Consider the following 57,671-nt stretch of genomic DNA (forward strand, 5'->3'; position numbering starts at 1 on the left):
TGGCCAGGCGGTTATCCATTATTTCGCCGGTTCAACTGGCAGATCGTCACGCGCCCCCCATTCGCTCCAGGCGCCATCGTAGAGCGTAACGTCGTTGACGCCGAGGGTGGCAAGCGCCAGGATCACCACGCAGGCCGTCACGCCGGAGCCGCAGCTGGCAATAATCGGGCGATGTAAATCCACGCCCGCGCGGTCAAAAATGGCACGCAGCTCGTCGGTAGTTTTCAGCTCGCCCTCAAACACCAGGTCGCCCCACGGCACGTTCAGCGCACCTGGAATATGGCCTCGTCTCAGCCCTGGACGTGGTTCATCCGCTTCAGCGTTAAAGCGTGGTGCTGGGCGCGCATCGACGATTTGCGCCGTCTTTTCATGGCTCGCGACCAGTACGTCGGTCAGGCGCTTCACCACGTTAGCGTCGAACGTCGCGTCGAACTCGCCTTCCGGCAGCGTCACGTCGCCTTGCTGGAGCGGCAGCTCGTCACGCTTCCAGCCCGCCAGACCGCCCGCCAGAATCGAGACTTTTTCCACGCCAAACTGTTTCAGCATCCACCATGCGCGCGGCGCGGAGAACAGATTGCCTTCATCGTAAACAACAAGATGTTTGTCTTTGCTGACGCCAAGCTCGCGCATCGCCACGGAAAACGCTTCCGGGCGCGGCAGCATGTGCGGCAGAGGAGAGGTATGATCGGAGAGGGCTTCGATATCAAAAAATACCGCGCCAGGCAGATGCCCCGCGCGGTATTCACCGGGAACGTCACGATGTTCCTGGCCCGGCGGGGCCATACGCGCGTCAATAATCTGGACTTCCGGATCGTCGCCGTGCTCAATCAGCCAGTCGGCGGCGACAAAATATGAGGTGGACATGGGTTGCCTCCATTCTTTTCCGTAAAAAAGGATTGTCGGTGTTTTTTCTGACACCGACAAGCAAACCACGTTCAACTCGCGAGCAAGCCCCTATTTTTTCACCGTTTCGCCGTCCTGCCAGGCTTTTTGCAGCGCAGGCCAGTAGTCGCGGTTGGCTTCTATCATCTCATCCAGAATCGCTTTTGCGTGCTCCATGGTGGGCACGGTGCGGTTGAGGGTGAACGCCTGAAGCGCTTTCTCATAGCTGCCTTCGATGGTCGCCTCTACGAGCAGTTGTTCAGACGCCAGCTGCTGTTGCAGCAGGGTCTGGTGGAACAGCGGTACCAGCCCCACGCGCACAGGCTCCGGCCCTTCGGAGGTGATGTAGGCGGGTACTTCCACCACCGCATCGTATGGCAGATTAGTAATCGCCCCGCGGTTCTCCACCATTACCAGATGGCGTTGGCGCAGGTTAAAGGCCAGCGAGCAGGCGACATCGACGATAAACTCGCCGTGAACGCCCACGTGGAAGGCATCCGGTAAAATCCCGGTGCGCTTGTACTCTTCAGCAGCAGCAAAAAGTTTTTTCTCACGCCCGTTCATCACTTCATTGGCGCGGGTATAGTCGGGGTTCTGATGCTCTACAATCTGGTTCGGCATCAGGTAGTACTGCAGGTACGGGTTCGGCAGGTACTCCGGGAAGTTATCCATAATCGGCTTGATGTTGCGCCAGGTTTTAACCCACGAAGGATCCGAGTGCTGCGGATCGGTTTTGGCCGCATCTTCCGTCAGCAGGCCAAACTTCGCGATATGTTTACGCAGCTCCGGTAATTTGTCCTCGCCGTCCACCAGCACGCGGGTAAACCAGCCGAAGTGGTTCAGGCCAAAGTAGTCCACCTCCAGTTTGCGACGATCGACACCCAGAATGGCTCCCATATTACGCATCGCCGCGACCGGCATATCGCAGATGTTCAGCACGCGAGCATTTGGTCGCAGACGTCGCACGCCCTCCGCGACGATCGCCGCCGGGTTGGAGTAGTTCACGATCCAGGCCTTTTCATGCGCGTAGCGATCCACCCGATCGATAAGCTCCACCATCGGCAGGATCGTGCGCAGTCCGTAGGCCAGCCCGCCGGGGCCGCACGTTTCCTGGCCGACCACGCCGTGACGCAGCGGGATCTTCTCATCCTGCTCGCGCATTTTGTACTGGCCGACGCGCATCTGGGCGAAAACGAAATGCGCGCCGCTGAAGGCCACTTCCGGGTCACTGGTGACGGTAAATTTGATGCTCTGGCTGTGGTCGCGAATCACTTTCTCAACCACCGGCGCAATGGTGTTCTGACGCGCCTCGTCGATGTCATAGAGGCGGATTTCGGCCAGCGGAAAATCCTGCAGGCGCACCATCAGGCTTTTCACAATACCCGGCGTGTAAGTGCTGCCGCCGCCGGCAATCGACAGAATGAATGGGGGTGTAAACATCTTTAGCTCCTTTCAGAGAAACGTCTCAACGGCTTCTCGCATTTTTTTGACGTGCAGCCCGTAGACCACCTGAACGTTGTTACCTTGTTTGATAACCCCTTTCGCGCCGGTCGCCTTCAGGCGCGGCTCGTCGATGATGGCAACATCCTTCACCGTGACGCGTAAGCGGGTGTAGCAGTTATCCACAACCTCAATATTTTCCCGGCCGCCCAGGCCCACCACGATGGACTCGCCCAGCCCGTCGTTATTGCCTTTCGCCTGGTACTCCTGCTTGCTGTAGAGGCGTGTCTCCTGATCTTCATCCTCACGGCCCGGCGTTTTCATGTTGAAACGCAGGATCAGGAAGCGGAACACCACGAAGTAGAGGGCAAACATGATCAGCCCAACCACGATGTACATCGGCCAGTTGGATTTCTCGGTGCCTAGCGGCAGGTTGTAGAGAATGAAATCGATAATCCCGTTGGCACCGATGGCATGAACGCCCAGCAGCGAGAACAGCATCATGCCAATACCGGTCAGGACCGCATGCACCACGAACAGTAGCGGGGCGACGAACAGGAAGGAGAATTCAATCGGTTCGGTCACGCCGACCAGCAGCGAGGTCAGCGCCGCCGGGATCAGAATGGCTTTCGCAACGGCTTTACGCTCCGGCTTCGCGGTCATGTACATCGCCAGCGCGGCGGCAGGCAGGCCGAACATCTTGCTGATCCCGCGCGCGTCCCACACTACCGTGCTGCTGAGCTGTTTCACTTCCGGGCAGGCCATCTCGGCGAAGTAGATATTGCGCGCCCCCTGGTAAGCCGTGCCGCACACCTCCTGCGTGCCCCCCAGTTCGGTATACAGGAACGGCGTATAAACCAGATGGTGCAGGCCGGTCGGCACCAGAATGCGCTCAAGGAAACCGTAGATCGCCACCCCGAACGGGCCAGAGCCTTTAATTGCCAGCGCCAGGGCGCTAATCCCATGCTGCGCGTACGGCCAGAGTTCGCTCATTACCACGCCGAGCAGCATAGAGACGGGCAACATGACAATGGCGACAAAACAGTGGCCGGAGTAAATCGCCATCGCGCCGTTAAACTGTACGCCGGAGTATTTGTTGTACAGGTAACCGGAGAGCGCCCCGGTCAGGATCCCGGCGAAAACGCCCATCTCCAGCACCTGAACGCCCAGCACCATGCTTTGCCCGGCGGCTTTAATCTGCTCAGCAGGGGCCAGCTCGCCCTGCAGCTGCAGCGTCACGTTCATGGCGTTGATAAACACCACGAAAGTCACCAGACCAATCAGCGCCGCGTAGCCTTTATCGCGCGTCGCCAGACCAATCGGGATCCCGACGGCAAACACCAGCGCCAGGTTGACCAGCACCGACACGGCAGATTTGGCGATCAGCTGGCCGATACTCTGGATAAGCGGATGGCCAAGGAACGGCAGGTATTCGGCCAGGTTACCGTTGCCCAGCACATTGCCAAAGGCGATAAACAGACCGACAATCGGTAAGATAAGTACCGGTCCGTATAATGATTTTCCGAAATTTTGTAGGGCGTTCACGGCTCGTTTCATGGCTTTCTCTCTTTTTGAACCGCGCACTCGGGGTGCGTCATGGTCATAAAACTAGCAGGCTCTGAGCGAACATATCCAGCTATCTTCTTGTTTTAAAAACAAATGACGTAAAAGGTAACATGTGACGTTATGCGCTGTGATCGCGGTTCCATCCCGGTGTAGCGGCGTGATGCCATTCTGCGAGGCGCTTTCCAGATTCTTAAATTGGACTTTTTGTATTAACGAAACTTGCGGATAATACTTATCCGGACGACGACCAACAGGCCCCCTCAGGCCAGGGACACAGGATGAAACCGTTTCGCTTAGCCGCGATCTCTCTCGCGCTGCTCACCACCTTTACGCTTGTCGGCTGTGATAACAGCGACGATAAACCTCAGGCTGCGGCTCCCGCAGCATCCACCGCATCAACACCGAAAGCCGCGGAAAAGCCCGACGCTGAAAAGCTGGCTAAAATGGCCGCCCAGAGTCAGGGAAAAGCGCTGACTCTGCTTGATGCGTCTGAAGTGCAACTGGACGGCGCCGCTACGCTGGTGCTGACCTTCTCTGTCCCGCTGGATCCGGAACAGGATTTCGCGAAAACAGTGCATGTTGTGGATAAGAAAAGCGGCAAAGTTGACGGGGCGTGGGAACTTGCGCCTAACCTGAAAGAGCTTCGCCTGCGCCATCTGGAGCCTAACCGAAACCTGGTTATCACCGTGGATCGTGGGCTGGTGGCGCTGAACAAAGCGACTTTTGGCATTGATTATGAAAAAGCCCTGACCACGCGAGATATAGAGCCGACGGTCGGTTTTGCCAGCCGCGGCTCGCTGCTGCCGGGCAAGGTGGTGGAAGGGCTGCCGGTGATGGCGCTTAACGTCAACAATGTGGACGTCAATTTCTACCGCGTGAAACCGGAATCGCTGGCCTCGTTTGTCAGCCAGTGGGAGTACCGCAACTCGCTGACCAACTGGGAATCTGACAATCTGTTGAAGATGGCGGAACTGGTCTATACCGGTCGTTTTGACCTCAACCCGGCGCGCAACACGCGTGAAAAACTGCTCCTGCCGCTTAAAGATATCAAGCCGCTTCAGCAGTCCGGCGTTTATATCGCCGTCATGAACCAGGCAGGGCACTACAACTACAGTAATGCCGCAACGCTCTTTACCCTGAGCGATATCGGTTTGTCTGCTCACCGCTATCATAACCGGCTGGACATTTTCACCCAGAGCCTGGAAAACGGTGCGGCGCAGTCCGGCGTCACCGTCACGCTGCTGAATGACAAAGGTCAGACGCTCGCGGAAGCCAGCAGCGACGCCGACGGCCATGCGAAGCTTGAAACAGACAAAGAAGCCGCGCTGATCCTCGCCAGCAAAGACGGCCAAACTACGCTGCTCGATCTCAAGCTGCCAGCGCTCGACCTGGCAGAGTTCGACATCGCCGGTAGCCCCGGCTTCAGCAAGCAATTCTTTATGTTTGGCCCACGCGATCTCTATCGTCCGGGTGAAACGGTGATCCTTAACGGCCTGCTGCGCGACAGCGACGGAAAACCGCTTCCCGATCAGCCCGTGAAGCTTGACGTGCTGCGCCCGGACGGCCAGGTGGCACGCACGATCGTTGTTCAGCCTGAGAACGGCCTCTACCGCTTCAACTACCCGCTGGATAGCGGCGCGCAGACAGGCATGTGGCATATTCGCGCCAATACGGGCGATAACCAGCAGCGCCTGTGGGATTTCCACGTCGAAGATTTTATGCCCGAGCGTATGGCGCTCAATCTGACGGGACAAAAAGCACCGGTTTCCCCACAGGATGAGGTGGACTTCAACATCGTGGGCTATTACCTGTATGGCGCTCCGGCCAACGGCAATTCTCTTCAGGGCCAGCTTTTCCTGCGTCCGCTGCGTGAGGCCGTTGCTGCGCTGCCCGGCTTCCAGTTTGGTGATATTGCGGAGGAAAATCTGAGCCGCAGTCTGGATGAAGTGCAGCTTATGCTGGATGAGCAGGGGCACGGGCAGGTCACCATCGAAAGCCAGTGGAAAGAGGTACACTCTCCTCTGCAGCTGATCCTGCAGGCGAGCCTGCTGGAATCAGGCGGCCGTCCGGTGACGCGCCGCGCGGAGCAGGCTATCTGGCCGGCGGCGCAACTGCCGGGTATCCGTCCGCAGTTCGCCAGTAAGGCGGTCTACGACTACCGTACCGATACCACCGTCAACCAACCGATCGTCGACGAGAACGGTAACGCCAGCTTTGACATCGTCTATGCCGATGCCAGCGGCGCGAAAAAAGCGGTATCCGGCTTACAGGTACGCCTGATCCGTGAACGCCGCGACTATTTCTGGAACTGGTCCGAGAGCGAAGGCTGGCAGTCTCAGTTTGATCAAAAAGATCTGATTGAGGGCGAGCAGGAGCTTAGCCTTAAGGCCGATGAAACCGGCAAAGTCACCTTCCCGGTGGAGTGGGGCTCATACCGTCTGGAAGTGAAAGCGCCTGATGATGTGGTCAGCAGCGTGCGCTTCTGGGCAGGTTACAGCTGGCAGGATAACAGCGACGGCACGGGTGCGGTGCGCCCTGACCGCGTGACCCTGAAACTGGATAAACCGGCCTATCAGCCAGGCGATACCATCCAGCTGCACATAGCAGCGCCAGCCGCAGGCAAGGGCTATGCCATGATCGAATCCAGCGAAGGGCCGCTGTGGTGGAAAGAGATCGACGTACCGGCAAACGGGCTCGATCTTTCCATTCCGGTGGATAAAGCCTGGAAACGTCACGATCTCTATCTCAGTACGCTGGTGGTGCGTCCTGGCGATAAATCCAAATCCGCCACGCCGAAGCGCGCGGTTGGTCTGCTGCATCTGCCGATGGGCGACGAAAATCGCCGCCTGAACATAGCGCTGGATAACCCGCAGAAAATGCGTCCAAACCAGACGCTCTCCGTGAAGGTGAAGGCCAGCGTGAAAGAGGGGGCGGTTCCGCAGAAAGTGAACGTGCTGGTGTCGGCGGTGGACAGCGGCGTGCTGAACATTACCGATTACGTTACGCCAGATCCATGGCAGGCCTTCTTCGGCCAGAAGCGTTATGGCGCGGATATCTATGATATCTACGGCCAGGTCATTGAAGGGCAGGGCCGCATGGCCGCGCTGCGTTTCGGTGGTGACGGCGATGAACTCAAGCGCGGCGGTAAACCGCCGGTGAACCACGTCACCATTATTGCCCAGCAGGCTCAGCCGGTTACGCTGGATGCCAACGGAGAAGGCACCGTTACGCTGCCGATTGGTGATTTCAACGGCGAACTGCGTCTGATGGCGCAGGCGTGGACGGAAGATGATTTCGGCAGCAGCGAAAGCAAGGTTGTGGTGGCCGCGCCGGTCATTACCGAGCTTAATACCCCGCGCTTCATGGCGAACGGCGATACCTCACGGCTGACGCTGGATATCACCAACCTGACCGATCGGCCGCAAACGCTGAATATCGCCCTGAGCGCGACAGGCAAAGTGTCGCTGGAAGGTGCACAGCCGCAGCCGGTTCAGTTGCCGCCGGGCGCGCGCAGTACCCTGTTTATTCCGGTGCGCGCACTGGAGGGTTATGGCGACGGTGAGGTGACGGCGCAGGTTACCGGCCTGGAGCTTCCGGGCGAAACCTTTGCCCCGCAGCAGAAGAGCTGGAAAATTGGCGTACGTCCGGCATTCCCGGCGCAGACGGTCAATACCGGTGCCATGTTGAACCCCGGCGAGTCCTGGACCGCACCGGCGCAGCACAGCAACGGTTTCTCTCCTGCCACCCTGCAGGGGCAACTGCTGCTGAGCGGCAAACCACCGCTCAACCTGGCGCGCTATATTCGTGAACTGCAGGCGTATCCGTATGGCTGCCTGGAGCAGACCACCAGCGGCCTGTTCCCGTCACTCTATACCAACGCCGCGCAGCTTACCGCGCTTGGTATAAAAGGAGATACCGATGACAAGCGCCGTGCTGCCATTGATATTGGGATCTCCCGTCTGCTGCAGATGCAGCGTGATGATGGCGGTTTTGCTTTGTGGGATAAAAACGGCCCGGAAGAGTACTGGCTGACCGCCTATGTGACTGACTTCCTGGTGCGCGCGGGCGAGCAGGGTTATAGCGTACCTGCCGATGCGGTGAACAACGCCAACAACCGTCTGCTGCGCTACCTGCAGGATCCGGGCATGATGTCTATCCGCTACAGCGACGACACCCAGGCCAGCAAATTTGCCGTGCAGGCGTATGCCTCGCTGGTGCTGGCGCGTCAGCAAAAAGCCCCGCTCGGCGCGCTGCGTGAAATCTGGGAGCGCCACGGGCAGGCGGCTTCCGGGCTGCCGCTGATGCAGCTGGGCATGGCGCTCAAACTGATGGGCGATGCGCCGCGCAGCCAACAGGCGCTGGATCTGGCGCTCAAAACGCCGCGTAACGACAGAAAAACATGGATGGCCGATTACGGCAGCCCGCTTCGCGATAACGCACTAATGCTCTCCCTTCTGGAGGAGTATAAATTGCTGCCGGATGCGCAAAATACGCTGCTGAATGCTCTTTCTGAACAGGCATTCAGCCAGCGCTGGCTATCCACCCAGGAGAGCAATGCGCTGTTCCTGGCCGGACGTTCGCTGCAAACCCTGTCAGGCGAGTGGCAGGCGAAAACCACGTTGTCTGATACCGCATCAGGCGGCGATAAGGCGCAGGTACAAAACGTAAGCGGCGACCAGCTTGGTGCGCTTCAGGTAACCAATACCGGCACGGCACCGCTGTGGGTACGTCTGGACAGCACCGGCTATCCGGAATATGCGCCTCAGCCGAGTTCCAACGTGCTGCAGGTTGAACGTCATATCCTGGCAACCGATGGCAGCAGCAAATCGCTCTCTTCGCTGAAGAGCGGTGAGCTGGTGCTGGTCTGGCTTGAAGTGAAAGCCAGCCAGAACGTGCCGGATGCGCTGGTTGTGGATCTCCTCCCTGCTGGTCTGGAGCTGGAAAACCAGAACCTGGCGAGCAGCAGCGCAAGCCTGCAGGACAGCGGCAGCGAAGTGCAGAACCTGCTCAGCCAGATGCAGCAGGCGGACATTCAGCACATGGAGTTCCGCGACGACCGCTTTGTGGCCGCCGTGCCGGTAAACGAAGGTCAGCCGGTTACGCTGGTTTATCTGGCCCGTGCCGTAACGCCGGGCACCTACCAGGTGCCGGTTCCGATGGTGGAGTCTATGTACGTTCCGCAGTGGCGGGCAACGGGTGCGGCCAGCGGCCCGCTGATTGTTGTTCCGTAATATGTTGATAGCGCGTCTGACACGCTCCCGCTGGCTTTGGCTGGCGGGAGCGCTTCTCGTTTTAGGGGGGCTGATTGTCGCCGCCGACCGCCTGTGGCCGCTGCCTCTGAAAGAGGTTAACCCCGCACGAGTTGTGGTGGACGAGAAGGGCGCGCCGCTCTGGCGTTTTGCCGACAGCGAAGGCATCTGGCGCTACCCGGTGACCATTGAAGAGGTTTCTCCCCGTTATCTTGAGGCTCTGATCCAGTACGAAGATCGCTGGTTCTGGGAGCATCCGGGCGTAAACCCGCTCTCTGTCCTGCGCGCCGCCTGGCAGGATCTCAGTTCCGGAAGAGTGGTTTCGGGAGGAAGCACGCTTACCATGCAGGTGGCACGCCTGCTGGATCCGCATCCGCGCACCTTTGGCGGCAAAATTCGCCAGCTCTGGCGGGCGATGCAGCTGGAATGGCACCTCTCTAAGCGTGACATTCTTACGCTCTATCTCAATCGTGCTCCGTTTGGCGGCACGCTGCAGGGCGTGGGAGCAGCAAGTTGGACCTACCTTGGGAAACCCCCGTCGCAGCTGAGCTACTCCGACGCGGCGTTGCTGGCGGTACTGCCGCAGGCACCCAGCCGTCTGCGCCCGGATCGCTGGCCCGAGCGGGCCGAAGCGGCACGCAACAAAGTGCTCGATCGCATGATGATTCAGGGCGTCTGGTCAGCAAAGCAGGTGAAAGAGTCCCGTGAAGAGCCGGTATGGCTGGCTCCCCGGCAGATGCCGCAGCTGGCCCCGCTCTTTGCACGCATGATGCTCGGCAAAAGCCGCGACACAAAGATTGTCACTACGCTGGATGCCGGACTGCAACGGCAGCTGGAAGAGCTGGCGATGAACTGGAAATCCCGCCTGCCGGCACGCAGTTCGCTGGCGATGATCGTGGTCGATCATACCGACATGAAGGTGCGCGGCTGGGTCGGCTCGGTGGATATCAATGATGACACGCGTTTCAGCCATGTGGATATGGTTAACGCGATCCGATCCCCGGGCTCGGTATTGAAACCGTTTATCTACGGTATGGCGCTGGATGATGGCCTGATCCATCCCGCCTCGCTGCTTCAGGACGTGCCCAGAAAAACCGGTGATTATCGCCCGGGAAATTTTGACAGCGGGTTCCACGGGCCGGTCAGCATGAGTGAAGCGCTGGTGCGCTCGCTCAACCTGCCAGCCGTCCAGGTGCTGGAAGCCTACGGTCCCAAACGGTTTGCCGGGATGCTGAGTAACGCAGGCCTGCCGCTGATCCTGCCTGCCGGAGCGCAGCCGAATCTGTCGCTGATCCTGGGTGGCGCAGGCGCGAGGCTGGCGGATATCGCCGCCGCGTACAGCGCCTTTGCAAGGCATGGCAAGGCGGGCCGGCTGCGCTTACAGCCGGGCGATCCGTTCACTGAACGTCCGCTGTTATCGCCAGGCTCGGCGTGGATTATTCGCCGTATTCTGGCGAATGAAGCGCAGCCGCTGCCGGACAGTGCGCTACCGCAAATCGCCCCGCTGGCATGGAAAACCGGCACCAGCTACGGCTACCGTGATGCCTGGGCCATCGGTCTGAATGCCCGCTACGTGATAGGCATCTGGACCGGACGACCGGACGGCACGCCAGTGGCGGGGCAGTTTGGTTTCGCCAGTGCAGTGCCGCTATTAAACCAGGTCAATAACCTGCTTCAGTCGCGCTCAACGGTAGACGAAGCCCGTCTGCCGCGCGATCCGCGTCCGGAGAGCGTCGGGCGGGGCGTGATCTGCTGGCCGGGCGGCCAGTCGCTGCCGGAAGGCAGTGAAAACTGTCGGCGTCGTCTTTCGACCTGGCTGCTGGAAGGGAGTGAACCACCCACGCTGCTGCTGCCGGAGCAGGAAGGTATTCGCGGCATTCGTTTCCCGGTCTGGGTGGATAAAAAGGGCAAACGTGTGGCCGCAGATTGCCCCGATGCTACAGAGAAAGTCCTGGACGTCTGGCCGCTGCCGCTGGAGCCTTGGTTGCCCGCTGCTGAAAAAAGGGCTGCGCGTCTCCCTGCCCGATCAACTGACTGTCCGCCTCTGGACAATAACAATGTAGCGCCGCTTATGATTTCGGGTATCAGAGAGGGGGCTGTTATTAAGCGACTTCCCGGTGAAGGTAATGTCACGCTTTCTGTTATTTCAACAGGAGGGGAAGGGGAGCGCTGGTGGTTTTTAAATGGAGAGCCTTTAGCGGGGCGGAATTATAATTATTCATTAAAATTATATTTACCGGGTGAATATCAATTACTGGTAATGGATAAATCAGGCCAAACGGCGACGGTCAATTTTGAATTAGACCGTTAAGTATTACCTCTGAAGAGTTAGCTTGATAATTATCAATATGCGTTCCTGAAAAAAAACGAGAATGCGTTTTTATTTGTAGGAACGAGCAATGAAAGAGAATAAAAATCAGGAAGAGGGTCTTATTCCTGCCCTGTCCCGGCGGCATTTTATTCAGGCAGGATCGGCTCTGGCCGCACTCCCGTTTGTGGTGACAACCAGCAAAGCACGGGCACAGAGCACGGTGGCAGCAGACGTGACGCCTGAAGAAAAAGTCGTGCAGACCTGTAGCACGTTTGACTGTGGCGGGAAGTGTGATATTCGTGCTCACGTTAGTGAGGGCGTTGTAACCCGAATTTCTACCCGCCCGGACAATGCGTTAGATCCGGAGATGCCGATAATGCGCGCCTGCGTTCGTGGCCGCGCTTATCGGAAATTTGTTTATCATCCCGATCGGCTTAAATATCCAATGAAACGCGTGGGTAAACGTGGCGAAGGAAAATTCGAGCGTATTACCTGGGATGAAGCCACCACGCTTATTGCGAATCAATTAAAAACGATTACACAAAAATACGGCGCTGCCTCACGCTATGTGCATGTGGGCACTGCGGTATCCGGCGGAACGTTTTCCGGCGATAAAATGGTTCGTCGTCTGCTCAACTTAACCGGCGGCTATCTTGAAAGCTATCACTCGGTCAGTATGGGCAACACGGCGGCAGCCACGCCGTATACCTACGGCACCGCCGCCAGCGGCAGCTCTCTGGACACGCTGCTGGATACCAAACTGGTCATTCTCTGGGGACATAACCCGACGGAAACGATCTTTGGTCACAGCAACTACTTCTATCAGAAGATGAAGCAAAACGGCACGCGCTTTATCGTTGTCGATCCGCGCTATTCCGATACGGTTTCTTCCCTGGCTGACCAGTGGATCCCGCTGCTTCCCACAACAGACAACGCCCTGATGGACGCCATGATGTACACGATCGTCACGGAGAACCTGCACGATCGCGACTTCATTCAGCGCTATACCCTGGGCTTTGACGAAGCATCCATGCCGGAAGGCGTTCCGGCCAATGAATCCCTGATGGCTTATCTGAGCGGCGCAAAAGATGGCGTGGCGAAAACGCCCGAGTGGGCAGAGAAAATCACCCACGTGCCTGCGCAGACCATTCGTCAGCTGGCGCGCGACTACGCAACCACCAAACCCGCCGCGCTGATCCAGGGCTGGGGACCGCAGCGCCATAACTGCGGCGAGCGCACCGCGCGCGGCTCGACGTTACTGGCAACGCTGACGGGTAACGTTGGGGTGAAGGGCGGCTGGGCGGCAGGCTATGGCGGCTGCGCTAATCGTAAATTTGCTACCGGGCCGGAGATGCCGGATAACCCGGTAAAAGCCAAAATATCGGTGATGAACTGGGTGCAGGCCGCCGATGATGCTTCTAAGGTAACGGCGAAAGACGGCCTGAAGGATGCAGAGAAGCTGGACAGCAATATCCGCATCCTCTTCTCGCTGGCGGGAAATTATCTGGCTAACCAGAACCCGGATCTGCATCAGGCGACGCGCGTGCTGGAAGACGAGTCGAAAATCGAGTTTATCGTGGCAAGCGATCTGTTTATGACGCCGAGCGCCCGATACGCCGATCTTCTCCTGCCGGAAACCAGCTTTATGGAACGCTGGAATATCGGCGAAACCTGGGGCACGGCAAGCTATCTGATCCTGTCGGAAAAGCTGATTGAACCTGAATTCGAACGCCGTTCAGACTACGACTGGCTGCGGGAAGTTGCTGCTAAGCTTGGCGTCGAACCTTCATTCAGCGAGGGCCGTGACGAAAAAGCGTGGATTGAGCACATCTGGGAGCAGACGCGGCTCTCCATGCCAGATGAAAACCTGCCGGACTTCGCGACGCTACAAAAGACGCGCCAGCATCTTTTCAAAAGCGCGCCGTTCGTCGCTTTTGAAGACAATATTCGCGATCCGCAAAATCATCCGTTCCCGACGCCGTCCGGGAAAATTGAGATCTTCTCGAAGCGTCTGTACGACATGCACCATCCGGAGATTCCGGCGCTGTCGCACTACGTGCCCGCCCACGAAGGGCCGGAGGACGAACTGGCGAAAACCTTCCCGCTGCAGCTGATCACCTGGAAAGGGAAAAACCGTGCTAACTCAACCCAGTACGCTAACCCGTGGCTGATTGAGGCGCAGCAGCAAAAGCTGTGGATCAACCCGCAGGACGCGCAAAAGCGCGGCATTTCCCAGGGGGATACCGTGCGCATTCATAACGCGCGCGGCATTTGTGAAATTCCGGCTGAGGTCACGCCGCGCATCATTCCGGGCGTTGTTGCCATGCAGGCAGGCGCCTGGTGGCAGCCGGACGAACAGGGCGTCGATAAAGGCGGCTGCGCGAACGTGCTCAGCTCTGCCCGTATTACCGCGCTTGCGAAAGGGAATTCCCATCAAACCATGCTGGTGGAGGTAGCTAAAGCATGAGTCAGTTTAAACACTACGCGCCGGTGAGCGATAAACAGCTGGGTTTCTATATTGACTCTTCCCGCTGCTCGGGCTGCAAGGCATGCCAGGTGGCGTGCAAAGACAAAAATAACCTTGAGGTCGGACGTCGTTTCCGTCGCGTATACGAAGTCAACGGTGGGAATTTCATCCCAACCGGGCAGGGCGGCGTTAGCAACAACGTTTTTGCCTACACGCTCTCTATTTCCTGTAACCACTGTGCGGACCCAATCTGCACCAAAAACTGCCCGACCACCGCAATGCACAAGCGTCCGGGCGACGGCATCGTGCGCGTTGATACGGATAAGTGTGTGGGCTGCGGGTACTGCGCGTGGTCTTGCCCTTACGGCGCGCCACAGCTCAACGAGCAGACCGGGCAGATGTCCAAATGCGATTTTTGCGTGGATCTGCAGGCGAAGGGCGAGCAGCCCGTCTGCGTGGCAACCTGTCCGCTTGAGGCGATCAAATTTGGGCCTATTGATGAACTTCGGGCGAAATACGGTGCGGTATGCGATGTGAAGGGCTTGCCTGATTCCTCGATTACAAAACCGAACCTGGTGATCAAAGCGCATCAGGGCGCAGAGAAAGAGGGGAAACGTCATGCATGAGTTACCGCTGCTGATTTTTACGCTGTTCCTGCAGGGATCGGTTGGCGTGACGCTCTGGCTGGCGTTCGGGGGGGCGCATACTACACCGCGTAGCGCGCTGCTGCCTGCCGCTGGGGCGTTTGTGCTGGCGAGCCTGGGGCTGCTCGCCTCAGCGCTGCATATGGGCTATCCGCTCAACGCCCTGAACGCGCTACGCCACGTCTCCAGCTCGTGGCTGAGCCGCGAGATTATCTTCGCCAGCCTTTACCTGGCGGCGCTTGGCCTCGCCGTGCTGCTGATGTTTTCCAATAAGCCAGGCTGGAAGCTACTTTTGGCCGTGGCGGGTCTTGTCGGGCTGGTGGACGTGTTCTGCATGGCACAAATCTACATGCACGCGTCCGTGGTGACCTGGCAGCATATCAACACGCTGGTGCTGTTTATCGGCTCGGTGGGCATTATTGGTTCTGCCTGCATGGCGGCAGGGATGCGCTCCCGAGCTGCTCTGCGTGCGGCGGTAGTCATTATCACGCTGCTGGTGCTTGTGCGTCTGGTGATGCAGCCCGTCTGGCTGGCCGACATCTCTGCCACAGACACTACCGTGGTGACGTTCCCTCATGATCCGCTCAAGATGCTGGCGCAGCTGCGAACGTTACACCTTCTAAGCTGGTGCGTCTCCGTTGCAGGTATGCTCTGCTTTGCTGCGGGCGGCCTGAAAGCGGCGCGCGGCACGCTGCTGCTGGGCAGCGCCTTGCTGATTGTGGGTGAGCTGATGCTGCGCTTCGTTTTCTTCAGTATTGGCTGATGGGCAGATTGACGTTTGCCCCTGCGATGGACGTGACGCATGCGTGCGTCCGTCGCCGTTTTCGCCACGCTTCCTGCTGCGCCTGCGCGGACGTTTGTCCAGCGCAGGCTTTTTCTTTTACGGAAACCGGCGTCTCGGTTGATGAAAATCGCTGTATTGAATGCGGTGACTGCCTGTTCGTCTGCCCCTCCGGGGCCATTACCGGCATCGCGCCGCGAAAGCGATTTCTGCGTGGAGATACCCTTGTTGGGCCTTTTACTGAACGCGCACCTGGGGTGAATGAGCTGCTGCTGTGGCACGCGCAACGCCAGGTTCGTTTTATCAGTATCGACGCAGAGCAATACCCTGACTGGCTGCTGGCGCTTGCCCGGCTTAATCTTGCGCTTCGTCGCCGTGGTGAAGCGGAGTGGGGGTTTAAGCTCATACCGATCGGCGAGGTGAATATCGCTCGTCGTGCGCTGATGCACGTTCCCCGCGAGGATGTAAAAGCCTGTCGCGTTTCCCCGGGGCCGCGGGAGCTGCGCAGGGCATTCTCGACGTTTAGCGAGTCAGATATCGCACTCGATATTAATAAGTGCGTGCTGTGCGGTGCGTGCTGGCGAAGCTGCCCGGAAAACGCGATTCGGTTTGAGAACGCCGCGCTGGTGGTGGAGACCGGGCGCTGTACCGGCTGCGGTGGCTGTGAAGCAGTATGTCAGCACGAGGCGATAAACGTCGCAGAAACAGATGGACCGGCAAAAAACGTGGCCACTCCCGCATATAAAGCAGTTTGCCTGACGTGCCAGCGCCAGTTCTGGTCATTTACGCCTGATGAAAAGCAATGCCCGCTCTGTTTACGCCATCAACACGGTATGCGAAATCCGGCCTGTTGCTAATCTTCGTCTCATTTTAAAAAAATGTTATGCAGAACCATAGGCAATGGCGCTATTGCTCTTTATAATCCGCGCCACACCATACTCAGGTATGCAAAACAACAGAACATTTTACAGAGGTTATCAATGGCTATTGAACGTACTTTTTCCATCATCAAACCAAACGCGGTGGCAAAAAACGTTATTGGCAGCATCTTCGCTCGCTTTGAATCAGCAGGGTTTAAGATCGTTGGCACCAAAATGCTGCACCTGACCGTTGAGCAGGCTCGCGGCTTCTACGCTGAGCACGAAGGTCGTCCATTCTTTGACGGCCTGGTGGAGTTCATGACCTCCGGTCCAATCGTGGTCTCCGTGCTGGAAGGCGAAAACGCGGTACAGCGTCACCGCGATCTGCTGGGTGCAACCAACCCGGACAACGCGCTGGCAGGTACCCTGCGCGCTGACTACGCGGACAGCTTCACCGAGAACGGCACTCACGGTTCCGACTCCGTTGAGTCTGCCGCGCGCGAAATCGCGTTCTTCTTCGCTGAAGGCGAAGTGTGCCCGCGCACTCGCTAATAATTTCGTAAATGCCGCGTGCAAACGTGGCATCCCTGCGCCAGACTTTGTACAATGCAACGCCCCGGACGAGCAGACTGCTTACCGGGGCGTTTCTTTTCAACCCACCAAGGGCCACAACGTGTAACAACGAGGCCGGAAAAAATTATGTCTGAACTAGTGAATACCTCCGAAGTCGCCATTCCTGCGGTTCCCAATAAAAATGGAAAAATTAACCTGCTGGACCTGAACCGTCAGCAGATGCGCGAGTTCTTTAAAGATATGGGTGAGAAGCCGTTTCGTGCCGATCAGGTAATGAAATGGATGTACCACTACTGCAGCGACAACTTTGATGAGATGACCGACATCAACAAAGTGCTGCGCAACAAGCTCAAAGAAGTGGCTGAAATCCGCGCGCCGGAAGTGGTGGAAGAGCAGCGCTCGGCAGACGGCACCATCAAATGGGCGATTGCCGTAGGCGATCAGCGCGTTGAAACCGTCTACATCCCGGAAGACGATCGTGCCACGCTGTGCGTCTCTTCTCAGGTGGGCTGTGCGCTGGAGTGCAAATTCTGCTCTACGGCTCAGCAAGGTTTTAACCGTAACCTTCGCGTGTCTGAAATCATCGGTCAGGTCTGGCGCGCCGCGAAAATCGTGGGTGCAGCAAAAGTGACCGGCACGCGTCCGATCACCAACGTGGTAATGATGGGGATGGGCGAACCGCTGCTGAACCTGACCAACGTGGTGCCGGCGATGGAAATCATGCTGGATGACTTCGGTTTTGGCCTGTCCAAGCGCCGCGTGACGCTGTCTACCTCAGGCGTTGTGCCTGCGCTGGATAAGCTCGGCGACATGATTGACGTTGCGCTGGCTATCTCCCTGCACGCGCCAAACGATGAAATTCGTGACGAAATTGTACCGATTAACAAAAAGTACAATATCGAAACCTTCCTCGCTGCCGTGCGTCGCTACCTGGAGAAATCCAACGCAAACCAGGGCCGCGTCACCATCGAGTACGTGATGCTGGACCACGTCAACGACGGTACTGAGCACGCGCATCAGCTGGCTGAACTGCTGAAGGATACGCCATGCAAAATCAACCTGATCCCATGGAACCCGTTCCCGGGCGCGCCGTATGGCCGTAGCTCGAACAGCCGTATCGACCGTTTCTCCAAGGTGCTGATGGAGTATGGTTTCACCACCATCGTGCGTAAAACCCGCGGTGATGATATTGATGCTGCATGCGGACAGTTGGCCGGTGACGTCATTGACCGTACCAAACGTACCCTGCGTAAACGCATGCAGGGCGAGACCATTGCGGTTAAAGCTGTTTGATTATTATGCATCACGGCGCATTATCTACGCTGTGATGCATAATCTGACTGAATAATCAGTCAGATTCGTGACGTTTAATTAATAATTACGGTGCGTTTCATATGAGTTTCGGGCAGTATGTAACGACGTAACAACAGTTTAGCCACGCGGGCAGAGCTGCACTGTCATCTACCGGCTGACAGCCTTATACTGTCTGTTCAAGGTTAACTGACCTGAAGTTTCGCGGTGCGGGCGGCATTGTGACTCACCGGCACCTGAACCCTTTTTTTCACGTACCAGTAGTTGTAGCGAATGAATACTGAAGCCACTCACGACCAACATGAAGCACTCTCCACTGGCGTTCGTCTTCGCAACGCCCGTGAACAACTCGGACTCAGCCAGCAAGCTGTTGCAGAACGCTTGTGCCTGAAAGTTTCCACGGTTCGCGATATTGAAGAAGATAAGGCGCCTGCCGATCTGGCTTCAACATTTCTGCGCGGCTATATCCGCTCTTACGCAAAACTGGTGCACATCCCCGAAAACGAATTACTGCCAATGATGGAGAAGCAGGCACCGGTTCGTGCAGCAAAAGTTGCCCCGATGCAAACTTTCTCCCTGGGGAAACGTCGTAAAAAACGTGATGGCTGGCTGATGAGCTTTACCTGGCTGGTGCTGTTTGTTGTTGTCGGCCTGACCGGCGCATGGTGGTGGCAAAACCATAAGGCGCAGCAGGAAGAGATCACCACTATGGCCGATCAGTCCTCCGCTGAACTCAATCAGGCGAGCAATGGTGGTGCCCAGAGCGTTCCGCTGAACACCGACGGTGCGGCGGCCTCAAGCGAGCCGCAAACAACGGCTCCGGCAACCGATGCAGCACAGGCTCCGGCCGCAACGGCGAACATCGCTGCGCCTCAGGCTCAGGATCAAAACGCGGTCGTCGCCCCTTCTCAGGCAAATGTCGATACTGCGGCGAACGTCCCTGCAGCGACTCAGCCGGCGAACAACGCCGCAGCGTCCCTGCCGACCGACCCGGCGGCAACCGCCGCGCCAGCCGCCGATCCAAACGCGCTGGTGATGAACTTCACGGCTGACTGTTGGCTGGAAGTGACTGACGCGACAGGTAAAAAACTGTTCAGCGGCCTGCAGCGGAAAGATGGCACGTTAAACCTAACGGGTCAGGCACCTTACAAACTTAAAATCGGCGCTCCGGCAGCGGTACAGATCCAGTATCAAGGAAAACCTGTCGACCTGAGCCGCTTTATCAGAACTAACCAGGTTGCACGTCTTACCGTTAATGCCGAACAATCAGCAGCACAGTAACAGACGGGCAACGCGGGAGATTTTTCATGCATAACCAGGCTCCGATTCAACGTAGAAAATCGAAACGGATTTACGTTGGGAATGTGCCAGTCGGCGATGGGGCACCTATCGCCGTCCAGTCGATGACCAATACGCGCACCACGGATGTGGAAGCAACGGTCAACCAAATCAAAGCATTAGAGCGTGTAGGCGCGGACATTGTTCGCGTCTCAGTGCCCACGATGGATGCCGCTGAGGCGTTCAAGCTGATCAAACAGCAGGTCAGCGTGCCGCTGGTTGCAGATATCCACTTCGACTACCGTATCGCGCTGAAAGTTGCTGAATACGGCGTTGATTGCCTGCGAATTAACCCGGGTAACATCGGCAATGAAGAACGCATTCGCATGGTGGTTGACTGCGCCCGCGACAAAAACATTCCAATCCGTATCGGCGTGAACGCCGGCTCTCTGGAAAAAGATCTGCAGGAAAAGTATGGCGAGCCAACGCCGCAGGCGCTGCTCGAATCCGCCATGCGTCACGTCGATCATCTGGATCGTCTTAACTTCGATCAGTTCAAGGTCAGCGTAAAAGCCTCTGACGTTTTCCTGGCCGTTGAATCGTATCGCCTGCTGGCAAAACAGATCGATCAGCCTCTGCATCTCGGGATCACCGAAGCGGGCGGCCTGCGTAGCGGTTCGGTGAAGTCTGCGATCGGCCTGGGCCTGCTGCTCTCCGAAGGGATCGGCGACACCCTGCGCGTCTCGCTGGCGGCGGATCCGGTAGAAGAGATCAAGGTCGGTTTCGATATTCTGAAATCGCTGCGTATCCGCTCGCGTGGGATCAACTTCATTGCCTGCCCAACCTGTTCGCGTCAGGAATTTGACGTGATCGGCACGGTGAATGCCCTGGAGCAGCGTCTGGAAGACATCATCACCCCGATGGACGTCTCCATCATCGGCTGTGTCGTGAATGGTCCGGGTGAAGCGCTGGTCTCAACCCTGGGCGTAACCGGCGGTAACAAGAAAAGTGGTCTCTATGAAGATGGCGTTCGTAAAGATCGTCTGGATAATAGTGACATGATTGACCAGCTTGAAGCCCGCATCCGCGCCAAAGCCGCGATGATGGACGAGACACAGCGAATCAGCGTTCAGCAGGTTGAAAAATAACGTGATGGGAAGCGTGCCGCTTCCCATGTATGATTGAACCCATTCTTTGGGTTTTTTTTGTATATAGAAAGAGAATAAACGTGGCAAAAAACATTCAAGCCATCCGCGGCATGAACGATTACCTGCCTGGCGAAACCGCCATCTGGCAGCGCATTGAAGGCACGCTGAAGCAGGTGCTCGGCAGCTACGGTTACAGCGAAATCCGTTTGCCGATTGTAGAGCAGACCCCGTTATTCAAACGCGCGATCGGTGAAGTGACCGACGTGGTTGAAAAAGAGATGTACACCTTTGAGGACCGCAACGGCGACAGCCTGACCCTGCGTCCGGAAGGTACGGCGGGCTGCGTACGCGCCGGCATCGAACATGGTCTTCTGTACAATCAGGAGCAGCGCCTGTGGTATATCGGCCCGATGTTCCGCCACGAACGTCCGCAGAAAGGTCGTTATCGCCAGTTTAACCAGCTGGGTGTGGAAGTCTTTGGCCTGCAGGGCCCGGACATCGATGCCGAACTGATTATGCTGACCGCTCGCTGGTGGCGCGCCCTCGGTATCTCTGAGCACGTTTCGCTGGAACTGAACTCAATCGGTTCTCTGGAAGCGCGCGCTAACTACCGCGATGCGCTGGTGGCGTTCCTGGAGCAGCATAAAGAGAAGCTGGACGAAGACTGCAAACGTCGCATGTACAGCAACCCGCTGCGCGTGCTGGATTCCAAAAACCCTGATGTTCAGGCGCTGCTGAACGATGCCCCTGCGCTGGGTGACTACCTGGACGACGAGTCTCGCGAACACTTTACCGGCCTGTGCAAGCTGCTCGAAGCGGCGGGCATTGCCTACACCGTGAACCAGCGTCTGGTGCGCGGTCTGGACTACTACAACCGCACCGTATTTGAGTGGGTAACCACCAGCCTCGGTTCTCAGGGCACCGTGTGTGCCGGCGGCCGTTATGACGGTCTGGTTGAGCAACTGGGTGGCCGTGCGGCGCCTGCGGTTGGCTTCGCGATGGGTCTTGAGCGACTTGTTTTGCTGGTTCAGGCAGTTAATCCGGAATTTAAAGCAGATTCCGTTGTCGATATATACCTGGTGGCTTCAGGCGCGGAAACGCAGTCTGCGGCGATGCAGCTTGCCGAACGCGTGCGCGATGCGCTGCCGGGCGTTAAGCTGATGACCAACCATGGCGGCGGCAACTTCAAAAAACAGTTTGCTCGTGCCGATAAGTGGGGCGCAAGTATTGCACTGGTGCTGGGCGAGTCCGAAGTGGCTAACGGCGAAGTGGTAGTAAAAGACCTGCGCTCTGGTGAGCAGACAACGGTAACGCAGGACGGCGTTGCGGCGCACTTGCGCACTCTATTGGGCTAAGGAGAAAGACGGCGTGGAAATGTACGAGAACGAACACGATCAGGTCGACGCGATTAAACGCTTCTTTGCTGAAAACGGCAAAGCGCTGGTTGTTGGGGTTATTTTAGGTGTGGGTGCGCTGGTGGGCTGGCGTTACTGGAACAACCATCAGGCGGATTCCGCGCGCGGCGCGTCCCTGTCCTATGAAAATACCGTTAGCGCGATTCGTGCCGACCAGCCGCAAACGCTGGCTGCGGCAGAGAAATTTGCCGCTGACAACAAAAACACCTACGGTGCACTGGCAGCGCTGGAAGTGGCTCAGCAGTACGTTGATAAAAACGAACTGGATAAAGCCGCTGCTCAGCTGTCTCAGGGCCTTGCTGCTGCCAGCGATGAAAACCTGAAAGCAGTGATTAATCTGCGCCTGGCACGTATTCAGGTTCAGCAGAAAAAAGCTGACGACGCGCTGAAAACGCTCGATACCATCAAAGGCGAAGGTTTTGCTGCCATCGTTGCCGATCTGCGCGGTGAAGCACTGCTGAGCAAAGGTGACAAAGCGGGCGCGCGTAAAGCGTGGCAAGCTGGTGTAGAGAGCAAAGCGTCACCTGCGCTGAGCGAAATGATGCAGATGAAAATAAATAATTTGTCCGTCTGAGAGGGACCCGATGCAATTGCGTAAATTACTTCTGCCAGGACTGCTTTCTGTTACGTTATTAAGTGGTTGTTCACTGTTCAGTGGCGAAGAAGACGTTGTGAAAATGTCCCCACTGCCGACGGTTGAAAACCAGTTTACCCCATCCACCGCGTGGGATGTCTCCGTGGGCAGTGGGATTGGTGATTTCTATTCCAACCTTCATCCTGCGTATGCAGACAGCGTTGTCTATGCCGCTGACCGCAAAGGTACCGTGAAAGCGGTGAACGCCGATGACGGGAAAGAAGTGTGGTCCGTTAACCTGGCGGAAAAAGACGGCTGGTTCTCCCGTAAACCTGCACTGCTGTCTGGCGGCCTGACCGTTTCCGGTGGGCATGTCTACGTGGGCAGCGAAAAAGCGCAGGTTTACGCGCTGAATGCCAGCGATGGTTCTGTTGCATGGCAGACCGCCGTAGCCGGTGAATCCTTGTCACGTCCGGTCGTGAGCGACGGGCTGGTGCTGATCCATACCAGCAACGGCCAGCTGCAGGCGCTGAACGAAGCGGACGGTCTGGTGAAATGGACCGTTAACCTGGATATGCCTGCGCTCTCACTGCGCGGTGAATCCGCACCTGCAACCGCATTTGGCGCTGCCATTGTGGGCGGTGACAACGGTCGCGTGAGCGCCGTGCTGATGCAGCAGGGCCAGATGATCTGGCAGCAGCGTATCTCGCAGGCCACTGGCTCAACGGAAATCGACCGCCTGAGCGACGTAGACACTACCCCGGTTATCGTTGACGGTGTGGTTTACGCCCTGGCCTATAACGGCAACCTGACCGCGCTGGACTTGCGCAGCGGCCAGATCATGTGGAAACGTGAGCTGGGCTCTGTGAATGATTTCATCGTTGACGGTAACCGCATCTATATGGTTGACCAGAACGATCGCCTGCTGGCGCTGAGCACCGAAGGCGGCGTGACGCTGTGGACGCAAAGCGATCTGCTGCACCGTCTGCTGACCGCGCCAGTGCTGTACAACGGTAGCCTGGTGGTTGGCGACAGCGAAGGCTATATGCACTGGGTTGATCCAGAGAATGGCCGCTTCGTGGCGCAGCAGAAAGTGGACGGTTCAGGCTTCCTGACCGACCCGGTTGTGGCTGACGGCAAACTGCTGATTCAGGCAAAAGACGGCACGCTGTACGCGATCACGCGTTAATTACCCGGCGGTTGTAGTATACTAAACGGCTCCTGTTCACTCAGGAGCCGTTTTGACATTTTTAAAAACGCCGCGAATGCGACGTTTATTTGAATTTTATGAGGCTTCAAACATGGTACCTGTGGTCGCGCTTGTCGGGCGCCCTAACGTTGGAAAATCCACTCTTTTTAACCGTTTAACACGCACCCGTGATGCGCTGGTTGCGGATTTCCCGGGGCTGACGCGTGACCGTAAGTACGGTCGTGCAGAGGTGGAAGGACGCGAGTTCATCTGTATTGATACCGGCGGTATTGATGGCACAGAAGACGGCGTTGAAACCCGCATGGCGGAACAGTCCTTGCTGGCGATTGAAGAAGCGGATGTCGTGCTGTTCATGGTAGATGCGCGCGCTGGCCTGATGCCGGCGGACTCCGCAATCGCTAAGCACCTGCGTTCTCGCGAAAAGCCAACTTTCCTGGTGGCGAACAAAACTGACGGCATCGATGCCGATCAGGCTATCGCGGACTTCTGGTCTCTGGGCATGGGGGATATCCACCCGATTGCGGCATCGCATGGCCGCGGTGTGACCAGCCTGCTGGAAACCGTTCTGCTGCCGTGGGTGGACGAAGTGAACCCGCCGGAAGAGGTGGACGAAGACGCCGCATACTGGGCGCAGTTCGAAGACGGTGAAGAGGGCGAAGAAGAAGAGCCTGAAGATGACTTCAACCCGCAGGATCTGCCGATCAAGCTGGCTATCGTCGGTCGTCCAAACGTAGGTAAGTCTACGCTTACTAACCGTATTCTGGGTGAAGAGCGTGTGGTGGTTTACGACATGCCGGGCACTACGCGTGACAGCATCTACATCCCGATGCAGCGCGATGAACGTGAGTATGTCCTCATCGACACCGCCGGTGTACGTAAGCGCGGAAAAATCACCGACGTGGTGGAAAAATTCTCCGTTATCAAAACCCTGCAGGCGATTGAAGATGCCAACGTGGTGCTGCTGGTCATCGACGCGCGCGAAGGTATCTCCGATCAGGATCTCTCTCTGCTCGGCTTTATCCTCAATAGTGGGCGCTCACTGGTCATCGTCGTCAACAAGTGGGACGGCCTGAGCAATGAAGTGCGCGAGCAGGTGAAAGAGACCCTGGACTTCCGTCTGGGCTTTATCGACTTTGCCCGCGTGCACTTTATCTCTGCGCTGCACGGCAGCGGCGTCGGTAACCTGTTCGAATCCGTGCGTGAAGCCTACGACAGCTCCACCCGTCGTCAGAGCACCGCCATGCTGACCCGTATCATGAATATGGCAGCGGAAGATCACCAGCCGCCGCTGGTGCGCGGTCGTCGCGTGAAGCTGAAATATGCCCACGCCGGTGGCTATAACCCGCCAATCGTGGTGATTCACGGCAACCAGGTGAAAGACCTGCCGGATTCCTACAAGCGCTACCTGATGAACTACTTCCGTAAATCGCTGGACGTGATGGGCACGCCTATTCGTATCCAGTTCAAGGAAGGGGAAAACCCGTTCGCCAACAAGCGCAACACACTGACGCCGAACCAGATGCGTAAGCGTAAGCGTTTGATTAAGCACATTAAGAAAAGCAAATAATCATTGCCGATCTCACGAAGGTCCGCGTTTATCGCGGGCTTTTTTTTGGCCCAATCATACCGTCGGTTCTCTCTGTGTGATGTCAATCACTATTCACTTTCAACCACGTTTAAATCTAAGAAAGTAGACAATCATCGAATTTTCATCTTAAAGTCCCTGGTCCGGTACTAGACAAAACTAGCGACTGGTTATCAAATGGTTAACTAACTTTTCGCCGCATGTAAAAAATCGGTCAGATACGTAACTGGCCGGCGTACCTGCTGGTGTTTACAAGCACGACACATACCTTTCGGGAGAATTATGCAATCCTCTGTTAATCACAAAGAGAGCCGAACCTTCTTCGGCCATCCTTATCCGCTCGGTTCGCTGTTCTTTACCGAGATGTGGGAGCGTTTCTCGTTCTACGGCATTCGCCCGCTGCTGATCCTGTTTATGGCCGCCACCGTCTATGACGGCGGGATGGGGCTGGCGCGTGAAAACGCCTCGGCGATTGTCGGTATTTTTGCCGGCACCATGTACCTGGCCGCGCTGCCGGGCGGCTGGCTGGCGGATAACTGGCTCGGCCAGCAGAGAGCCGTCTGGTACGGTTCGATACTGATTGCGCTCGGCCACCTGTCGATTGCGCTGTCGGCTATCATGGGCAACAACCTGTTCTTTATCGGCCTGATGTTCATCGTGCTCGGCTCTGGCCTGTTCAAAACCTGTATCTCGGTGATGGTCGGCACCCTGTATAAAAAAGGCGACGCGCGTCGTGACGGCGGTTTCTCGCTGTTCTACATGGGCATTAATATGGGCTCGTTCATCGCCCCGCTGATTTCCGGCTGGCTGATAAAAACCCACGGCTGGCACTGGGGCTTTGGTATTGGCGGCATCGGGATGCTGGTGGCGCTGATTATCTTCCGCGTATTTGCGGTTCCGGCGATGAAGCGCTACGACAGCGAAGTGGGTCTGGACTCCACATGGAACAGCCCGGTGGTGAAGCGCAACGGCGTGGGCGTCTGGCTGCTGGCGCTGGCGGCAGGCGTGGCAACGCTCGTGACGCTGATCGCGCAGGGCGTGATTGTCATTAACCCGGTCGCGGTAGCCAGCGTGCTGGTCTACGTAATTGCGGCGTCCGTTGCCCTCTACTTCATCTACCTGTTCATCTTCGCGGGCCTGAACCGTAAAGAGCGCGCCAGGCTGCTGGTCTGCTTTATTCTGCTGGTCTCCGCCGCGTTCTTCTGGTCCGCGTTTGAGCAGAAGCCAACCTCGTTCAACCTGTTTGCCAACGACTACACTAACCGCATGATCGGTGATTTTGAAATTCCGGCGGTATGGTTCCAGTCGATCAACGCCCTGTTCATCATCCTGCTGGCCCCGGTGTTCAGCTGGGCATGGCCAAAGCTCGCGAGCATGAACATTCGCCCGAGCAGCATCACCAAGTTTGTTATCGGTATTCTGTGTGCGGCAGCGGGCTTTGGCCTGATGATGCTGGCGGCACAGAACGTGCTGAGCAACGGCGGGGCGGGCGTGTCGCCGTTCTGGCTGGTGGGCAGTATCTTAATGCTGACGCTGGGTGAGCTGTGCCTGAGCCCGATCGGTCTGGCGACCATGACCCTACTGGCGCCGGAGAGAATGCGCGGCCAGATGATGGGGCTGTGGTTCTGCGCCAGCGCGCTGGGTAACCTGGCGGCGGGCCTGATTGGCGGTCACGTGAAGGCCGACCAGCTGGATATGCTGCCGGATCTCTTCGCGCGCTGCTCCATCGCGCTGCTGATTTGTGCCGCAGTGCTGATCGTCCTCATTGTTCCGGTGCGCCGCATGCTGGAAAATGCGCAAACTAAACCGGCAGCTAGCGCCTCATAAACCTCAGTGTGCCGGGGCAGGCGTTATGCCCCGGCACTGTACTTCCTGAGGTGAAACCATGCAGTTAGGATTTGTTGGTCTTGGTGCGGTAGTGGAAACAGCGTATCTGCCCGCACTACGTAATCTGTTCGATGGCGCTGTTCGTTGTTTCGGTTTTGATGTTCTCCCCGCAAAGCACCCTGAAGGCGTTACGCGCTGCGCCTCGCTTGCGGCGCTTTTAGCCACCCCGCTGGATACCCTTTTTATTACCACCGCATCGCTGCACCACCTTGAGGTGCTTGAGCTGGCGATTGCCTCGCCGGTTCCGCGGATTGTGATTGAAAAACCGATTGTCGCCACGCTTCCTCAAATCGAAAAACTCAACGCGCTGCTGGCACCGCCCGGCGTGGCGTCCCGCGTGCTGGCGCTCGACCACTGGATGGCGCGCATCGAAACGGTGAAGCGGTCGCTGGTCGGCCATATATCTGACATTGCCAGAATCGAAGGTTATTTGCAGGAGCCGAGCGGATATAACGCCGCAGGGGAACCCATCGCGCTCAATTTCGCGACCGGAGAACCGGATACCAGAACGCTTCGCCACCCGGACGGCGTGATTCTGGATATCGGAACGCACGTGCTGGCGATGCTGCGTGAAACGCTGCGCTATCTGGGCGGTCAGGACGATATGACGCTGCAGATGGTAACGGCTAAAGACCGCCTGGGCCACGATATCGCAAAGGGTGACCTGACCACCGCAGAAGGCGAGGCGCACTTGCAGGGAACCATCAGCGGCGTGCCGGTGGGCATCTGGCTTAATAAATACGCGGGACCCGCGGGCGGGCAAAAGGGCCTGCGTCTCTATTTACGCGACGGCCGCATTATCAACTACGACCGACGCGGCGCGGAAGATGTGCTGGAGCTAGTTAAAGGTAAGAATATTCAGCGCTGGTATATCCCCGGCACGATCTACGAACGCTGTCTTGCCGGTCATATTCTTGGCGCAAACAGTCTGTTTGAGCGCGATCCGCAGGAGGTGAGCCGCACAACGCGCCGCAGGATAGATGAGGTGGCGCTGCTGCTGACCTTGCAGCAACAGTTGCGTGGCCCGCACTGAAGACGTGGTAAAATTATCGCAGACCTGAACGCCCTGAAGGAGACACCATGACCATTACCTGCCCGGATTGCCAGGCACAGCTTGAACCCCTGAACGGGGCGGCGCACTGCGACAGCTGTAATAAAGATATTGCGCTCGAAGCCCGCTGCCCGGAGTGCCATCAGCCACTCCAGGTCTTAAAGGCCTGCGGGGCGGTGGACTATTTCTGCCAGAACGGCCACGGCTTAATTTCTAAAAAGCGCGTGGAGTTTGTTCCGGCCGAAGATTAATCGCACACGCAGTCTTCGCCTTTTTTCCACAGCTCGACCAGCGACTCGGGCGCTTCCTGCTCGGGTACCAGCACGATGATATCGGCGTAGTGCGCCTGATTTTGGCCGGTCCAGATAATCTGGATGCGGAAATAGCGCTGGTCACCGCTGCCGGGTGACGACGTCTGACCCGGCGGCTGACCGCGTGGAAAGGCCTGCTCCAGGATGCTCACCAGGCGCTGGCGCTGGGCCTCATTAAGCGAGGAGAGCGCGATGGTACGCTGGCCGCTCAGCTTAGGAATAAAAGCGACGCCGCCTTCCCGGGCCAGCTCAACCACGGCGTCATCCGTCAGTTCCGGAACCTGCATTTACAGCACTCCCACCTGTTCCCAGGCCTGTTTTATCGCCGCCCCAACGTCGCTACCGAAGCGTTTCTCTCCGTGCGCTATCGTCAGTTTTGCGAAGGCATCAAAATCCGCATCCTGCGCCAGATTGCGATCGCAAACCGTGTCGTACCAGGCATAACCGGCTTTTTCCCAGGCGTAACCGCCGATCGCCGTTGCGGCCAGGTAAAACGCCCGGTTGGGGATGCCGGAGTTAAGGTGGACGCCGCCGTTATCCTCGCGCGTTTTGATGAAATCTTTCATGTGCGCGGGCTGCGGGTCTTTGCCGAGCAGGGGATCGTCGTAGGCGGTGCCGGGTTCAGACATGGAGCGCAGCCCTTTGCCGTTAATGCCCGCGGCCAGCAGCCCTTCACCAATCAACCAGTCTGCTTTATCGGCGGTTTGCTTGAGATGGTACTGTTTCACCAGCGAACCAAACACGTCTGACAGGGACTCATTCAGCGCGCCTGACTGTTCGAAATAGATTAGCCCGGCTTCGGTCTCGGTGACGCCGTGGCTCAGCTCGTGCGCCACCACGTCGATGGCAATCGTAAAGCGGTTAAAGATCTCCCCGTCACCGTCGCCAAATACCATCTGCTGACCGTTCCAGAAGGCGTTCTGATATTCCCGACCGTAATGCACGGTGCCGGTCAAAATCAGCCCCTTATTATCGAGCGAATCGCGCTGATATTCTTTCCAGAAGAAATCATGGGTGATACCCAAATAATCGTACGCCTCGTCCACGGCCACATCGCCATTCGACGGCTGGCCCTCGTAACGCACCTGGGTACCCGGCAGCTCCTGGGTCTGTTTCGCATCGTAGATATCGCGCTCAAGCTGACCGGCTTTATTCACGTGCGGCGCGGCGGGTTTGCCCGGCATATGCGCCATCAGCGTCTGGACGTGGGTTAAGGTCTGACGGGCATAGCGCTGCTGCGGTTCGGAACCGCTTTCGATAATACGACGAAGAATATAAGGGGGAATAACGCTACGAAGATGGGACATGCTGCTCTCCTTATTAAAAAAGGGAATAGCAGCAGTATAGTAAGTAACCGGCGAAGAATTATCCGGTTTTGCGCTGACGCGTCTTTTTCACCGGTTTAATTGATTTCACTTCGCTTTCCACCCAGCCGTCAGACAGGCGGGTGGTAAGAACGTCACCGGTGTTCACCTGTTTGGTTTGCTTCAGCACTTTGCCGTCCGCTGCTGTCGTTACGCTATAGCCGCGCGCCAGCGTGGAGAGGGGGCTGACGGCTTCCAGATGGGTCACCGCGTTGCCAAAACGCTCACGTGTGGTGCTCAGGCGCGCCCGGAGAGTCTCCGCCAGACGATATTCCAGCTGCTGAATGCGCGTTTGCGCACGATAGATTTTCGGCTGCGGATTCTGCTGGTTCAGGCGCTGGGTCACACGCTGCTGGCGCGTCACCGCGCGCTTAAGCTGATTATCAAGCGCAAAGTTCATGCGCTGACGCAGGCGTTCCAGCACGGTCTGCTGACGCGCCAGACGAAGCTGCGGGTGCTGCTGCTGAAGACGGTGATGAAGCTGGATAAAGCGGCGGGTACGGTTGGCAAGGAAGTAGTCCATCGCCATCTCAAGACGCTGCTGGCCGTTCTGAAGCTGACGCAGCAGCTCCAGCTGATTACGGCTCACCACTTCCGCCGCCGCGGACGGCGTAGGCGCACGCAGATCCGCAACAAAATCCGCGATTGTCACGTCCGTTTCATGCCCGACGGCGCTCACCACGGGGATCTCGCTTGCAAAGATTGCCCGCGCCACGCGCTCGTCGTTAAAGCTCCACAGGTCTTCCAGCGAGCCGCCGCCGCGCCCGACGATCAGGACATCACACTCCTTACGCGCATTTGCCAGTTCAATAGCGCGTACAATCTGGCCTGGCGCATCGTCACCCTGAACGGCGGTCGGGTAGATAATGACGAGCAGGGAAGGATCGCGACGCTTCAGTACGTGCAAAATGTCGTGCAGGGCGGCACCGGTTTTCGAGGTGATGACACCCACGCAGTGGGCAGGTGAGGGCAGCGGCTTTTTGAACTGTTGGTCGAAAAGTCCCTCTTCAGAGAGCTTCGCCTTTAACTGTTCATACTTTTGCTGCAGCAGGCCTTCGCCCGCGGGCTGCATGCTCTCAACGATAATTTGATAATCGCCGCGCGGCTCATACAGGGTGATATTGGCGCGAACCAGAACCTGCTGGCCGTGCTGCGGACGGAACGTCACGCGACGGTTGCTGTTGCGGAACATCGCGCAGCGCACCTGGGCGGTATCGTCTTTTAAGGTAAAGTACCAGTGTCCGGAAGACGGTTGCGTGAAGTTTGAGATTTCACCGCTGATCCAGACCTGCCCCATTTCCTGCTCAAGCAGCAAACGTACCGTCTGATTAAGGCGGCTGACAGTATAAATTGAGGGGGATTGAGAGGATAACATGTGAGCGGGATCAAATTCTAAATCAGCAAGTTATTCAGTCGATAGTAACCTGCTGAGAGGCATTCGCAAGCATTTTTTCAAAAAAGTGTAGATGCAATCGGTTACGCTCTGTATAATGCCACGGCAATATTTAACCACCCAGGTCAGAGATATTGCCCATGCTACGTATCGCTAAAGAAGCACTGACGTTTGACGACGTCCTCCTCGTTCCCGCTCATTCCACCGTTCTGCCGAATACTGCCGACCTCAGCACGCAGTTGACGAAAACCATTCGTCTGAACATTCCTATGCTCTCCGCGGCAATGGACACCGTGACTGAAGCGCGCCTGGCTATCGCCCTGGCACAGGAAGGCGGCATTGGCTTTATCCACAAAAACATGTCTATCGAGCGTCAGGCGGAAGAAGTTCGCCGCGTGAAGAAGCATGAGTCCGGCATCGTGTCCGACCCTCAGACCGTTCTGCCAACCACTACCCTGCACGAAGTGAAAGCCCTGACCGAACGTAACGGCTTTGCTGGCTACCCGGTAGTGACCGAAGACAATGAACTGGTGGGCATCATCACCGGTCGTGACGTGCGCTTCGTGACTGACCTGAACCAGCCTGTCAGCGTCTACATGACGCCAAAAGAGCGTCTGGTGACCGTCCGCGAAGGCGAAACTCGCGACGTGGTGCTGGCGAAAATGCACGAAAAACGCGTTGAGAAAGCGCTGGTTGTGGATGCGAACTTCCACCTGCGCGGCATGATCACCGTTAAAGATTTCCAGAAAGCAGAACGTAAACCGAACGCCTGTAAAGACGAGCATGGCCGTCTGCGCGTCGGTGCTGCGGTTGGCGCGGGTGCAGGTAACGAAGAGCGCGTTGACGCGCTGGTGGCGGCGGGCGTTGACGTGCTGCTGATTGACTCCTCCCACGGTCACTCCGAAGGCGTTCTGCAACGTATCCGTGAAACCCGTGCTAAATACCCGGATCTCCAGATCATCGGCGGTAACGTGGCAACGGGCGCAGGCGCTCGCGCGCTGGCGGAAGCCGGCTGCAGCGCGGTGAAAGTGGGTATCGGCCCTGGCTCCATCTGTACCACCCGTATCGTGACCGGCGTGGGCGTTCCGCAGATCACCGCGGTTTCTGACGCGGTTGAAGCGCTGGAAGGCACCGGTATTCCGGTTATCGCTGACGGCGGTATCCGCTTCTCTGGCGATATCGCGAAAGCCATCGCCGCGGGCGCTGCTGCCGTAATGGTAGGCTCCATGCTCGCTGGTACCGAAGAATCCCCGGGCGAAATCGAACTCTACCAGGGCCGTTCTTACAAATCTTACCGTGGGATGGGCTCCCTGGGCGCGATGTCCAAAGGTTCCTCTGACCGTTACTTCCAGACCGATAACGCTGCTGACAAACTGGTACCGGAAGGTATCGAAGGCCGCGTGGCCTATAAAGGCCGTCTGAAAGAGATCATTCACCAGCAGATGGGCGGCCTGCGTTCCTGTATGGGGCTGACCGGCTGTGGTACCATTGACCTGCTGCGTACCAAAGCGGAATTCGTACGCATCAGCGGTGCGGGTATCCAGGAGAGCCACGTTCACGACGTGACGATCACCAAAGAGTCCCCGAACTACCGTCTGGGCTCCTGATAAGTTTCCGCGCCCGGCTTCTGCCGGGCGCTTTGTTTTGTTTCACTTGCCTCGGAATTAGCGTCAATGACGGAAAACATTCATAAACATCGCATTCTCATCCTGGACTTCGGTTCTCAGTACACTCAGCTGGTCGCGCGCCGCGTGCGTGAACTGGGCGTTTACTGTGAGCTGTGGGCGTGGGATGTCACGGAAGCACAGATTCGCGAATTCAATCCAAGCGGCATCATCCTGTCCGGCGGCCCGGAAAGCACCACCGAAGAGAACAGCCCGCGCGCGCCGCAGTACGTGTTCGAAGCGGGCGTGCCGGTATTCGGCGTCTGCTACGGCATGCAGACCATGGCGATGCAGCTGGGCGGCCATGTAGAAGGCTCTAACGAGCGTGAGTTCGGCTACGCGCAGGTTGAAGTTGTCACCGACAGCGCGCTGGTGCGCGGTATCGAAGACTCTCTGACCGCAGACGGCAAGCCGCTGCTGGACGTGTGGATGAGCCACGGCGACAAAGTCACCGCCATCCCGTCCGACTTCGTGACCGTTGCCAGCACCGAAAGCTGCCCGTTCGCCATCATGGCGAACGAAGAAAAACGCTTCTACGGCGTGCAGTTCCACCCGGAAGTGACCCACACCCGTCAGGGTATGCGCATGCTGGAGCGCTTCGTGCGTGACATCTGCCAGTGTGAAGCCCTGTGGACCCCGGCAAAAATCATCGACGACGCCGTTGAGCGTATCCGCCAGCAGGTTGGTGATGACAAAGTGATCCTCGGCCTCTCCGGCGGCGTGGACTCCTCCGTCACCGCGATGCTGCTGCACCGCGCCATCGGTAAAAACCTGACCTGCGTCTTCGTGGACAACGGTCTGCTGCGTCTGAACGAAGCGAAGCAAGTCATGGACATGTTCGGCGACCACTTCGGTCTGAACATCGTTCACGTGGAAGGCGAGCAGCGCTTCCTGGACGCGCTGAAAGGCGAGAACGATCCGGAAGCGAAACGTAAAATCATCGGTCGCGTCTTCGTGGAAGTATTCGACGAAGAAGCGCTGAAGCTGGAAGACGTGAAGTGGCTGGCGCAGGGTACCATCTACCCGGACGTGATCGAGTCTGCGGCCTCCGCAACCGGTAAAGCGCACGTCATCAAATCTCACCACAACGTGGGCGGCCTGCCGAAAGAGATGAAGATGGGTCTGGTTGAACCGCTGCGCGAGCTGTTCAAAGACGAAGTGCGTAAAATCGGTCTGGAACTGGGTCTGCCGTACGACATGCTCTACCGTCACCCGTTCCCGGGTCCAGGTCTGGGCGTGCGCGTGCTGGGCGAAGTGAAGAAAGAGTACTGCGACCTGCTGCGTCGCGCGGACGCGATCTTCATCGAGGAGCTGCACAAAGCTGACCTGTACAACAAAGTAAGCCAGGCGTTCACCGTGTTCCTGCCGGTTCGCTCCGTCGGGGTAATGGGCGATGGCCGTAAGTACGACTGGGTTGTTTCCCTGCGTGCGGTGGAAACCATCGACTTCATGACCGCGCACTGGGCGCACCTGCCGTATGACTTCTTAGGCCGCGTGTCTAACCGCATCATCAACGAAGTGAACGGTATTTCCCGCGTGGTGTATGACATCAGTGGTAAGCCACCGGCTACGATTGAGTGGGAATGATTTCCCTATGAATTAACACCCAAACCCTCTGCCTGCGCAGGGGGTTTTTTATTGCCTTATTTCCCTTCACCCAACCGATACGCCAGCGCCACCACCAGCGACTGCACCAGGCACAGCGTTGCCGACTGAGACCGGAACGCATCCACCTGTGCCTCCTTCACCACAAAGCAGAGATCGCTGAACGTTGCCAGGGGGCTTATCTGACTGTCCGTAATCACGATCTGCCGGGCGCCGACGCTGGCGGCGGTTTCGCTGACCATCACCGTCTCTTCCGCGTATGGCGAGAAGCTGATCGACACCACGATATCGCGCGCCTTAATGCGGCTGATTTGCTCGCGCAGCATCCCGCCCATGCCGTCGAGCAGGATAGGGCGGCACTCCAGGTGGCTCAGGGCGTAGGTGAGGTAGGCCGCGACGCTAAACGAGCGGCGCAGTCCGGCGATGTAGATAGTGTCGGCGTCGGCCAGCAGCTGTACCGCGCGCTCCAGCATTTCCGGCTCGGCGCGGGCGGCCAGCTGCTGCAGCGCCTGCGCGTTCGAGCGGGCGAACTCCTGCAGAATATCGAGCGGCGTTTCCGGCACGGCCTCGCTCTCCATTTCGCGGAACAGCCGCGCGCGGTCGCTGTAGCTGGCAGTCTCCTCCACCAGGTTCATGCGAAACAGCTGTTTCATTTCGTTGAAACCGGTGAAGTCAAAGGCGTTAGCAAAGCGGATCAGCGTCGAAGGCGGCACGTCGGCGCGCTCGGCAATGACGGCAACCGTATCAAAGGCCACGCTGTTGGTGTTATCCAGCACGTAGCGGGAGACCTGCTGCAGCCTCTTGCTCAGGCTATCGTAGCGATCGCGGATTTGCTGCTGCAGTTCGTTCAGGCTGGTTGCTGTCGTCATGTTATCCCCCAAATACAGTCTGATGATTCTAAACGCAAAACCGCGTCTTTTAAATGTCGGCCATCCATCTGGCAGCAAAAATGAAACAGAAGCTTCAGTCATTTCCTCGCCCGAAATCCCTTAATAGCGCACGCAGCGTCAGTGTTGCTGGCTGTTAACATAAAAATCCATCCTTGATCACAATAATCATCATTTATTTTATTTCAACTTAAAATGGAATATTTGTTTCATATATAGTGTCCTGTACACAGCGTTCAGGTAACAGTCACGTATCAACAGCGAGAGGTTAAGGATGGAGACGGTAGCGAATTTTATTCACGGCGAATGTGTCACCGGTTCAGGCCAGCGCGTTCAGGCGATCTTCAACCCGGCCACCGGCGAGCAGATCCGCCAGGTGGTGATGAGTACGGCACAGGAAACGGAGCAGGCGATTGCCGCCGCGCAGCAGGCGTTTCCCGCGTGGGCGCGCCAGGCTCCGCTTAAGCGCGCGCGCGTGATGTTCCGCTTCAAGGCGCTGCTGGAAGAGAACATGACGCGCCTGGCCCGCATCATCAGCGAAGAGCACGGCAAGGTCTTCTCCGACGCGGTGGGCGAACTGACCCGCGGTCTGGAAGTGGTGGAATTTGCCTGCGGTATCCCGCATCTGCAAAAGGGTGAACACTCTGCGAACGTTGGTACCGGCGTCGACAGCCACTCCCTGATGCAGCCGCTCGGCGTCTGCGCCGGGATCACGCCGTTTAACTTCCCGGCGATGGTGCCGATGTGGATGTTCCCCATTGCGCTGGCGACCGGGAATACCTTCGTGCTGAAGCCGTCGGAAAAAGACCCTTCTCTCGCGCTCGCGCTGGCGCAGCTGCTAAAAGAGGCAGGCTTGCCGGACGGCGTCTTCAACGTGGTGCAGGGGGATAAAGAGTCCGTTGACGTGCTCCTGACCGACCCGCGCGTGCAGGCGGTGAGCTTTGTCGGCTCCACGCCGATTGCCGAATACATTTACCAGACCGCCTCCGCCCACGGTAAGCGCTGTCAGGCGCTGGGCGGCGCGAAAAACCACTGCATTTTAATGCCGGATGCCGACATGGAGATGGCGACCAACGCCATCATGGGCGCGGCCTACGGCGCGGCGGGGGAACGCTGCATGGCGCTCTCGGTGGTGCTGGCGGTGGGAGATAAAACCGCCGATGACCTCTGCACCCGGCTGGAAAAACAGATTGAAGCGCTGCGCGTCGGACCGGGGCTGGACCAGACACCGGAAAACGAAATGGGGCCGCTTATCTCCTCCGCGCACCGCAGCAAGGTGCTGGGCTATATCGACAGCGGGGAAGCGCAGGGGGCGAAACTGCGCGTGGACGGGCGTGGCTTCAGCGTGAAGGGCCACGAGCAGGGCTACTTCGTCGGGCCGACGCTGTTTGATAACGTCACACCGGAGATGACCATCTATAAAGAAGAGATTTTTGGCCCGGTGCTTTCTGTGGTGCGGGTAGCAGATTACGCCAGCGCGGTGGACCTCATTAACCGCCATGAATATGGTAATGGCTCGGCGATCTTCACCCGTGACGGCGGCTGCGCGCGCCGCTTCTGCGAAGAGGTGCAGGCGGGCATGGTGGGGGTCAACGTGCCGATCCCGGTGCCGATGGCATTCCACAGTTTCGGTGGCTGGAAGCGTTCCATCTTTGGCGCGCTCAACGTACACGGCAACGACGGCGTGCGTTTCTACACCCGAATGAAAACCATCACCGCGCGCTGGCCGGAAATGCAGCAGGAGACAGGCGCTGCGTTCTCCATGCCGACGCTGGGCTGACAGGAGGCATTATGCAAACCGAACGTATGACCATGGCCCAGGCGCTGGTCCGGTTCCTGAATCAACAGTACGTCAGCCTTGACGGCAACGAAACGCCCTTCGTGGAGGGCGTGGCGACGATCTTTGGGCACGGCAACGTGCTGGGTATTGGCCAGGCGCTGGAGCAGGATCCCGGTCATCTGAAAATCATGCAGGGGTGCAACGAGCAGGGCATTGCCCACATGGCGACGGGCTTCGCCAAACAGCACCGCCGCCAGCGCATTTTTGCCGTCACCTCCTCGGTCGGGCCGGGCGCCGCCAATATGGTCACGGCGGCGGCCACCGCCACGGCGAACCGCATCCCGCTTTTACTGCTGCCGGGCGATATCTACGCCAGCCGCCAGCCGGACCCGGTGCTGCAGCAGATTGAGCAGTATCACGATCTCAGCATCAGCACCAACGACTGCTTCCGTCCAATTTCCCGCTACTGGGACCGCATCAACCGCCCCGAGCAGCTCATGAGCGCCATGCTAAGCGCGATGCGAACGCTTACTGACCCCGCAGATACCGGAGCGGTGACCCTCTGTCTGCCGCAGGACGTGCAAGGGGAAGCGTGGGACTACCCGCTAAGCTTCTTCGCGCGTCGGGTGCACCACATCGAACGCCGTCCGCCCGATCCGCAGCGACTGGCGCAGGCGCGGACGCTGATCGCCCGCAAGCGCCGTCCGCTGGTGGTGTGCGGCGGCGGCGTGCGTTACTCCGGCGCGCATGAGGCGTTTCGCGAATTTGTCGAGACGCTGCAGCTGCCGTTTGCCGAAACGCAGGCCGGGAAGGGGGCGCTGGTAAGTGACCACCCACTTAACCTCGGCGGCGTAGGAGTGACGGGCGGAATGGCCGCCAACCAGCTCGCGCCACAGGCTGACTTAGTGATTGGCGTCGGCACGCGCCTGACCGACTTTACCACCGGCTCCAAGGCGCTCTTTTCCCACCCGGACGTCGAATTCCTGCTGCTGAACGTGGCCGAGTTTGACGCCCTGAAGCTGGACGCCACCGCGCTGATTGCCGATGCCCAAACCGGGCTCCAGGCCTTAACCCACGAGCTCGGCGATTACCGCAGCGGCTGGGGAGAGGCGATCGCCCAGGCGAAATCCGCGTGGCGCGATGAGTGCCGCCGCCTGTGGGATCGCCAGTGGCATCCGGACGACGCGCCCGAAGTGGCGGGGCATTTGGACGCGCAGCTGGCGGAATACGGCGAGACGCTCAACACCCGCCTGACCCAGACGCGGGTGCTGGGGCTGATCAATCAGCATGTGGAAGATAACGCCATCGTGGTGGGCGCGGCCGGTTCGCTGCCGGGAGATTTACAGCGCCTCTGGCAGGTCAAAACGCCGGACAGCTATCACCTGGAGTACGGCTACTCCTGCATGGGCTACGAGATTGCGGCGGCCATCGGCGCGAAGCTCGCCCGCCCCGGGCAGCCGGTTTACGCCATGGTGGGGGATGGCTCCTACATGATGCTGCACTCCGAGCTGCAAACCGCCGTACAGGAGGGCATTAAGGTCACCGTTCTGCTGTTTGATAACGCCAGCTTCGGCTGCATTAACAACCTGCAGATGGGTCACGGGATGGGCAGCTTCGGCACGGAAAATCGCCATCGCAACCCGGAAACCGGGCGGCTTGACGGGCCGCTGGTGAAAGTCGATTTTGCGCAAAACGCGGAAAGCTACGGTTGCCGCGCGTGGCGGGTGAACGACGAGCAGAGCCTGCTGGCGGCGCTTGAGGCGTCACGCGCCCATCCGGGCCCGACGCTGCTGGACATCAAGGTGCTGCCGAAGACCATGACCCATGACTACGCCTCGTGGTGGCGAACCGGTGACGCGCAGGTGGCAGAGTCGTCTGCCGTGCGTGAGGCCGCGGAGCAAACGCAGGCGCAGGTGAAAAAAGCCCGTCAGTATTGAGTTTTCCTGTCTTAACGAAATTTTCATTTCATTTTCCCCTCACCCTAACCCTCTCCCAAAAGTGGAGAGGGGATGGGGTGGTGCACGCTTTTCTCCCTCGCTCCTTTGGGGAGAGGGCCGGGGTGAGGGGTGAGCAGTACCTTCTTTCATGTTGTGAGATTGATAACAAAAATTATCTCATACATCTCAAAAGTGTTAACCCGCACTCAAAAACATAATTTTCACTATTTATAAAAATGAAATAAATGTTTTATTTATAGGGTCGTTAGTTTACAGCATTCACCAACACCGGGAGCCGTTATGTTTAACATTGCTTTACTGGGCGCTGGCCGAATTGGCCAGGTACATGCAGCTAACATCGCCAGCCACGGCGCGACCACGCTCTGGTCCGTGGTTGACCCGAATCAGGAATTTGCCACCCGTCTCGCCGCACACTATCAGGCCCGCCAGCAGAGCGTGGATGAGGCGATGACCGACCCTAACGTTCACGCCGTGCTGATCGCCTCCGCCACCGACACCCACGCGGATCTGATTGAAATGGCCGCCCGCCACGGCAAGGCTATCTTCTGCGAAAAGCCGGTACACCTCGACCTCGCCCGCGTGCGCGACTGCCTGAAAGTGGTTAAAGAGTACGACGTGCCGCTGTTCATCGGCTTTAACCGCCGCTTTGACCCGCAGTTCCGCCGCGTGAAAACCGATGCCCAGGCCGGACGCATCGGCAAGCCGGAATCGTTGCTGATCATCTCCCGCGACCCGTCTCCGCCGCCTGCGGAGTACGTGCGCGTCTCCGGCGGCATGTTCCGCGATATGACCATTCACGACTTCGACATGGCCCGTTTCATCATGGGCGAAGAGCCGGTGTCGGTGTATGCCCAGGGCAGTAACCTGGTGGATCCGGCGATTGGCGAGGCGGGGGATATCGATACCGCGTTTATCGTTCTGAAATATGCCTCCGGCGCGATGGCGACCATCGTCAACAGCCGCCGCTCCTCTTACGGCTACGACCAGCGCCTGGAGCTGCACGGCTCCGAAGGGCTGCTGTGCGCCGGCAATATTCTGGAAAACCAGGTGCAGCACTACGGCAAACAGGGCTGCACCAGCGCGCTGCCGGAACACTTCTTCCTGCAGCGCTACAAATCCGCTTACGCCGCGGAATGGGAACACTTTGTTGCGGTCCTGCGCGGCGAAGCGGTGCCTGACTGCAGCGGCGATGATGGTGAACGTGCGCTGTACCTCGCGGATAAAGCGCTGGAGTCGCTGCGTAGCCAGCGCGAGATCGTCCTCTAAACACAACAACCCTACACAGAGAGACATAATAATGAAAAAACTGATCTTAGCCGCCCTCATCGCAATGACGTCCGGGGCCGCCCTCGCCGAAAACGAGCAGATTGTTTTCAGTACGCCAAACCTGGCCATGCCGTTTGAGGTTCACATGCAGCGTACGGCGGTGAAAGCCGCGAAAGAGATGGGCGTGAAGCTTCAGGTACTGGACGGGCAGGGCAGTTCACCCAAGCAGGTGGCTGACCTGGAAAACGCCATCACCCGCGGGGCGCAGGGCTTTATCGTCTCCCCGAACGACGTGAACGCGGTCTCCAGCGCGGTGGATGAAATTCAGGATGCAAAACTGCCGGTGGTCACCCTTGACCGCTCCGTCGACAGCCAGAAAAAAGTGCCCCACTTTGGCGCCAACAACTACAAAGGCGGCCAGGCGATTGGCGACTTCGTCAAAACCAAATTCCCCGACGGGGCAGAGATCATCCTGCTCACCGGCCAGCCGGGTTCCTCTTCCAATATTGAACGCACCAAAGGGATCCGCGACAGCCTGAAGGCGGGCGGGGATAAGTACAAGATCGTCGCCGATCAGACCGGCAACTGGATGCGTTCTGAAGGGATGCGCATCGTCGAAAGTGTTCTGCCTTCGCTACCGAAACGCCCGCAGGTGATCCTCTCCGCCAACGACGATATGGCGCTGGGCGCGATTGAAGCCCTGCAGAGCCAGGGCGTGAAGCCGGGTGAAATCCTCGTGACCGGTTTTGATGCGGTGCCGGAAGCGCTGGCCCGCGTGCGCGACGGCTGGCTGGCGGTCACGGCGGATCAGCGTCCCGGCTTTGCGGTGCAGACGGCGATGAGCCAGCTGGTGGCCAACGTGCGCGAGAAGAAAGCCATCACCGGGGCCGACTACCCGCCAACGCTTATCACCAAAGAGAACCTGCAGCAGGCTGAGCGTATCGGTGAGGCCGGTAACTGATATGTCCCGAGCCGCCTCTGGCGGCTCAACATGAGGAGGAGCAGACCGATGTCGCAACCCTTACTGAAAGTGACCGACCTGGCAAAAAGCTTTTCTGGCGTCTGGGCGCTAAGCAGCGCCCAGCTGACCGTCGGCGCGGGGGAGATCCACGCCCTGCTGGGGGAAAACGGAGCGGGAAAATCCACGCTGCTGAAGGCGCTTGCGGGCGCGCAGCCGCAAACCCGCGGGGATATCTGGTTCAACGGCGAAATGCTGCCGGTGGACGACTCTCCGGTGGAACGGCAGAACAAGGGCATTATCACCATCTATCAGGAATTCAACCTGCTGCCCAACATGACCGTCGCGGAAAACATGTTTCTCGGGCGCGAGCCGCGTAAACGTAATCTGATCGTCGACGAAAGGGCGGTAAATCAGGAGGCGCAGGTCATTCTCGATTACCTGCAGCTAAATGTTGCGCCGACCACGCCTGTCGCTCGTCTGAGCGTCGCCCAGCAGCAGATGGTGGAGATCGCCCGGGCGCTGACCCTCAACGCTCGCCTGATCATCATGGACGAACCTTCCGCTGCGCTGAGCGACAGCGAGGTGGAAAGCCTGCACCGCGTGGTGCGGGAGCTTAAAAACCGCGGCGTGAGCATTATTTACGTTACCCACCGCCTGCACGAAGTTTTCCAGCTCTGCGATCGCTTCACCGTATTTCAGGACGGCCGCTTCACCGGCACCGGCGCGGTAGCGGAGACCAACGTCGAACAGCTGATCCGCCTGATGGTCGGGCGCGACGTGGCCTTTAAACGTCGCCCTGCCAGCGAAACCCATCATCAAGACAAACCTGTCCGCCTGGCGGTGAAGGGGCTGAGCCGCGAAAAGCCGCCGCTGGATCCGCACGGCATCGCCCTGCACGACATCAGCTTCCACGTCCACGCCGGGGAAGTTCTGGGCATTGCCGGGCTGGTGGGCGCGGGACGCACCGAGGTGGCCCGCTGCCTGTTTGGCGCAGACGCCTTTACCTCCGGGAGCTTTGAGCTGGACGGCGTGCCGTACCAGCCGCGCGACCCGCTGTATGCCCTCGACCAGGGCGTGGCGCTGGTGCCCGAAGACCGTAAAAAAGAGGGGGCGGTGCTGGGACTGTCGATTCGCGACAACCTGTCGCTCTCGTGCCTCTCCTCGCTGCTGCAGTGGCGCTGGTTCGTGAACACCCGCAAAGAGGACGATCTGATTGAGTCCTATCGCCAGGCCCTGCAGATCAAAATGGTCAACAGCGCGCAGGAGGTGCGCAAGCTCTCCGGCGGCAACCAGCAGAAGGTGATCCTCGCGCGCTGCATGGCGCTCAACCCGCGGGTGCTGATCGTCGATGAGCCGACGCGCGGCATCGACGTGGGGACCAAATCGGAAGTGCACCAGGTGCTGTTTGACATGGCGAAAAAGGGCGTGGCGGTGATCGTGATCTCCTCCGATCTGCCTGAAGTGATGGCGGTGTCTGACCGGATCATCACCCTCAGCGAAGGCCGGGTGACCGGCGAGATCCACGGTGACGACGCTAACGAAGAACGGCTGATGACGATGATGGCCATCAACCACAACGCCCTGAACGCGGCATAACGGAGTTTCTCATGACGCAGATGATTTCTAAAACGCAGGCCCCGGTCAAACGCGCCGGACGCATCGATCCCATCGCCTTCTTCGAGCGCTTCGGGGTGTTGATTTTCATGATCCTGCTGCTGATCTTCTTCCAGTCGCAGAACAGCAACTTTTTCTCTGAACGCAACATTTTCAACATCCTGACCGAGGTGTCCATCTACGGGATCATGGCCGTGGGGATGACCTTCGTCATTCTGACCGCCGGGATCGACCTCTCCGTGGGCTCCATCCTGGCGGTGTGCGCCATGACCGCGGCGTACGTCATTAAGGGCGATAACTTCACCACCGTCGACCCGAACGCCTGGGGCGGCATGAGCTGGCTGATCGGGCTGGGGATTTGTCTGGCGATGGGCACGGCGATTGGCTTCCTGCACGGCCTGGGCGTCACCCGCCTGCGCCTGCCGCCGTTTATCGTCACCCTCGGCGGGATGACCATCTGGCGCGGCCTGACCCTGGTGATCAACGACGGCGCACCGATCGCTGGTTTCGACCCTGGCTACCGCTGGTGGGGACGCGGGGAGTTGCTCGGCATCTCCATTCCGATCTGGATCTTCGCCATCGTCGCCGTCGGCGGATATCTGGCGCTGCATAAAACCCGCTGGGGCCGCTTCGTCTACGCCATCGGCGGCAACCCGGAGGCGGCGCGCCTGGCGGGGGTGAACGTCAAGCGCGTGCTCGTCAGCGTCTACGTGCTGATCGGCTGTCTGGCCGGGCTGGCGGGCTTCATCCTGAGCGCGCGTCTGGGGAGCGCCGAGGCGGTGGCCGGGATCTCCTTTGAGCTGCGCGTTATCGCCTCGGTGGTGATTGGCGGCACCTCGCTGATGGGCGGCTACGGGCGCATCGGCGGCACCATTATCGGCTCCATCATTATGGGCATTCTGATTAACGGCCTGGTGCTGATGAACGTCTCGGCTTACTACCAGCAGATTATCACCGGGTTAATTATCGTTCTGGCGGTGGCGTTTGATACCTACGCCAAGAGCCGTCGCGGCGCACTGTGAGGATCGTGATGAAAGAGGTTCGTATTGGATTGATTGGCACCGGGTATATCGGCAAGGCGCACGCTATCGCCTATGCACAGGCCCCGACGGTGTTCAACCTGCGCGGCAGGCTGGTGCGCGAGATGGTGGCGGAAGTCACGCCGGAGCTGGCGGCAGAGCGCGCCCGGGCGTTTGGCTTTAACCGTTCAACGGGAGAATGGCGGGCGCTGGTGGCCGACCCGGCCATTGACGTGGTGGATATTTGCTCACCTAACCACCTGCATAAAGAGATGGCGCTGGAGGCGATCCGCCACGGCAAGCACGTCTACTCGGAGAAGCCTCTGGCGCTCAACGCCCACGATGCGCGCGAGATGGTCGACGCCGCGAAGCGGGCCGGGGTGAAAACGCTGGTGGGGTTCAACTACATGAAGAACCCGACGGCGCAGCTGGCGAAGGAGATTATCGCCCGCGGCGAGATTGGCGATGTGATCCACTTCTACGGCACCCACAACGAAGACTATATGGCCGACCCGCTGTCGCCCATCCACTGGCACTGCTTTAAAGAGACCGCCGGGCTGGGCGCGCTGGGCGACCTCGCGGCGCATATCGTCAATATGGCTCAGTACCTGGTGGGCGATATCGAGCAGGTCTGCGGCGATCTGAAGATCGTGGTCCCGGCGCGCCCGGCGAAGGCCGGATCGTCAGAGAAGATTGCGGTGGAAAACGAGGATCAGGCCCACGCTATGGTGCGCTTCGCGGGCGGGGCGCAGGGTGTTATTGAAACCTCCCGCGTCGCCTGCGGCCGCAAGATGGGGCTCTCGTACGTGATCACCGGGACGAAGGGCGCCATCAGCTTCACCCAGGAGCGCATGGCGGAGCTAAAGCTCTATCTGCATGACGATCCGGTGAACCGTCAGGGGTTCCGCACGCTGCTCGTCGGCCCGGCGCACCCGGACTACGCCGCGTTCTGCATGGGCGCAGGCCACGGAATTGGCTTTAACGATCAAAAAACGGTGGAAGTACGCGACCTGGTGGACGGGATTGCCGCCGACGCGCCGATGTGGCCGGACTTCGAAGAGGGCTGGAAGGTGTCGCGCGTGCTGGACGCGATTGCGCTCTCGCACCGGGAAGGCCGCTGGCTGAACGTGAACGACATTGTCTGATGAGGTATCAACGTGGAAAAGCAGTTTGATGTGATATGCATGGGCCGCGTGGCGGTAGACCTCTATAGTCAGCAGATTGGTGCCCGCCTGGAGGACGTGTCGAGCTTCGCCAAATACCTTGGCGGATCCTCCGGCAACGTGGCGTACGGCACCGCGCGCCAGGGCCTGCGCTCGTCGATGCTGGCGCGCGTCGGCGATGAACATATGGGCCGCTTCCTGCGCGAAGAGCTCAACCAGGTAGGCTGCGATACCAGCCATCTGATTACCGATAAAGAGCGCCTCACGGCGCTGGTGCTACTCGGCATTAAAGACCGGGACACCTTTCCTCTGATTTTTTATCGCGATAACTGCGCGGATATGGCGATTACCGCCAGCGATGTGGATGAAAGCTACATTGCCTCCGCACGTTGTCTTGCCATCACCGGGACCCACCTTTCTCATCCGCAGACCCGCGAGGCGGTGCTGACGGCGCTGGGCTATGCCCGCCGTCACGGCGTGCGCACGGTGCTGGACATCGACTACCGTCCGGTGCTGTGGGGGCTCACCTCCTTAGGCGACGGCGAAACGCGCTTTATCGCCGCCGACCAGGTCACCCGCGAGCTGCAGGAGGTACTGCACCTCTTCGACGTCATTGTCGGCACCGAAGAGGAGTTCCACATTGCGGGCGGCAGCACGGATACGCTGCAGGCGCTGGGGCAGGTGCGCGACGTGAGTCACGCAACGCTGGTCTGCAAGCGCGGCGCGCTCGGCTGCTCGGTCTATACCGACGCCATTCCGTCCCGGCTGGACGACGGCCTGACGGTGACCGGCGTGCGCGTGGAGGTGCTGAACGTTCTCGGGGCGGGGGACGCGTTTATGTCCGGCCTGCTGCGCGGCTACCTGAACGACGAGGGCTGGGAGCAGGCGTGCCGCTACGCCAACGCCTGCGGCGCGCTGGTGGTCTCGCGCCACGGCTGCGCCCCGGCGATGCCGAGCAAAATCGAGCTGGATGACTATCTCTCCCGCGCTGCGGTTGTGCCGCGCCCGGATCTTGACCCGCGTCTTAACCATCTGCACCGGGTGACCACCCGCCGCCGCGAGTGGCCGGAGCTGTGCGTGATGGCCTTCGATCACCGCAGCCAGCTTGAGGATATGGCGATGCAGTGCGGCGCGTCGCTTAAGCGCATTCCGGCGCTGAAGCAGCTGATCCTGCAGGCGAGCCGCGAGGCGGCGAGCCGCGCCGGGCTTGAGGGCAAAGCCGGCCTGCTGTGCGACGGCACCTTTGGTCAGGACGCGCTGAACGCGATCACCGGGGAAGGGTGGTGGATTGGTCGCCCCATTGAGCTGCCGGGCTCCCGCCCGCTGGAGATGGAGCACGGCAACATTGGCACCCAGCTTATCAGCTGGCCGCAGGAGCACGTGGTGAAGTGCCTGGTCTTCTTCCACCCGGAAGACGCCCACGGCCTGCGCCTGGAGCAGGAGCAGAAAATCGCTGAGGTGTACCACGCCTGCTGCCGGTCCGGGCACGAGCTGCTGCTGGAGGTGATCCTGCCCGCCAGCATGCCGCGCAGCGACGAGCTCTACCTGCGCGCCATCTCCCGCTTCTACAACCTGGGCATTTACCCGGACTGGTGGAAGCTGCCGCCGCTTTCCGCCGACGGCTGGACGGCGCTCGGCGAGATTATCGAACGCCGGGACCCGCACTGCCGCGGGGTGGTGATCCTCGGTCTGGACGCTCCGGCGGAACAGCTGCGCGCGGGCTTCAAGGCCGCAGCGGGGCAGCCGCTGGTTAAAGGCTTCGCAGTGGGGCGCACGCTGTTTGGCGACGCCTCCCGCGCGTGGCTGAAGCACGATATTGACGATGCGCAGCTGGTAGCGCGCATCCGGGACAACTACCTGCAGCTTATCGCCTGGTGGCGCGAGCGCGGACACGCATAATGGAGATAACAATGAGTGTGCAATTAGGCATTAACCCGCTGACGTGGACGAACGACGATCTGCCTTCCCTCGGCGCGGAAACCTCGCTGGAGACCTGCCTGAGCGAAGGGAAAGAGGCCGGTTTTGCTGGCTTTGAGCTGGGCAACAAATTCCCGCGTGAAGCGCGCCTGCTTGGCCCGATTTTGCAGCGCCACGACCTGCAGCTGGTCTCTGGCTGGTACTCCGGCCGCCTGCTGGAGCGCAGCGTGGAGGAGGAGATCGCCGCCGTGCAGCCGCACCTGACGCTGCTGCGCGAGCTGGGGGCGAAGGTGCTGGTCTTTGCGGAAGTGAGCGGCTGCATTCACGGCGAGCAGCAGACCCCGGTGCATCTGCGTCCGCGCTTCCCTCAGGCGCGCTGGAAGGAGTACGGCGAGAAGCTCACCGAATTTGCCCGCTACACGCAGCAGCAGGGAGTCCAGATTGCTTACCATCATCATATGGGCACGGTGATTGAGTCCGCCGACGACGTGGACAACCTGATGACCCACACCGGAGAGGCGGTGGGACTGCTGCTGGACACCGGTCACCTGACCTTTGCCGGGGCCGATCCGCTGGCGGTGGCGCAGCGCTGGGCGTCGCGCATCAACCACGTTCACTGCAAAGACGTGCGCGCCGACGTGCTGGCGGACGTGAAAAACCGCAAAACAAGCTTCCTCGATGCGGTGCTGAGCGGCGTGTTTACCGTGCCGGGCGACGGCTGCGTCGATTACCCGCCGATCATGAGTCTGCTGAAGGCGCAGGACTATCGCGGCTGGCTGGTGGTGGAGGCCGAGCAGGATCCGGCGATTGCCCATCCGCTGACCTACGCTCGTCTGGGGTATAACAACCTGAGCCGCCTGGCGCGCGACGCCGGGCTTATTTGAGGAGGTGACATGTCACGTCTGTTATCACGCTGGCAGCAGCCGAACGCGGAGGGGCGCACTCAGTCCGTCACCCCGGAACGCGCAGGGTGGGGGTACGTCGGGTTTGAGGCGTATGAGCTGCAGGAGGGGCAGACGCTGACGCTGCCCGCCGTCAGGGAAGAACGCTGCCTGGTGCTGGTCGCCGGGCGCGCCTCTATCACCACTCCTTCCGCGCAGTTTAACGATATCGGCGAGCGGATGAGCCCCTTCGAGCGCATCAAACCGTGGGCAGTGTACGTTACCCCGCAGGAGACGGTGCAGGTGAAGGCGCTGACGGCGCTGGAGCTGGCGGTCTGCGCCGCGCCGGGCAAGAGCTCGTACCCGACGCGGCTGATTGCCCCGCAGGATATCGACGCTGAAGCGCGCGGCAAGGGGCACAACCAGCGCTACGTGCACAACATTCTGCCGGAAGACAAGCCCGCCGACAGCCTGCTGGTGGTGGAGGTCTGGACTAGCGAGGGCTGTACCAGCTCGTACCCGAGCCACAAGCATGACACGGATAACCCGCCGCAGGAGACCTACCTGGAGGAGACCTACTATCATCGCCTCAACCCGGAGCAGGGGTTCTGCATGCAGCGCGTCTACACCGACGACAGAACGCTGGATGAGTGTATGGCGGTCTACAACCGTGACGTGGTGATGGTGCCGAAGGGGTATCACCCGGTGGCGACGATAGCGGGGTATGACAGCTACTACCTCAACGTGATGGCCGGTCCGGTGCGCAAATGGATGTTCACCTGGGAAGAGGACCACGCGTGGATTAATCGCGATTATCCCGCAGAGAGGGGGGGGCTGAGACGGCCTTTCTTGTCGGGTGGCGCTGCGCTTACCCGGCCTACGAAATCGTAGGTTCGTGCAAGCGTAGCGCCGCCGGGCGAATTGTCCTCAGTGTGTCCGCCTCGCCTGCTCAATCGTCCGGGCGATGGCTTCCGGCTGACTCACCATCGACACGTGGCTCGCGGCCACCTCGGTGGTTTTCGCATGTATCGCCTTCGCCATTGCACGTTCCAGGTCGGGGTTGATCATCCGGTCATGCTTGCTGACCACAAACCAGCTCGGTTTATCATGCCACGCCGCGTGAGTCACCTTTTCACCAAACGCATCGGCCTTAATTGGCCCCTGCGTGGCCGCGATAGCGTTTTGTTCACCCGGCTTCACGTCAGGCGCGAAGTCCTTCCTGACGGCTTCCGTCGGCAGGTATAAATAGCCATCCGCCGTTTTAGCGATGCCCGCGCTACCCGGCGGCGGAGGGAAGCTACCTGCCAGATCCGCCGTCGACTGGCCGGAATCCGGCGCGAACGCCGCCACATACACCAGCGATTTTACCCGTGCATCGTTGCCCGCCTCGCTAATGACGGTTCCGCCCCAGGAGTGGCCTACCAGCACCACGTCGCCGTGCGTCCGGGCGATGGCCCGTTTTGTGGCGGCAACATCATCCTTAAGCGAGGTGAGTGGGAGCTGGACGGCAATGACCTCTGCGTGCTGTTTCTGCAGAAGGGTTATCACCTTATTCCAGCTGCTGCCGTCGGCAAACGCGCCGTGCACCAGCACGACGCTGGTTTTATTTTCCGCGAAGGCGCTGGCAGAAAGCGCCAGCAGGCCCGCTGTCAGTACAGACAGTGCTTTCATGTTCAGACTCCTTAAAAATGGTGGATCGCCGCGTGGGGCGGGACGGTGAATTCAATGGTTTTGTGGTCGAGCGGCTTGTGCGTCGGGTCAGCCAGGATGATCGTTACCTTGTGCTTGCCGGCGGGCAGCCCCACCAGGATCACCGGCTCGCCGCTGGCGTCAGCCCAGTGCCACGGCGCGCCGTCCACCACCACGTGAATGTGCCCGATGCGCGGGGTCACCTTGAGCGCCTCGGGGCCGAATACCGGCTCGATGCGCAGGTTTTCGGCCCGGTACTGAATAAACACCGCGCCTTTGCTCAGCGGCCCGGCAAGCGGCGGATCGACGATCAGTTTTGCAGGCGGTTGCGGCTGCGCCAGCGGGGCAACGGCGGCGGGGCCGTTAACGTCCGCGGCGCTCAGGTTGTCCAGCGGCATGGCCTGGGCATGTGTTACAGAGGCCAGGACGAGCAGGGGTAAAATTGCGTAACGACGAATCATGGTTCTCTCCTCATCAGTTCTGAATGACGACAGGGAAAGAAAACCATTTTTATGTATCGGAGATATTTGCCGGAGGGGGCGTTTTGTACCCGTTTGTCAGCGCGTCGCGCGGGATACAGTGCGATACAGTTTGCCTACCGGGATGGCGCACGATCGCTATCGCCAGCCCGGCAATCACCAGCGTTAACCCCGTCGACACTCCCATTGCACCCGCGATCCCCAGCGTTTTGTTCAGCCACGCATAGGCAAACGGTGCGGCTGCGGCCATCAGCTGGCCCGGGATAAGCAGCATGCCCGTGCGGCGGGCATAGCTTTCCGTGCTAAACAGCTCCAGTGGCAGCGTGGCTTTTACTATGGTGACCAGCCCGTTGATGGCGCCGTAGCCCAGCACAAACCCGGCCGCGCACCAGACAAACAGGGTGCTGCTTATTCCCACAAGAAAACACAGCGGCATGGCAAGAGCGGTAAAAAGCGTAAGTTTGAAGGGGGTTAAGCGGCCACCTGCCAGCACCTCCAGCGAGCGCGCGCCCGTCTGGCCGATCCCCCACAGCATGCCGATGGCGACCGGCAGGCCAAAGTGGGCAATAAACTCCGGCAGATGGGTGGAGGTGCCGTTAGAGACAAAGGTGATAAGGGCGATGAAGGCCGCATAAAGCCAGGCGTTACGCCGCTCGTTGCGCAGGGGCGGCGCGATGGCCTTTGTGTTTTCCGTCAGCCGCTGCCGGGGAAGCGTGCGGATCAGCACTGCGCTCAGCAGGCCAAGCAGGGCATAAATGCGTAACGCGTCCTGCCAGCTCATGATGTGAAGCAGGCCATCGCCCAGCGGCCAGAAGACGGCAGACGCCAGCCCGCCCATCAGCGTAATAAGTGAGATCGTCCCGCGTGCCTGCTGACCATATAGATTAACCAGCGCGGCGAACAGTGCGTCATACAGCGACAGACGCATCCCGATGCCGCACAGTAGCCAGGCGCCGTACCAGCCAGACAGCGTCCGGGTATACGCCATACCGGCGCAGCTTGCGGCAATCAGCAGCGTTCCGCCCATTACCACTTTCTGTCCGCCAAAGCGTGCCAGCAGACGGGCGACGAAAGGGGAGACCGCGGCCATCACCAGCATCGCCAGCGTCAGGCCGAGGTAAATCTGCGGCGCTGACCATCCCCGGTCGGCTGAAATGGTCCGCGCAAAGGTGCCGGGCAGATAAAACGAGATCCCCCAGTTGATAAGCTGATTACATCCGGCAGTAAGGGCAAGGCGACGAGGCAGGGCAGGTGTTTCCATTGTTTTTCATTCCGTTATGCAGTTGTCCTGAGCATAGCGAGCGCGGTATTGTGCTGGCAGGCCTGCAACCTTATGCGCTGTATAAGAGAAACTTTGAATGACGACGCTTAACCTTGGCTATCTCGCGACGTTCCGTCTGGTGATCCAGCGCGGCAGCTTTTCGGCGGCGGCGGATCTGCTGGGCATTTCCCAGCCCGCCGTTAGTCTGCAAATACGTCAGCTGGAGCAGTTTCTGCAAACGCGGCTGGTGGAGCGTACCGGGCGGGGCATTAAGGCCACGGCGGCAGGAGAGTCACTGCTGGTTCACGGAGAGCGCATTCAGCAGGTTGTGGACGAAACCCTGCGGTCCGTGAGCGCGTTCAGCCACGATGTCAGCGGGACCATTACTCTTGGCACGGGGGCGACGGCCTGTATCCACCTTCTGCCGCCCCTGCTGGAGCAGCTGCGCCGCGACTATCCGCTCCTGCGGGTGGGCGTAACAACGGGCAACACCCTCGATATCGTCAGGGCCATTGAAGAGAACCGTCTCGATATGGGGCTGGTGACGCTGCCGGTAAGCGGCAGAGCGCTGGACGTTATGCCGGTGATGGACGAGGAGTTTGTTTTTATCGCGTCGCGGGAACAGCAGGATGCTTTCAGGGAGTTAACCCCGGAGGCGCTCCATGCCCAGCCGCTGATCGCCTTTGAGTCTGGCAGCGGTACCCGGGCGCTCATTGATGGCTGGTTTGCGGCCAATGGGTTAGCGATCGCGCCGGTGATGCAGCTTGGCAGCATTGAGGCGATTAAGCGCATGGTTCGGGTGGGGCTCGGCTACAGTATCGTTCCGCGAATGGCGGTTGAGCATGATGCTGACCGTGAAGGGCTCTGCGTCATGTCGCTCACGCCCGTGCTGCAGCGCCAGCTCGCCATCGTGATGCGGCAGGACAAGATCCTCAGCAAAGGGATCGCGGGGATTATTCGGCTGGTGCAAAACCCATCGCAGGGCTAGCGGTCAGCGGCGTCGACGTTCAGGCTGGACTGCTGCGACTGGATTTTGTCCTGATGGTGATACCAGGCGCCGATGGAAGAGTAAACGAAGCGGCCAAAGAAAAACAGAAAGCTGATGAGCAGTATAATGCGGGTCATCCGGGTGTTAAAACGGTGTCGTTTGCGCATACGCGTGGCCTGACTCACTCTTCTTTTTCCTGGGCATGCCCTTCTGGGCGACGGGGATATTAAGGCACAGCGGAAAGAGAGGGTCAATTCCGTCATGTGTAAATAACCGTCAACGTTTACATTAATTATTGTTATTGAAATTAATATTTGCATTTACCATATTGATAATATGAAGAAAATTATTTCAAAAAAACGCTGTGCAAAGCTTATTTGCGTAAAATAGTTTGATTTATGTCAACGGATTTCCGGCCCTGATATTTAAAATCCCTCCTCCATACCGTTCGCCCCGCACGTCGCCGGGCTGCGCCAGGTCAGGTTGGATGCCTGTCATTATTTTCCTTCTGGAGAAAAAGGGTTTAACCGGGCATCTATGAACATTTTTGCTTTCCTGAAAAAGAATCAACACCGCTGGTGGGTATTGCCGCTTATTTTACCGGTGGTTTTACTTCCCGTACTGAGCGTGGCGAATACGTTCACGCACCTGGGCGACGGGATAGCGGCACTTTATTATTTACCGCTCTCGTTTTTGCTTTCGCTGATGATGTTTTTTGGTCTGGAAGCCCTTCCCGGGATCGTGTTGTCGCTGTTTATCCGTTATTACCCGTCGGTCGGGATGTTTGAAACCGTCGCCGGCGTGCTCCATTTTATTGTCCCTATAGTGCTTAGCTGGGGCGGCTACCGGGTGTTTGCGCCCAGACGCAATATGACGGCGTACGGCGACGTACGGCTGATGGCGCAGCGCATCTTCTGGCAGGCCTTCTGCCCCGCGACGCTGTTTCTGCTGTTGTTCCAGTTTGCGGTGTATCTGGGCGTGTACGAGAGTCGCCAGAGCCTGGCAGGGCTTAACCCCCTCAACATTCGCACGCTGATCAACTATCAGGCCTTGCTGGTAAGCGGTCTGACGGGCGTGCCGTTAAGTTATCTGCTGATCCGCCTGATTCGTCATCCGCGCTATCTCAAAAGCCTCATCTCGCAGATCCGTACCCAGATAGACAAAAAGGTGACGCGCGCTGAGTTTCTGATTTGGGCCATTGCGCTTGCCGGGCTGCTTTCGCTCCTGCTGCTGCCGATGAATGAAAACAGTTCGATTTTCACCACTAACTACACCCTGTCGCTGCTGATGCCGGTGATGCTCTGGGGAGCGATGCGCTTTGGCTATAAGCTGATTTCGCTTATCTGGATCCCGATACTGCTGGTGTCTATTCACTATTTTTACCGCTATATCCCCGTGAACCAGGGGTACGACATTCAGCTGGCAATCACCTCTTCCAGCTATCTAGTCTTCTCGTTTGTGGTGATTTACATGTCGATGCTGGCGACCCGGCAGCGGGCGGTGAACAAACGCTCCCGCAGGCTGGCGCTGCTCGACCCGGTTCTGCATATGCCTAACCTGCGGGCGCTCTCGCGAGATCTGGCAAAAAACCCGTGGTCGGCGCTCTGTTTACTCCGCGTTCCGGAGCTTGAAATTCTGGGCCGTAACTATGGCGTGTTACTGCGCATTCAGTACAAACAGCAGTTGGCGCAATGGATTAACGGCACGCTCCAGCCCAATGAGCAGGTCTATCACCTGACGGGCTGTGACATGGCGGTTCGCCTTAACGCCGAATCGCACCAGCAGCGGATTGAGACCCTGGACGAGCACATCAAGCAGTTCCGCTTTGTCTGGGACGGCATGCCGCTGCAGCCGCAGGTGGGGGTGAGCTACTGCTATGTGCGTTCGCCGGTTAACCACCTCTATCTGGTGCTGGGTGAGCTGGGGGTGGTGGCCGATCTGTCGCTCTCCTCTAACCACCCGGAAAATCTTCAGCAGCGCGGCGCCGTCCATCTGCAGCGCAGCCTGAAGGATAAAGTCGCGGTGATGAGTCGCCTGCAGCGTGCGCTGGATAACAACGCATTCACGCTGCTCGTTCAGCCCGTACGCGGCCTGCGTGGCGATAGGTACCATGAGGTCTTGCTGCGTATGACTGATGCAAACGGGCTGTTGATCTCCCCTGAACAATTCCTGCCGATAGCCCAGGAGTTTGGCCTCTCTTCGCGGGTGGATTTGTGGGTGCTGGAGCATACGCTGCGCTTCCTCGCCGCGCATCGCGAACGGCTGCCCGGCCAGCGCTTTGCCATTAATCTGGCCCCTTCAACGGTGTGTCGGGTGCAGTTCCCGCTTGAGGTGAGTCGCCTTCTGGCGAAATATGCCATTGAGCCGTGGCAGCTGATCTTTGAAGTGACGGAGTGCAGCACCTTCTGCAACGCCGAGCAGGGGCTCCACATCCTGCGGCAGCTGCAGAAAATGGGGGTACGCATTGCGATCGATGATTTTGGTACCGGCTATGCGAGCTATGCGCGGCTGAAAAGCGTGGATGCGGACATTCTCAAAATCGACGGCGATTTCATCCGCAATATCGTCAACAACAGTCTGGATTACCAGATTGTGGCCTCTATCTGTCATCTGGCGCGCATGAAGAAGATGCTGGTGGTGGCGGAATATGTCGAGACCGAAGAGATACGTAGCGCGGTGCACGCGCTAGGCATTGATTATGTGCAGGGCTATCTGATTGGCAGACCGGCACCGCTTGAGTCACTGCTGGAAGCAGAGGCGTCCACGGCGGACGCCTGAGCCGTTACGCGGCGACGTCGGCGCTATCTTCCTCGATTTTGAGCATCCAGCCGGTGACCGCTTCCCAGTACTGCTGCTCTTTTTCCAGGTCCAGCAGGACCAGCGCGTTCTGGCTGAACCAGTCGTGCGGGAAGCTCAGCGTCCAGTGGTGATCGTCGGTTTTCAGCTTCAGCGTCGGCGGTGTGGTGGTGGCCTGACGCTGATTGTTCAGCAGCACGCCCAGGCGCAGCAGCTGAATAAGCGGCAGGAACTGCTTTTTCTTAAACAGCGTGAAGCGCGGCAGATCGTCGAGCTTGATGGCTTTACGGTGATAGCGCACCAGGGTCGCCATCATGGTTTGCTGCTCCTGGTTGAAGCCGGGCAGATCGCTGTTTTGCAGAATATACGCTGAATGGCGGTGCATCCCGCTGTGGTTGATGTTCAGCCCCACCTCGTGCAGCATCGCGGCCCATTTCAGCAGCGCGGCAAGCTGCGGGTGCGCCAGCTTGGGGTTCTGCTCCTGCCACTGCTCGTACATCTGCACCGTGGTTTCCAGCACGCGCTTCGCCTGCTCGCGGTCGATGTTGTACTGGTTGGCCAGGCTCTGCGCGGTGCGGCTGCGAATGTCCTGATGGCGGAAGCGGCCCTCCATCTCATACAGCACCCCCTCACGCAGCGCGCCGTCGGAAAGGCGCAGCTCTTTAATCGCCAGGGCGTCAAACACGCCGCAGAGAATAGCCAGGCCCGGCACGAAGACTGCCTTACGCTCGTCGGAAAGCCCCGGCAGGCTTAGGGCATCAAAACTTTTATGCTTCAGCACCTCTTCGGTCAGCAGGGTCAGGCGTTCAGGCGTGATAAAACCGTCTTTTTCACCCATCGCCAGCAGCACTTCATGCGCCGCCTTGATGGTGCCCGACGCGCCCAGCGCCACGTTCCAGCCCTGAATGCGGTACTGCCAGGCCAGATTCTCCAGCTTCTGGATCGCAGCCATTTTCGCCCGCTGGAAGTTTTCACGGGTAATGGTGCCGCCGGGGAAGTACATCTGCGCGAAGCTGACGCAGCCCATGCGACGGCTCTCCACCAGGCGCGGCTCAAAGTCTTCGCCGATCACCAGCTCCGTAGAACCACCGCCGATGTCGATCACCAGCTTGCGCCCTTTTTCCGGCTGGGTATGTTCAACGCCCATGAAAATCAGACGCGCCTCCTCGTTACCGGAGATGATCTCAATCGGGTAGGGGATCACTTTTTCGGCCCGCTTGAGGAACTCCGGCGCGTTCAGCGCCTGGCGCAGCGTGTGGGTGCCCACGATGCAAACGCTGGAGGGCGAGAAGCCCTGCAGGCGTTCGGCAAACAGCGACAGGCAGTTTAAACCACGCTCCATCGCCTCTTCGCTGAGCATGCTGCGCTCATCAAGCCCATCCGCCAGGTGTACGCGCTGCTTCAGACGACCGATGATCTGCAGCGCGCCATCCACCTCACGGGCGATGACCATGTGAAAACTGTTAGAGCCAAGATCGACCGCGGCGTATTCCTGCGGGCGTGGGGTCTTATCATTTATCGGCATAGGTTAATCGGGTTGCTCGAGTGATTTGATATAGTCGTAAATCGCCAGCTGTGACCGCACTTTACGGCGGTTGCCGCGCGGTACGTAGCGGTTACTGAGTTCTTTGTCGATATAGCGCGCCTTCACCGTATCGCTGAACAGGATCTCGATAATGTCGAGGATACGCTGTTTCAGACGCGGATCCAGCAGCGGCGTCGCGACTTCAATTCGATAGTCAATATTGCGCGTCATCCAGTCTGCTGAAGAGAGATAGACCTGTTTATCGCCCGCATTATCGAAAATATAGACCCGATCGTGCTCCAGGTAGCGGTCAACAATGCTGATCACGCGAATATTGTCGCTGATGCCTTCCAGTTCCGGAATAAGCGAGCACATGCCGCGGATCAGCAGGTTAACCGGCACGCCGGAGCTGGACGCCGCATACAGCCTGTCCACCAGCCCTTTATCGACCAGGTTGTTAAGCTTCAGCGTGATGCCGGACGACAAGCCTTTCTGGGCATTGGCGATCTCTTTATCGATCATATCGTACAGCAGGCGGCGCGAGTTCTGCGGTGAGACCAGTAGATAGTCGAAGCTCACCGGACGGTACGGGTTTTCGATAAAGTTAAAGACCCGGCGCACTTCGTTGGTAATGCGGGCGTCAGCGGTTAAGAGCGAGTAGTCGGTATAAATCCGCGCAGTTTTTTCGTTAAAGTTCCCGGTGCCGATGTGGGCATAGCGCACCACGTCATCACCCTCTTTACGCGAGATCAGGAACAGCTTGGCGTGAATTTTCAGACCCGGCGCGGAGAAGATCACGTGCACGCCCGCTTCCGTCAGGCGGCGCGCCCAGTGAATGTTCGCCTCTTCGTCGAAGCGCGCCTGCAGCTCAACCACCACGGTGACTTTTTTGCCGTTGTGTGCCGCGTGGATCATCGC

The 57,671-nt window shown here is 58.8% G+C and carries 45 protein-coding genes (2 of these 45 cut by a window edge); 31 read left to right on the plus strand and 14 right to left on the minus strand.

Annotation, left to right across the window (positions count from 1 at the left end; translation table 11 throughout):
- From IM313_RS15360 to IM313_RS15375, 4 genes are all read right to left on the minus strand, one after another.
- Positions 1-19: the beginning of a MurR/RpiR family transcriptional regulator gene (locus IM313_RS15360; RefSeq protein ID WP_192971202.1), read on the minus strand. It extends 752 nt beyond the left edge of the window; only the first 19 of its 771 coding nucleotides appear in the window; the start codon lies at positions 17-19; its stop codon lies beyond the left edge, outside the window.
- Positions 19-864 carry a 3-mercaptopyruvate sulfurtransferase gene (sseA, locus tag IM313_RS15365; RefSeq protein ID WP_028014070.1) on the minus strand — a complete coding sequence of 282 codons (846 nt, stop codon included), beginning with the start codon at positions 862-864 and terminating at the stop codon, positions 19-21. Before sseA ends, IM313_RS15360 begins: the two co-directional genes overlap by 1 nt.
- A gap of 90 nt (positions 865-954) precedes the next feature.
- Positions 955-2,322, minus strand: coding sequence for a 6-phospho-alpha-glucosidase (locus IM313_RS15370; protein WP_126327203.1), 1,368 nt, complete (start codon positions 2,320-2,322; stop codon positions 955-957).
- 12 nt (positions 2,323-2,334) lie between these two features.
- Positions 2,335-3,879, minus strand: coding sequence for a PTS transporter subunit EIIC (locus tag IM313_RS15375; RefSeq protein ID WP_126327202.1), 1,545 nt, complete (start codon positions 3,877-3,879; stop codon positions 2,335-2,337).
- A gap of 287 nt (positions 3,880-4,166) precedes the next feature.
- Between IM313_RS15375 and IM313_RS15380 the strand changes: the two genes are divergently transcribed.
- From IM313_RS15380 to IM313_RS15460, 17 genes are all read left to right on the plus strand, one after another.
- A complete protein-coding gene (locus IM313_RS15380; protein ID WP_192971203.1) occupies positions 4,167-9,119 on the plus strand; it encodes an alpha-2-macroglobulin in 4,953 nt (1,650 codons plus the stop codon).
- A gap of 1 nt (position 9,120) precedes the next feature.
- Positions 9,121-11,448: a peptidoglycan glycosyltransferase PbpC gene (gene pbpC, locus IM313_RS15385; RefSeq protein ID WP_192971204.1), complete on the plus strand. Its 2,328-nt coding sequence runs from the start codon at positions 9,121-9,123 to the stop codon at positions 11,446-11,448.
- Between the two features lie 88 nt (positions 11,449-11,536).
- Positions 11,537-13,915: a DMSO/selenate family reductase complex A subunit gene (locus IM313_RS15390; protein ID WP_192971205.1), complete on the plus strand. Its 2,379-nt coding sequence runs from the start codon at positions 11,537-11,539 to the stop codon at positions 13,913-13,915.
- The gene (locus IM313_RS15395; RefSeq protein ID WP_003860631.1) at positions 13,912-14,541 is read left to right on the plus strand and encodes a DMSO/selenate family reductase complex B subunit; all 630 of its coding nucleotides are present in this window, start codon (positions 13,912-13,914) and stop codon (positions 14,539-14,541) included. The genes IM313_RS15390 and IM313_RS15395 overlap by 4 nt, the downstream gene beginning before the upstream one ends.
- A complete protein-coding gene (locus IM313_RS15400) occupies positions 14,534-15,322 on the plus strand; it encodes a DmsC/YnfH family molybdoenzyme membrane anchor subunit (RefSeq protein ID WP_192971206.1) in 789 nt (262 codons plus the stop codon). Before IM313_RS15395 ends, IM313_RS15400 begins: the two co-directional genes overlap by 8 nt.
- Positions 15,322-16,197, plus strand: a complete 876-nt coding sequence (locus IM313_RS15405) for a 4Fe-4S dicluster domain-containing protein (RefSeq protein WP_028014063.1) — start codon at positions 15,322-15,324, stop codon at positions 16,195-16,197. The genes IM313_RS15400 and IM313_RS15405 overlap by 1 nt, the downstream gene beginning before the upstream one ends.
- A gap of 123 nt (positions 16,198-16,320) precedes the next feature.
- Complete coding sequence (ndk, locus tag IM313_RS15410) at positions 16,321-16,752, plus strand: nucleoside-diphosphate kinase (RefSeq protein WP_003860625.1); 432 nt, start codon at positions 16,321-16,323, stop codon at positions 16,750-16,752.
- A 147-nt stretch (positions 16,753-16,899) separates the two neighbouring features.
- The gene (locus IM313_RS15415; RefSeq protein WP_028014062.1) at positions 16,900-18,066 is read left to right on the plus strand and encodes a bifunctional tRNA (adenosine(37)-C2)-methyltransferase TrmG/ribosomal RNA large subunit methyltransferase RlmN; all 1,167 of its coding nucleotides are present in this window, start codon (positions 16,900-16,902) and stop codon (positions 18,064-18,066) included.
- Between the two features lie 291 nt (positions 18,067-18,357).
- Positions 18,358-19,365: a cytoskeleton protein RodZ gene (gene rodZ / locus IM313_RS15420; RefSeq protein ID WP_192971207.1), complete on the plus strand. Its 1,008-nt coding sequence runs from the start codon at positions 18,358-18,360 to the stop codon at positions 19,363-19,365.
- Positions 19,366-19,391: 26 nt separating this feature from the next.
- On the plus strand, positions 19,392-20,510 hold the full coding sequence (gene ispG, locus IM313_RS15425; protein WP_025757688.1) for a flavodoxin-dependent (E)-4-hydroxy-3-methylbut-2-enyl-diphosphate synthase: 1,119 nt from the start codon (positions 19,392-19,394) through the stop codon (positions 20,508-20,510).
- Between the two features lie 80 nt (positions 20,511-20,590).
- A complete protein-coding gene (gene hisS / locus IM313_RS15430; protein ID WP_028014060.1) occupies positions 20,591-21,865 on the plus strand; it encodes a histidine--tRNA ligase in 1,275 nt (424 codons plus the stop codon).
- 13 nt (positions 21,866-21,878) lie between these two features.
- On the plus strand, positions 21,879-22,499 hold the full coding sequence (locus tag IM313_RS15435) for a YfgM family protein (RefSeq protein WP_028014059.1): 621 nt from the start codon (positions 21,879-21,881) through the stop codon (positions 22,497-22,499).
- Between the two features lie 10 nt (positions 22,500-22,509).
- Positions 22,510-23,688 (plus strand): outer membrane protein assembly factor BamB, encoded by a 1,179-nt coding sequence (gene bamB, locus IM313_RS15440; RefSeq protein WP_028014058.1) that lies wholly within the window; start codon positions 22,510-22,512, stop codon positions 23,686-23,688.
- 112 nt (positions 23,689-23,800) lie between these two features.
- Positions 23,801-25,276 (plus strand): ribosome biogenesis GTPase Der, encoded by a 1,476-nt coding sequence (gene der / locus IM313_RS15445; RefSeq protein ID WP_028014057.1) that lies wholly within the window; start codon positions 23,801-23,803, stop codon positions 25,274-25,276.
- A gap of 300 nt (positions 25,277-25,576) precedes the next feature.
- Positions 25,577-27,121, plus strand: coding sequence for a peptide MFS transporter (locus IM313_RS15450; protein ID WP_045630992.1), 1,545 nt, complete (start codon positions 25,577-25,579; stop codon positions 27,119-27,121).
- Between the two features lie 58 nt (positions 27,122-27,179).
- Complete coding sequence (locus tag IM313_RS15455) at positions 27,180-28,214, plus strand: oxidoreductase (RefSeq protein ID WP_192971208.1); 1,035 nt, start codon at positions 27,180-27,182, stop codon at positions 28,212-28,214.
- Between the two features lie 47 nt (positions 28,215-28,261).
- The gene (locus IM313_RS15460) at positions 28,262-28,483 is read left to right on the plus strand and encodes a zinc ribbon domain-containing protein (RefSeq protein ID WP_028014054.1); all 222 of its coding nucleotides are present in this window, start codon (positions 28,262-28,264) and stop codon (positions 28,481-28,483) included.
- Here IM313_RS15460 and IM313_RS15465 read toward each other — a convergent pair.
- Genes IM313_RS15465 through xseA form a run of 3 tightly spaced genes read right to left on the minus strand, consistent with a single transcriptional unit; the run spans position 28,480 to position 31,282 of the window.
- Positions 28,480-28,830 carry a protealysin inhibitor emfourin gene (locus IM313_RS15465; RefSeq protein ID WP_028014053.1) on the minus strand — a complete coding sequence of 117 codons (351 nt, stop codon included), beginning with the start codon at positions 28,828-28,830 and terminating at the stop codon, positions 28,480-28,482. The genes IM313_RS15460 and IM313_RS15465 overlap by 4 nt on opposite strands.
- Positions 28,831-29,850 (minus strand): M4 family metallopeptidase, encoded by a 1,020-nt coding sequence (locus IM313_RS15470; RefSeq protein WP_047368090.1) that lies wholly within the window; start codon positions 29,848-29,850, stop codon positions 28,831-28,833. It lies immediately after the preceding gene.
- A gap of 58 nt (positions 29,851-29,908) precedes the next feature.
- Positions 29,909-31,282 (minus strand): exodeoxyribonuclease VII large subunit, encoded by a 1,374-nt coding sequence (xseA, locus tag IM313_RS15475; protein ID WP_192971209.1) that lies wholly within the window; start codon positions 31,280-31,282, stop codon positions 29,909-29,911.
- 158 nt (positions 31,283-31,440) lie between these two features.
- Here xseA and guaB point away from each other — a divergent pair, with 158 nt between their 5' ends.
- Together guaB and guaA are read left to right on the plus strand one after the other, a co-directional pair.
- Positions 31,441-32,907, plus strand: coding sequence for an IMP dehydrogenase (gene guaB, locus IM313_RS15480; protein ID WP_003860601.1), 1,467 nt, complete (start codon positions 31,441-31,443; stop codon positions 32,905-32,907).
- Positions 32,908-32,973: 66 nt separating this feature from the next.
- Complete coding sequence (guaA, locus tag IM313_RS15485; protein ID WP_003860599.1) at positions 32,974-34,551, plus strand: glutamine-hydrolyzing GMP synthase; 1,578 nt, start codon at positions 32,974-32,976, stop codon at positions 34,549-34,551.
- A 56-nt stretch (positions 34,552-34,607) separates the two neighbouring features.
- Here guaA and IM313_RS15490 read toward each other — a convergent pair whose 3' ends face one another.
- Entirely contained in the window at positions 34,608-35,438 is an 831-nt protein-coding gene (locus tag IM313_RS15490; protein ID WP_008502123.1) for a MurR/RpiR family transcriptional regulator, read from the minus strand.
- Positions 35,439-35,730: 292 nt separating this feature from the next.
- On the opposite strand from IM313_RS15490, the gene IM313_RS15495 reads away from it, so the two are divergent.
- The 10 genes from IM313_RS15495 (at position 35,731) to iolB (ending at position 48,906) form a co-directional block, all read left to right on the plus strand.
- Complete coding sequence (locus IM313_RS15495; protein ID WP_045630997.1) at positions 35,731-37,236, plus strand: CoA-acylating methylmalonate-semialdehyde dehydrogenase; 1,506 nt, start codon at positions 35,731-35,733, stop codon at positions 37,234-37,236.
- A gap of 11 nt (positions 37,237-37,247) precedes the next feature.
- On the plus strand, positions 37,248-39,173 hold the full coding sequence (gene iolD, locus IM313_RS15500; RefSeq protein ID WP_192971210.1) for a 3D-(3,5/4)-trihydroxycyclohexane-1,2-dione acylhydrolase (decyclizing): 1,926 nt from the start codon (positions 37,248-37,250) through the stop codon (positions 39,171-39,173).
- 300 nt (positions 39,174-39,473) lie between these two features.
- Positions 39,474-40,460, plus strand: coding sequence for an inositol 2-dehydrogenase (gene iolG, locus IM313_RS15505; RefSeq protein WP_126327192.1), 987 nt, complete (start codon positions 39,474-39,476; stop codon positions 40,458-40,460).
- A gap of 31 nt (positions 40,461-40,491) precedes the next feature.
- The gene (locus tag IM313_RS15510; RefSeq protein ID WP_041908742.1) at positions 40,492-41,421 is read left to right on the plus strand and encodes a sugar ABC transporter substrate-binding protein; all 930 of its coding nucleotides are present in this window, start codon (positions 40,492-40,494) and stop codon (positions 41,419-41,421) included.
- A 48-nt stretch (positions 41,422-41,469) separates the two neighbouring features.
- Positions 41,470-43,017, plus strand: a complete 1,548-nt coding sequence (locus IM313_RS15515) for a sugar ABC transporter ATP-binding protein (protein WP_192971211.1) — start codon at positions 41,470-41,472, stop codon at positions 43,015-43,017.
- 11 nt (positions 43,018-43,028) lie between these two features.
- Positions 43,029-44,057: an ABC transporter permease gene (locus tag IM313_RS15520; protein ID WP_028014045.1), complete on the plus strand. Its 1,029-nt coding sequence runs from the start codon at positions 43,029-43,031 to the stop codon at positions 44,055-44,057.
- Between the two features lie 8 nt (positions 44,058-44,065).
- Positions 44,066-45,199, plus strand: coding sequence for a Gfo/Idh/MocA family protein (locus tag IM313_RS15525; RefSeq protein ID WP_192971212.1), 1,134 nt, complete (start codon positions 44,066-44,068; stop codon positions 45,197-45,199).
- A gap of 12 nt (positions 45,200-45,211) precedes the next feature.
- Positions 45,212-47,116, plus strand: coding sequence for a 5-dehydro-2-deoxygluconokinase (gene iolC / locus IM313_RS15530; protein WP_108780342.1), 1,905 nt, complete (start codon positions 45,212-45,214; stop codon positions 47,114-47,116).
- Between the two features lie 11 nt (positions 47,117-47,127).
- Positions 47,128-48,018, plus strand: coding sequence for a myo-inosose-2 dehydratase (gene iolE, locus IM313_RS15535; RefSeq protein WP_045260203.1), 891 nt, complete (start codon positions 47,128-47,130; stop codon positions 48,016-48,018).
- A 9-nt stretch (positions 48,019-48,027) separates the two neighbouring features.
- A complete protein-coding gene (gene iolB / locus IM313_RS15540; RefSeq protein ID WP_192971213.1) occupies positions 48,028-48,906 on the plus strand; it encodes a 5-deoxy-glucuronate isomerase in 879 nt (292 codons plus the stop codon).
- 36 nt (positions 48,907-48,942) lie between these two features.
- On the opposite strand, the gene IM313_RS15545 is transcribed toward iolB, so the two are convergent.
- The 3 genes from IM313_RS15545 to IM313_RS15555 are packed head-to-tail and all read right to left on the minus strand — an operon-like array spanning position 48,943 to position 51,444.
- Positions 48,943-49,686 (minus strand): alpha/beta fold hydrolase, encoded by a 744-nt coding sequence (locus IM313_RS15545; RefSeq protein ID WP_192971214.1) that lies wholly within the window; start codon positions 49,684-49,686, stop codon positions 48,943-48,945.
- A gap of 11 nt (positions 49,687-49,697) precedes the next feature.
- The gene (locus IM313_RS15550; protein WP_192971215.1) at positions 49,698-50,165 is read right to left on the minus strand and encodes a DUF6130 family protein; all 468 of its coding nucleotides are present in this window, start codon (positions 50,163-50,165) and stop codon (positions 49,698-49,700) included.
- 49 nt (positions 50,166-50,214) lie between these two features.
- Positions 50,215-51,444 carry an MFS transporter gene (locus tag IM313_RS15555; RefSeq protein WP_192971216.1) on the minus strand — a complete coding sequence of 410 codons (1,230 nt, stop codon included), beginning with the start codon at positions 51,442-51,444 and terminating at the stop codon, positions 50,215-50,217.
- A gap of 97 nt (positions 51,445-51,541) precedes the next feature.
- Between IM313_RS15555 and IM313_RS15560 the strand changes: the two genes are divergently transcribed.
- Positions 51,542-52,432, plus strand: coding sequence for a LysR family transcriptional regulator (locus IM313_RS15560; protein WP_045631007.1), 891 nt, complete (start codon positions 51,542-51,544; stop codon positions 52,430-52,432).
- Here IM313_RS15560 and IM313_RS15565 read toward each other — a convergent pair.
- Positions 52,429-52,599, minus strand: a complete 171-nt coding sequence (locus IM313_RS15565; protein ID WP_023337595.1) for a YfgG family protein — start codon at positions 52,597-52,599, stop codon at positions 52,429-52,431. The genes IM313_RS15560 and IM313_RS15565 overlap by 4 nt on opposite strands.
- Positions 52,600-52,969: 370 nt before the next feature.
- Between IM313_RS15565 and IM313_RS15570 the strand changes: the two genes are divergently transcribed.
- On the plus strand, positions 52,970-55,210 hold the full coding sequence (locus IM313_RS15570) for an EAL domain-containing protein (protein WP_028014035.1): 2,241 nt from the start codon (positions 52,970-52,972) through the stop codon (positions 55,208-55,210).
- A gap of 4 nt (positions 55,211-55,214) precedes the next feature.
- Here IM313_RS15570 and ppx read toward each other — a convergent pair whose 3' ends face one another.
- On the minus strand, positions 55,215-56,753 hold the full coding sequence (gene ppx, locus IM313_RS15575; RefSeq protein ID WP_028014034.1) for an exopolyphosphatase: 1,539 nt from the start codon (positions 56,751-56,753) through the stop codon (positions 55,215-55,217).
- 3 nt (positions 56,754-56,756) lie between these two features.
- Positions 56,757-57,671, minus strand: partial view of a polyphosphate kinase 1 gene (gene ppk1, locus IM313_RS15580; protein ID WP_028014033.1) — the 3' end only. The gene runs 1,146 nt beyond the window's last position; the window shows 915 of its 2,061 coding nt (coding positions 1,147-2,061); its start codon lies off the right edge, out of view; the stop codon is at positions 56,757-56,759.

Origin of the sequence: Enterobacter cloacae complex sp. P2B (assembly GCF_014895985.1) — a bacterium.
Lineage (GTDB): Bacteria > Pseudomonadota > Gammaproteobacteria > Enterobacterales > Enterobacteriaceae > Enterobacter > Enterobacter bugandensis.

Excerpts from the sequence above, each read along its gene's own strand:
- iolB (WP_192971213.1), top strand. The coding sequence starts at position 48,028 with ATGTCACGTCTGTTATCACGCTGGCAGCAGCCGAACGCGGAGGGGCGC.
- IM313_RS15400 (WP_192971206.1), top strand. The coding sequence starts at position 14,534 with ATGCATGAGTTACCGCTGCTGATTTTTACGCTGTTCCTGCAGGGATCG.
- IM313_RS15405 (WP_028014063.1), top strand. The coding sequence starts at position 15,322 with ATGGGCAGATTGACGTTTGCCCCTGCGATGGACGTGACGCATGCGTGC.
- ispG (WP_025757688.1), top strand. The coding sequence starts at position 19,392 with ATGCATAACCAGGCTCCGATTCAACGTAGAAAATCGAAACGGATTTAC.
- IM313_RS15545 (WP_192971214.1), bottom strand. The coding sequence starts at position 49,686 with ATGAAAGCACTGTCTGTACTGACAGCGGGCCTGCTGGCGCTTTCTGCC.
- ndk (WP_003860625.1), top strand. The coding sequence starts at position 16,321 with ATGGCTATTGAACGTACTTTTTCCATCATCAAACCAAACGCGGTGGCA.
- iolE (WP_045260203.1), top strand. The coding sequence starts at position 47,128 with ATGAGTGTGCAATTAGGCATTAACCCGCTGACGTGGACGAACGACGAT.
- IM313_RS15370 (WP_126327203.1), bottom strand. The coding sequence starts at position 2,322 with ATGTTTACACCCCCATTCATTCTGTCGATTGCCGGCGGCGGCAGCACT.
- IM313_RS15495 (WP_045630997.1), top strand. The coding sequence starts at position 35,731 with ATGGAGACGGTAGCGAATTTTATTCACGGCGAATGTGTCACCGGTTCA.
- guaA (WP_003860599.1), top strand. The coding sequence starts at position 32,974 with ATGACGGAAAACATTCATAAACATCGCATTCTCATCCTGGACTTCGGT.
- rodZ (WP_192971207.1), top strand. The coding sequence starts at position 18,358 with ATGAATACTGAAGCCACTCACGACCAACATGAAGCACTCTCCACTGGC.
- pbpC (WP_192971204.1), top strand. The coding sequence starts at position 9,121 with ATGTTGATAGCGCGTCTGACACGCTCCCGCTGGCTTTGGCTGGCGGGA.
- ppx (WP_028014034.1), bottom strand. The coding sequence starts at position 56,753 with ATGCCGATAAATGATAAGACCCCACGCCCGCAGGAATACGCCGCGGTC.
- IM313_RS15560 (WP_045631007.1), top strand. The coding sequence starts at position 51,542 with ATGACGACGCTTAACCTTGGCTATCTCGCGACGTTCCGTCTGGTGATC.
- xseA (WP_192971209.1), bottom strand. The coding sequence starts at position 31,282 with ATGTTATCCTCTCAATCCCCCTCAATTTATACTGTCAGCCGCCTTAAT.
- IM313_RS15565 (WP_023337595.1), bottom strand. The coding sequence starts at position 52,599 with ATGCGCAAACGACACCGTTTTAACACCCGGATGACCCGCATTATACTG.
- IM313_RS15380 (WP_192971203.1), top strand. The coding sequence starts at position 4,167 with ATGAAACCGTTTCGCTTAGCCGCGATCTCTCTCGCGCTGCTCACCACC.
- iolD (WP_192971210.1), top strand. The coding sequence starts at position 37,248 with ATGCAAACCGAACGTATGACCATGGCCCAGGCGCTGGTCCGGTTCCTG.
- IM313_RS15465 (WP_028014053.1), bottom strand. The coding sequence starts at position 28,830 with ATGCAGGTTCCGGAACTGACGGATGACGCCGTGGTTGAGCTGGCCCGG.
- IM313_RS15395 (WP_003860631.1), top strand. The coding sequence starts at position 13,912 with ATGAGTCAGTTTAAACACTACGCGCCGGTGAGCGATAAACAGCTGGGT.
- IM313_RS15525 (WP_192971212.1), top strand. The coding sequence starts at position 44,066 with ATGAAAGAGGTTCGTATTGGATTGATTGGCACCGGGTATATCGGCAAG.
- IM313_RS15390 (WP_192971205.1), top strand. The coding sequence starts at position 11,537 with ATGAAAGAGAATAAAAATCAGGAAGAGGGTCTTATTCCTGCCCTGTCC.
- IM313_RS15550 (WP_192971215.1), bottom strand. The coding sequence starts at position 50,165 with ATGATTCGTCGTTACGCAATTTTACCCCTGCTCGTCCTGGCCTCTGTA.
- bamB (WP_028014058.1), top strand. The coding sequence starts at position 22,510 with ATGCAATTGCGTAAATTACTTCTGCCAGGACTGCTTTCTGTTACGTTA.
- IM313_RS15555 (WP_192971216.1), bottom strand. The coding sequence starts at position 51,444 with ATGGAAACACCTGCCCTGCCTCGTCGCCTTGCCCTTACTGCCGGATGT.
- IM313_RS15520 (WP_028014045.1), top strand. The coding sequence starts at position 43,029 with ATGACGCAGATGATTTCTAAAACGCAGGCCCCGGTCAAACGCGCCGGA.
- der (WP_028014057.1), top strand. The coding sequence starts at position 23,801 with ATGGTACCTGTGGTCGCGCTTGTCGGGCGCCCTAACGTTGGAAAATCC.
- IM313_RS15570 (WP_028014035.1), top strand. The coding sequence starts at position 52,970 with ATGAACATTTTTGCTTTCCTGAAAAAGAATCAACACCGCTGGTGGGTA.
- IM313_RS15415 (WP_028014062.1), top strand. The coding sequence starts at position 16,900 with ATGTCTGAACTAGTGAATACCTCCGAAGTCGCCATTCCTGCGGTTCCC.
- IM313_RS15455 (WP_192971208.1), top strand. The coding sequence starts at position 27,180 with ATGCAGTTAGGATTTGTTGGTCTTGGTGCGGTAGTGGAAACAGCGTAT.
- IM313_RS15470 (WP_047368090.1), bottom strand. The coding sequence starts at position 29,850 with ATGTCCCATCTTCGTAGCGTTATTCCCCCTTATATTCTTCGTCGTATT.
- IM313_RS15375 (WP_126327202.1), bottom strand. The coding sequence starts at position 3,879 with ATGAAACGAGCCGTGAACGCCCTACAAAATTTCGGAAAATCATTATAC.
- IM313_RS15460 (WP_028014054.1), top strand. The coding sequence starts at position 28,262 with ATGACCATTACCTGCCCGGATTGCCAGGCACAGCTTGAACCCCTGAAC.
- IM313_RS15490 (WP_008502123.1), bottom strand. The coding sequence starts at position 35,438 with ATGACGACAGCAACCAGCCTGAACGAACTGCAGCAGCAAATCCGCGAT.
- IM313_RS15450 (WP_045630992.1), top strand. The coding sequence starts at position 25,577 with ATGCAATCCTCTGTTAATCACAAAGAGAGCCGAACCTTCTTCGGCCAT.
- IM313_RS15515 (WP_192971211.1), top strand. The coding sequence starts at position 41,470 with ATGTCGCAACCCTTACTGAAAGTGACCGACCTGGCAAAAAGCTTTTCT.
- iolG (WP_126327192.1), top strand. The coding sequence starts at position 39,474 with ATGTTTAACATTGCTTTACTGGGCGCTGGCCGAATTGGCCAGGTACAT.
- IM313_RS15510 (WP_041908742.1), top strand. The coding sequence starts at position 40,492 with ATGAAAAAACTGATCTTAGCCGCCCTCATCGCAATGACGTCCGGGGCC.
- guaB (WP_003860601.1), top strand. The coding sequence starts at position 31,441 with ATGCTACGTATCGCTAAAGAAGCACTGACGTTTGACGACGTCCTCCTC.
- sseA (WP_028014070.1), bottom strand. The coding sequence starts at position 864 with ATGTCCACCTCATATTTTGTCGCCGCCGACTGGCTGATTGAGCACGGC.